This is a genomic window from Stagnimonas sp. FW305-C-60 (genome assembly GCF_058782965.1).
In genome coordinates this window covers 554726-612396 of sequence record NZ_JBYSYF010000001.1, presented here as the reverse complement: position 1 = coordinate 612396, position 57671 = coordinate 554726, and the positions used below count along the sequence as shown (strand labels likewise).

The window sequence follows — 57671 nt, the reverse complement described above, 5'->3', positions numbered from 1 at the left end:
ACGCGCTGCCGGGTCCGAGCCGAGTCCGCCGAGGTGCCACCACATCCAGCCGACGAAGGCGAACGAGACCGCGACCCAGATCAGGGACCACAGGCCCGCCTCGCGCATCGAGACCTTGTGCGCGCCCTGGCGATTCATCGCGAAGAAGTCCAGCGCGAGGGATACCAGCACCAGGCCGCCGAACAGCGTCCACATCAAGGGAGTACCGATGCTGCTCATGAACCGAGTTCCAGCTTGCATTGCCCGGACGCTGAGTGGCGGTCGGAGATCCGGCGAGCACGTTTGAGCCGCCGCGTCAGCGCGCGTCTGGCACGCTCGGCGGCGCGGTCAACGGCCAGGTAGAGATCCTGTCTGGCATCGGTCACCACCACCGGGGCAGCGCCGTCGACGTGGAGCACCAGGTGGCACTGCTTGTCGATACCTCCACGCGGGCCGTTCTGATCGGACAGATGGGCCGTGATCTGGCGCAGGCGCGGCCCCAGCCGGCCCGCAATGGCCCTCAACCGCCTGGCGACGTGGGCCACAAGGCTGGGCGTCAATCCGAATCCTTTGGTCTGGATGTCAATTTGCATGGCAGCTTCTTCTCAAGCTTTGGGAAGCGGCATTCTTTGACGACGCGCTAACAAAGAAAAGCAGATAAATATTTAAGGGCTATCCCGTCTTTTCTGATTGGCGGCGACCATAGGGCCCTGCCCGCAGGCCCGCACAGGCGGAAGCAGACGAAGGCCTTCGACGCAGGGCGCCACAGGGATACCGCTGCATAGCCATCAAGGCCGCTAGCCGGACGCGCTGAACAGCACCTCGACCATCGCGTTCTGACGGCGAAGCCGGGAAGCCACCGCGTAAATCGGCTGATGAAGAGCGTCGGTCCTTCCTAGCACCTTCAACCCGTGGTGACGGCAGGCCTCCCGCTCAACTGTGGACGGAACGGCAATCGCTCCGAGCCCCTGTTCCGCAAAGGCCTTCATGAGCGCGCTGTCGTCAAACCGGCCGGTCAGCCTGGGGTGGACGTTGTTGGCGACCCACCATTGCTGGATGGCCAGCGTCATTGAGGAGTCCGCCGAGCCGAGCAGGAACGGCATTCCATCCAGGCGATCCGGAAATCGTCCGGGATAGCGCTCGGCGACGGCCGGCGCGGCCAGGAAGCTCAGCCCAGGCTTTACGAGCATCTGCACGCGCAGGCTGGCATTCAGCTCCGCCAAGGGCGGAGAGTCGGAGAGCACGAGGTCCAGTCGGTGGTCGAGCACCTGACTCACCAGCAGATTGAGAGGCCCTTCGGTGCAGTAAAGCTCAAGTTGTTCCGGCTTCTTCGCGATCACCGGCCGGAGCAGCTTGGTTGCCAGCATCTTGGGAACGCTATCGGTGATGCCGATCCGTAGGCGCGTCCGCCGAGGCGCCGTGCGGCCGTCCATCACGGTGACGAGTTCTTCCCCCAGCGAGAAAATCGACTTGGCGTACTCGAGCGCCGCTTCCCCCTCGGCGTTGAGCAGCAAGCGCCTGCCGAAGCGGTCGAACAACTGGCGCCCCATCGCGCTTTCGAGTTCCGCGAGCTGCGCACTCACGGTTTGCGGAGCGACGTGTAGCGCTTTCGCGGCGGCGGTGACTGAACCCTGCTGTGCCACCGCCGCGAAGTAGCGCAGGTGCTTGAAGTTCAGGTGGCGCAGCCCTGGCATCGCAGACTCTCCGTGATCGATTGGCGATCTTAGTCTGCAATTGAGCGACAACCGCCTGGGTGCTGGCGCGCCAGGCTTTGATCGCTGGCGGCTTGGAATGACTGGCGGCGCCTGAGACCACCGCGACCTCGGCGCTTCTTACTTCCGCCCAGGGATGAGGGAGGGTGAAGGGATCGGATTCCGGATGCGGGCCGCCCGCGCACGCAACTGGCCACAGCCGCCCTCGATGTCCTGCCCAGCCGACTGGCGCAGCTTGGTGAGCACGCCGCGCAGGTGGAGGTCGCGAGCAATTTCGCGTGCCCGGTCCCAGCTCGGTCGTTGGAAGGGCAGATCGTCAACCGTATTGAACGGAATCAGGTTGAGCACGGCGTAACGACCCTTGAGCAGACGGACAATCCCGTCGAGCTCGGCCGGGCCGTCGTTGATCCCTTCGAGCAGGGTCCACTGATACTGGATCGGATAGCCGGTGCGGCGGGCGTAGTCATCGCCCAGCGCCACCAAGTCGTCTGGCGTGATACGGGGCGCACGCGGCAGCAGTTGTTCGCGCAAGGCCGCGTCGGTCGTGTGCAGCGACAAGGCCAGCGCCGGCTTTACCGTGCCGCGCGGCAGGCGCTCAAACACACGCAGGTCGCCCACCGTGGAGAACACCAGGTTCTTGTGTCCGATGGCTCCGCTGGTGCCGAGCAGATCAATGGCCTCCAGCACCGCATCGAGATTGTGTGCGGGCTCGCCCATGCCCATGAACACCACTTTGCGGACGGGCCGGCGTTGGCGGCCCAACACCACCTGGGCCACGATCTCGGCGCTGCCGATCTGGCGAATCAGACCCGTGCGGCCGGTCATGCAGAAGACGCAACCCACCGCACAGCCAACTTGGGTGGAGACGCATAGCCCGTCGCGGGGGAGCAGCACGCTCTCGATAGTCTGGCCATCTCGCAGACCGACGAGGAGCCGCTCGGAGCCGTCCTCGCTCGGATGAACAGAGCGCAGTGCCACCAAGGCCGAGAGATCAGCCTCCAACTGCGGCAAGGCCTCGCGCACAGGCCGCGGCAGAAAGTCCTCGAGATTGCGCTTGCCGGACGATGCCGAGGCCTGAGCCCACTGACGCAGCAGGTACTGCTCGTGGATCGGTGCCGCACCGGCGAGCCGCAGTCGCTCGCGGATTTCAGCGACGTGCATGGCCACCACGCTCATGTGGGAGGGTAAGAAGGGATGTGGTCAAGCCGGCCTCGGTCAAAACCTGGGAAGCGGATGGTGCACGTAGTCCGATCCATTTGGGCAAGGACGCCGGGATCCCGCTGGGGGAGCAAGCCGCTTGATTCCCGTGCCTTAGTCCGCCGGCCGCGTGCCACTGCACTTGGGATACGTACTGCAGCCGAAAAACGCACGCCCTTGATTGGCACCCTGTTTGGCGACCCGCCGCACCATCGCTGATCCGCACTTGGGACAGCTCGGTGCTGCCTGCATGCGGGCTTGCGCCACCGGCGGCGACACCGGCGCGGTTGGCGGCGTTGCCGAGGCCGGCCGGCCGGTGGATCGCAGCAGCCGGTTGGCGTCCAGCAGGGTGATGTTGCGCCCTTCGGCAAAGGCAAGGGCATCGGCGGTAAACGGGCCGATCGAGACGACGTAGGCACCCGTCGCGCCCCGGGCCGCCATCACGCCGAACAGCTCGCGCACCACGCTGACGCCTACCTGCGTGGCGCGCCACTGCTTGCACTGGATCAGGAAGGTTTCCGCGCCCTTGCGGGCGATCACGTCCACACCGCCGTCGGCGCCTTCGGGCGTGAAGCTCACGGCGTAGCCCTTGCGCTCGAAGTAAGCACCGACCACCTGCTCGAACTCGCGCCAGCTCAGCGCCTGCAGCGGCGCACTGGCGCCGCGGCTTTCGGCTTCGCTCAGCAGGCGCGCCCGCTGACGGCGCCCCAGCCAGGATGTCAGCGCGGCTAGCAGTAGCGCGACGGGAACCAGCCATTGCAGGAACACCCCCGCCACCTGCGCCATCGTCACCAGTATCGCGTCGCGAAACTGGTCGGCATTGGTGGCGGGCGGCGGCCTGACTTTGGAGAGCGCGTGAAAGCCGAAGTAGGCCAGCGGCGCCAGCGCCAGGCAGAGCTGCCAGGGCAGCTTGGAGAGCGCCTCGACCCAGAGGTCGAAGTCGGATTTGCGTCGTCGGCGTGCCATCCCGGAATTCCCTTTCTGTTGCCTGCGCTTCGCCTCCCGCGAAGCCGAGGCCAATAGCCTGCCGCAACTAGGCCGTTAGGCCAAACACCTGGCGCAGGCGCTCCACCGTGGTCCGCCACTTGGGCGTGCGCGGCTTGCACACCGTGTTCTGGTTGCCGAACAGGCCGATCTCGTTGAAGGCCTGCTCCACCGGCACCGTCTTGAGCCAGCGCACCGGCACGAAGTATTCGCTGCGGTCCGGGTCGTCGGCGTACTCGCGGTGGTAGTGGCCGCCCTGGAGCAGGCTTAGCGCCGCCTGCCCGGCAATCTCGTACTCGCTGGCGCGGACACGCGGGCCAGTGACCTCGCCGACGCCGACAAAGCCATACCCTGGCGCCTTCACCCACAGCCGGTCGCCGACGCTCAGCAGGTTCAGTGTGTTGCTATACCAGCTTCCACCGCCGGCGCTGATAAAGCCGTAGCGCCGCGCCTCTTCCCAGTCGCGTGCGCCGCTGTGGTCGTAGTTGGCGTAGACCTCGCCGTTCCAGGGCTCCTTGTCGCCCTTGGCGCTCACCGCCGCGTTCACTTGCGTCTCGCCCGGGTCGATCAGCCAGGTGCGGCAGAGCAATTGCTCGGCACCGTGGGCAAACACCTGGAAGAACAGCACGTTGATGGGAATGTCGCGCTCGTTGAGATAGCCGACGATGCGCTCGGTACTGGCATCCAGCGAAGCCGCGACGACGACGATCTGGTGGCCGCTGTTCAGCGTCGTCTCGTCCAGCGCTTGTCCGAAGCGCGCCTCGAAGTCGCGGGTGAGACTGCTGCCCGGCTTGAAGCGCTTGTAGATCTCGGCGATGCCCTGGCTATCCAACCGCTCCACCCAGCAGGCGTAGTCCAGCGCCTGGGCCACCACCTCGCGCGGCGTGCGGTCGCGCTTGAGTTCGATCAGCACCAGGGTGCCGTCCGGCGCGATGGCGAGCAGGTCGATGATGCCGCCGGAGCCGGTTTTCTCCTGCCGGCCGATCAGCATCCACTCGTCGGAGAGCATGCTCGGCGCGGCGACGATCATGTCTTCCAGCGCCTTCTCGCTCGGCAGTTGGGACTCGGTCAGCAACTGCGGCGAATTACCGACCTTCCAGATGGCATTGCGGATCGGCATCAGGCGGCCTCCAGTATGGATTCAGCCGGCGCGAGCACCTCGTGCAGCAGCGCATTGAGCAGACGACTACGAGTGCTATCGCGACGACTGAGGCTGGCTTCGAGCTGATCGCAGAGGGACATCAGTTGATCGACCTGAGAAACGATTTGCGCCTGAATGTGCAAAGGGTGACATGGAACCGACAACGACTTCAGATGATCGGTCGTCAGGTTCTTCAATCCGCTGTCTTTTACTACATCGTCGAAATATGGCTTTCTGTAGATAAGCACCAAGTAAAGGTACTCAGGAAGGATTGAATCCGAAATTCGGCGGAAGCCAATGAATCCGTCATGGATGCAGGCGTCGACGGCAAGAAATGCCGGCAGGCCATACGAGCCGCTAATTGCAATCACCAAGCTACCCGAAATCATCGGTCGACTAAGCCTCGCGCCTTCCTCAGTTAGAGAGTCGAGTCTTGGAGTTACGCGCTTTCCATCCCGAGTGATATCTGCAATTAGTAAGCGGGGTATCGATCCTCCGTAGTAGCGAGGATCGGCCTTCGGCCTTGGAGAAGAGCCGCGAACAATGGTCGCCAAACTTCCAAGCGGCGCTTCGTCAGCTGCCGGCGCCGCAAGCATTTTCCCCTGCACGGCAAGGTTGAGAATGGTGCGTCGGAGCTGCTTGATTTGATCGGGGCGGGTAGTGAGGTCAGGAAGGACCTTGAGGGCGAAGCGGGCGTCGGACTGGAAGGACGATTCCCTAGCCGCATCGCCATCTTGCGATGCCAGGGGCTCGGGGGTGTTGAGGCGGGCGAGGGTCGATGCCGTCAGCCGGTCGCGCGTCGCATCGCGCTGCGCTCGCGCCGCTTCCAGCCGGTCGCACAGCGCCATCAGTTCCTCGACCTTGGCGACGATGCGGTGTTGTTCGGCGAGGGGCGGAAGCGGGAACGGAGAGTGCGCAAAGTATTCGGCCGGGACACGCTTCTGGCCGGCTGTGCCCGTCATACGCGGGATTCCGGTCTCGATGAAGTACGAACTCTTCAGAAACAGCAGCACGTACTCCGGCGAAACCATCAAGGGCCGAACAACATGCAGCTCTGTAGTGCCACTGCCGATTCCGCCGCTGAGGTTTCGGAAGACGGTCGATTTTCCGTTCTCAAAACACGGAGTGATCTTCGCAAGGCCCACGTCGCCATCAGCGAAGTGGGTGTAACCCTTCTTGATCTCGCCCCACTTGCGCGGCTCGTGCTGATGCGCAACTCCTAGCTCGGCGGCGATCATTGGCATTGGCACGAACGAGGCCTGAGCGTCGTCGTCGGCATCGACCCGCGGGCTGATAAAACCGATTTCCGCCAAGCACGACCACCGCCACGACTTCGGAAGCGCGCACGGCGGGTCATCAGGTGACGGCAGATTCTTAGGTTGTCGAGCCTCGCCAGCTTTCACGCGCCGGGCTTTCTCGCTCGCAATCCGCTGAAGCAGGCCTCCAGCGGATTCCTCGTTGTCGGATTGCGGAACGAGCTTTCCTCGCACCGCAATGTCGAGGACAAACCCGCGCAACCACGCAATCGCGTCAGGCGCTTCGGCAACACGCTCGTAGTGCGCAAGCAGTTGCTCCGCATTCATCGCAACAACGCCTCAGCCAGAATCGCCTTCAACTGATCGCGCAGCTTCGCCGTCTCCGCCTCCGCCGCCTCCAGTTCCGTAAGCAGGGTTTGCGGATCGCCATGATCGTCGGCGACGGTGTGGGGGTTCTTGATGTCGAGGTTGTAGCCGCGCGCCTTGATGTCCTCGATGCCCACACGCCAGGCCTGGGGCGTCTCCTGCCGACCTTCCCGCTCGGCGCCGCCCCACCAGTCCACGCAGCCTTGCAGGTGCTCGACCTTGATCGGCTTGGTCATGGAGTAGGCTTTTTGGCCGGCGGGCACCTGATGTTCGTAGTACCAGACCTCCTTCGTCGGTGTGCCCTTTTCGAAGAACAGCAGGTTGGTGCCGATGCTGGCGTAGGGTTTGAAGACGGAGTTGGGCAGCCGCACGACGGTGTGCAGGTTGCATTCTTCCAGCAGGTGTTCCTTGAGGCGCGTCTTTACGCCCTCGCCGAACAGCGAGCCGTCCGGCAGCACGATGGCGGCGCGGCCGTTTGTCTTGAGCAGGCGGATGAACAGGGCCAGAAAGAGGTCGGCGGTTTCCTTGGTGCGGAAGTGCTGGGGGAAGTTGGCCTCAATGCCGTCTTCTTCCCTGCCGCCAAAGGGTGGGTTGGCGAGGATGATGTCGACGCGGTCCTTCTGCTCCCAACTGATGTAGGGGCGGGCCAGGGTGTTGTCGTGGGCGACAAAGCTGGGGAACTCGATGCCGTGCAGCAGCATGTTGGTGACGCAGAGCATGTGCGGGAGCTGTTTCTTCTCGACCGCGCGCAGGCCGGCCTGGAGCTTGGCTTCGTCCTCCGGCTTCTTCACATAGCGGTCGCGCATGTGGCGGATGGCGCAGGTGAGAAAGCCGCCAGTGCCGCAACTCGGGTCAAACAGCACTTCACCCGGCTTGGGGTCGATGCGCTCGGCCATGAAGGCGGTGACGGCGCGCGGCGTGTAGTACTCGCCGGCGTTGCCGGCGCTTTGCAGATCGTTGAGCAGTTGCTCGTAGATTTCGCCAAAGTGCTTGCGCTCTGCGAGGTCGTTGAAGTCCACGGCGTTGATCTTGTTGACCACCTGCCGCATGAGCTGGCCGGACTTCATGTAGTTGTAGGCGTCTTCAAATACGCCGCGCACCACGCGGGCGCGGTTGGCGGCGCTGCCGCTGGCGCGCAGCTCCTTGAGCGTGGGAAACAGATCGCCGTTGATGAAATCGAGCAGCAAATCGCCGGTGAGACCTTCCGGGTTGGCGGCCCATGTGCGCCATTGCAGGCGCTTGGGGATGGGCGAGCGGAAGTCGTCGCGGGTGAGCTCCAGCTCCTGATCCTGGTCGTCAATGATCTTGAGAAAGAACATCCAGCAGAGCTGCGAGAGGCGCTGGGCGTCGCCATCGACGCCGGCATCCTGGCGCATGATGTCCTGGATGGATTTGACGGCGTTGCGTACAGACATGGGTTAGGCGCTTTCCTGGTACAGGGCGTCTTGTAGTTGGTGGACGGCTTGTTCAAAACCGGCTTTGCCGCCGAAGGATTTGATGAGCTGGGTGACGGTGCCCATCTGCGAAAGCGGCGGCACTTGCAGCATGCGCACGTCATCGAGGCCGGTGACCAGGCCTTCGTCCTGGTACTTGGCGAGCAGCGCTTCCAGCACCACCCGGGCTTGCGGGCCGTACTTGGTGAAGAAGTCGCGCTTCTTGACGTTGTTGGCGCGCTCGCGGCGGGTGAGCGGCGGTTGGTCGAAGGCGATGTGGCAGATGAGGTCGAAGGGGTCCAGCTCCTTGCCGATCTCTTCCATCAGCGGGGCGAGCAGCAGACCTTCGGCGGCCAGCTCTTCGATTACGGCGTCTTTGCGCTCCTCGCCCTTCCAGCGGCGCAGGAACTGATCGAGGCTGGCGTACTGCTGGCGGATGGCCTTGCGGGAGTAGTCCTTGAGCGATTCGGTGACCAGCTTGCCGTCGGCGTCGAGGTATTCCACGCGCTCGGTGGCGACTTTTACCGGCCGGCCGTGCACGTAGTACTTGCCTTGCACCTGCTGAACCCCGCCGCCAACGGGTGCGGGCAGCGGGTAGACCAGGGGCGCTTCTTCCGGCTCGTCGCTCTCGCTGGGGCCGGCTTCGTCGCCGGGCGCGGTTTCTGGCGGCAGCACCGGGTCGGTTTCGCCCGGCTCGTAGATTTGCACCGGCTCGCCGTCGAAGTCCGGGTCGGCGAAGTGATTGCTGGCTTTGCGGAAGTCCACCAGCGTGAAGTAGTACTTCTGCGTGTCTTCGTGCACGCGGGTGCCGCGACCGACGATCTGCTTGAACTCGGTCATGGAGCCGACCTCGCGATCCAGCACGATGAGGCGGCAGGTCTGGGCGTCCACCCCGGTCGATAGCAGCCGCGAGGTGGTGACGATAACGGGGTATGCCGCTTCTGGGTCGATGAAATTGCCGAGCTGGGCGGTGCCGGCAGGGTCATCGCCGGTGATGCGCATAACGTAGCGCTCGTTCTTGAGCACGAGATCCTGGTTTTCGATCACCAGCGCCTGGCGCATCTTGGCGGCGTGCTCAGTATCGACGCAGAAGACGATGGTCTTCTGCATGCGGTTGCCGCTCTGCTTCAGGTAGTCCGACACCCATTTGGCGACGCGCTGTGTGCGGGTGTCGATGACGATGTTGCGGTCGAAATCCTTGAGGTTGTAGATGCGGTCGTCGATCAGTTGGCCGTGCTTGTCGGTTTCGCCCTTGTGGGGTCGGTAGCCTTCCACGTCGATGTCGAGGTGAACCTTGATGACCTTGTAGGGCGCGAGAAAGCCGTCACTGATGCCCTGCTTGAGCGAGTAGCTGTAAACCGGCGCGCCGAAGTAGTGGATGTTGGAGGCGTAGGCGGTCTCCTTGGGCGTGGCGGTGAGGCCGATCTGGGTCGCGGAGCCGAAGTAATCCAGAATCTCGCGCCAGGCCGAGTCTTCGACCGCGCTGCCGCGGTGGCATTCGTCGACAACGATCAGGTCGAAGAAGTCCGGCGAGAACTCGCGGAAGAGCTTCTGCCGCTCTTCCGGCCCGGTCAGGGCTTGGTAGAGGCCCAGGTAGATTTCGTAGGAGGCGTCAATGCGGCGCTTGTGGTCAATGGCGGTGGCCAGCACGATCTGCGTGCCGTCGTCGCGCTCGATGGTGTGGGCATTGGTCGAGAGCTTGGCCATGACCTGACCGAAGGGCCGGAAGTCGTTGACCATGGTCTGGTCGATCAACACGTTGCGGTCGGCCAGAAACAGCACACGCTTCTGCTTGCCCGAGCGCCAGTCGGACTTCCACAGGCGCCAGATGATCTGGAAGGCGGTGTAGGTCTTGCCGGTGCCGGTGGCCATCACCAGCAGCACGCGGTCGCGCCCCTTGGCGATGGCTTCTAACGTGGCGTTGATGGCATTGCGCTGGTAGTAGCGCGGTTCCTTGCCCTTGCCGTCGTCGTAGTAGGGCTGGAGGACGATCTTTTCTTGCGCGGGGGTCAGGCCCTTCCACTGCTGGTACTTGGCCCAGAGTGTGGCGGGGCTGGGGAAGGCGTCCATGCCGAGGCTGGTTTCCAGCGTGGCGCTCTGACCGGTCTTGTCGCGAAAGGCGAAACCCCGGCCATTGCTGGAGAACACAAACGGCACGTCCAAGGCCTGGGCGTAGTCCAGCGCCTGCTGTATGCCGTGCGACGGATCGACATCGGCCTTTTTGGCCTCGATCAGGGCAAGCGGGATGTGCTGGTAAAAGAGCACGAAGTCCGCCCGCTTGGGTTTGCCGCGCGCCACGAGCTTGCCGCGCACGATGATGCGCCCCTTGGTGAAGCTCACCTGACGGCGAATCTGCGTGTCTTCATCCCAGCCGGCCTGGTGCAGGGCCGGGGTGATGAACTTCACGCTGACGTCGTCTTCGCTGAGACTTCCCGGCGGCATGCTGGACCTTGTTGTTATTCCCGGCCCGAGGCTAGCGAGGCGTCATGGTCGTGACAACTTGCCTCCGCCCACCGCTGGCGCGAAGAAAGTCTCCCGAATCGACGAATTCTTGGGCGCTCGGACTGCGGCAAGTCGGCCAGCTCCAGTTTGTGCTCTGAGCGGGTGCGCCCAACCACCCAGGAAACCATTGCGCGACCTGTCACGGTCGCTTGCCGCCTCGCCATTCGCTTGATCGAGGCCATGACTTCGACCGCATCGAGCCCGCTAAGGGGCTTGCTCAAAGTGCTTGATTTGGTGCGCCCGACAGGATTCGAACCTGTGACCCTTGCCTTCGGAGGGCAATACTCTATCCAGCTGAGCTACGGGCGCGTTGTGGCGCGGATTGTACACCGCGAAAAGGCTCAGGTCTGAAGCGCTGGGGTAGGCAGCGCGTGGCTGTACTGCCATTCCACCCGGTGCTCCTGCTGGTCGTCGACCAGCGGGATGCTCGGCTCGGCCTGCACGACCTCGTCGAGCCGGACGGTGGTGGTCGCCACCGGCGTGGGCGATAGCTGCTGCACGCGGATGCGATACCAGGTGCTGCCATAGCGATAGCGGAGCTCGTAGTGGCTCCAGTCCGCCGGCAGGCAGGGGCTGATGCGCAGGCGCTCGCCTTCGCGGCGCAGGCCCAGCAGCGATTCCAGCATCAGCCGGTACAGCCAGCCGGCGGAGCCGGTGTACCAGGTCCAGCCGCCGCGCCCGGAGTGCGGCGCTACCGCGTAGACATCGGCGGCAACCACATAGGGCTCGGCCTTGTAGATGGCGACATCTTCGGCACTGCGCGCATGGTTCACCGGGTTGATCAGGGCCAGCAGCTCCCAGGCGCGGCGGCTGTCGCCGAGCCGGGCATAGGCCATGGCCGCCCAGATCGCGGCATGGGTGTACTGGCCGCCGTTCTCACGCACGCCCGGCACATAGCCCTTGATGTAGCCGGGGTTCAGCGTCGAATGGTCGAACGGTGGGTCGAGTAGCTGCACCAGCCGGTGGTCGCGGCGCACCAGGTGCTGATCGAGGGCGTCCATCGCCAGCCGCTGGCGCTCGGGCTCGCCGGCACCGGAGAGCACCGACCAGCTCTGGGCAATGGAGTCGATCGCACACTCGCTGTTGGCGGCCGAGCCCAGCGGGGTGCCATCGTCAAACCAGGCGCGGCGATACCAGGCGCCGTCCCAGGCGTGCTCGGCAAGGCGCTCGCGCAGACGCGCGGCCTCGGCCTGGCAGTGGTCGGCGAAGTCGGCATCTTGATAGCGGCGCGCCAGGTCGGCGAAGCCGGTCAGCACTTCGTAGAGGAAGAACCCTAGCCAGACGCTCTCGCCCTTGCCCTCGATGCCGACCAGGTTCATGCCGTCGTTCCAGTCGCCGGAGCCCATCAGCGGCAGGCCGCGCTCGCCGTAGCGCAGGCCGTAGCGGATGGCGCGTACGCAATGCTGGTAGACGCTAGCCTGCTCGGCGGAACGCGCCGGCAGATCGTAGTAGGACTCCTCGTCGGGGCCGAGCGCGCGGCCATCGAGAAACGGCATGCGCTCGTCAAGCACAACGGTATCGCCGCTGCTCTGCACATAGCGGCAGACCGCCAGCGGCAGCCACAGGTAGTCGTCGGAGCAGCGGGTGCGCACGCCGCGGCCGGAGGGCGGATGCCACCAGTGCTGCACATCGCCTTCCAGATACTGGTGGCGGGCGCAGCGCAGCAGGTGCTCGCGCAGCAGGCGCGGCTCGGTGTGCACCAGGGCCATGGCGTCCTGCAGCTGATCGCGGAAGCCGTAGGCGCCACCCGACTGGTAGTAGCCGCTGCGCGCCCACATCCGGCAGGCCAGTGTCTGGTAGACCAGCCAGCCGTTGGCCAGCACGTTGAACGCCGGATCGGGGGTTTGCACCTGCACCGCGCCCAGCGTCTGCTGCCAGTACTGCTGCACCCGCTCCAGCGCCGCGCGCGCCGCGCCCGGTTTGCGCAGACGCAGGGCCAAGGCCCTGGCCTGCGCCACGTCGGCGGCGGCACCCAGGCGGAAGATGATCTGGCGCTGCTGGCCGGGCGCGAGATCGAAGGGCACCTGGATCGCGCCGCAGGGGTCCAGCGCCGCGCCCAGCCGGCCGGAGAGCTGTACCCGGCTCATCGCATCGGGGGCGGCGAGCGTGCCGTTGCGGCCGAGGAACTCGGTGCGATCACCGGTGAGGGTGCGCGAGAGATCATCGACGTCGAGGAAGGCGACCCGCTTGGCGAACTCGGTGTTGTAGGCATTGCGCGCGAACAGGGCGCCGCTGCTGGCGTCGATCTCGGTGAGCACATGCATCGCCGACTTGTGGCGCAGGTCGCCCAGCACCCACTCGACATAGCCGGTGGCGGACAGCCGCCGCACGCGGTCGGAGTCGTTGCGCACGGTCAGCACCGAGAACTTCACCGCGTCTTCGAGATCGACGTAGATCTGCAAATCCGAATGGATGTTGCCGCTGCGGTGCTCGAAGCGGCTGTAGCCAAAGCCGTGACGGCTGAGATAGGACTCGGTGTCGGGGCTGGGCAGCGGTGTCGGCGACCAGTAGTGGCCGCTCTCCTCGTCGCGCAGGTAGATGGCCTCGCCGCCGGTCGCGCCCACCGGGTCGTCGCTCCAGGGCGTCAGCCGGAACTCGTGGGCGTTCTCGCTCCAGGTGTAGGCCAGGCCGCTCTCGGCGATGACGCTGCCGAAGCGCGGATTGGCCAGCACATTGACCCAGGGCAGCGGCGTGCGCTGGGTCGGCGTCGTGGTGATGAGGTATTCGCGGCCGTCGGCGCTGAAGCCGCCCAGCTGGTTGCCCAGCTGCAGTTCCGGCGCTGGCGCCTCCGGCACGATCACCGGTATCGGCCGATGGCTGCGGGTCGGCACCAGCCGCGGCACGGTCTTGTCGGCGATGGCGCGGCGCAGGATCTGCTCGGCGAGCGTGCCGCGGCTGGGCGCGATCACCGCCCGGGCCACCGCCTGCAGCAGCACGCGGTCCTCGGCGGCGATCTGTTCGGCGGAGCGCACGAAGATGCCGCCCGGCCGGTCGATGGCGCTGGCTTCGGTGCCGGTGGCGATCAGGCCCAGGATCTGATCCTGCAAACGCTGCCGGTAGCCGCCGCTGTCCTCGTTCCAGATCACCAGATCGACCACCAGGCCCTTCATCCGCCAGTAGGCGTGACAGCGGATCAGCTGGCGCGCCAGATCCAGCTGGCTGGCATCGACGATCTTCAGCAGCACGATCGGCAGGTCGCCGGAAATCGCGTAGCCCCACAGCCCCGACTGCCCGCGCCGGTTCTGGCGCAGCAGGCTGGCCTCGGCGCGCAGCGAGGCATTGGCATACAGCACCGAGCCGGCCAGGCGCCGGTAGAGCTGGGCATCGGCCTCGCCGGCATTGATCTGCCGCAGCGTCACGCCACCGTGGGTCCAGGCCAGATCGAGCACGCGGTCGGTGAGATGGCGGTCCTGGAATTTGTCGACCAGGCTCAGGCAGGCCTCGCGGTTGTCGGCGGCGCCGGTCACCAGATCGAGGGTCGCCGACTGCTCGGGCTCCAGCACCACGCGGCAGCGGATGGCGACGATCGGATCGAGCACCGAGCCGGTGGTGCCCGACAGCGCGCCCGCCGCGGCCATCGCCAGCGGCGCGGCGACACTGCGGCCACGGCCGATGAAGCGCATGCGGTCGGTCTCATAGGACACCGCTCCGACCTCGACGCCATGCCCGGCCAGCAGATGGAACATCCAGGGCGTCGGCTCGTTGACCGAGCGCGGCCGCCGCGTGCACAGGATCGCCCTGCGACTCTCGACGACTTCGGTCTGCACGAACAGCTTGCCGAACGAAGGCTGGGTGAGGTCCGCCGCCTGCGCGGCGAGCACCACTTCGGCATAGCTGGTGATCTCGATGGTGCGCCGCGAGCGCGTGCGATTGGTGAGCCGCAGACGGCGCAGTTCGATGTCGTCTTCCGGCGAGACCACGGTTTCCGAATAGCACTCGATGCCGTGGTCGCGGCGACGGAACTCGGCGCGGCCCTCGGAGAACATCGCCTCGTAGCTGTCGGCGCGCCGCAGCGTCGGCTGGTGGGCCGCCGACCAGACCTCGCCGCTGACCACGTCGCGCAGGTACAGGAAGGCGCCCCAGTTGTCGGCGCTGCGATCCTCGCGCCAGCGGGTGAGGGCGAAATCCTTCCAGCGGCTGTAGCCACCGCCGGCGTTGGTGACCATGACGTGGTAGCGGCCGTTGGACAGCAGCTGCACCTCCGGCGAGGGCGTGTCGGAGCCGAACGGGGTCGGCAGGGCCGACTCCGGCGCGGCGACCATGCCGCCGCCCTCGATCTGCTCGGCGATGCGGGTATGGAACACCGTGTGCTTGGGGATGCGCTCCTGCAACAGCAGCAGGGTGGCCTGGAACAAGGGGTCGGACTCGAAGCGCCGCTGCATCGGCCGGTCGAGCAGCAGATAGGCCATCGCCAGCAGGCTCATGCCCTGGTGGTGCGCCATGTACGACTGCACGACCACGCTGGTCTGGCCGCGCGGCAGACGCGAAGGCGTGTAGTCGATGGCCTCGTACAGGCCGTAGCGGCCTTCCAGGCCGGAGGTAGCCAGCTTTTGCAGATTGATGCAGGCCGCCTCCGGCGCCACCATCAGCGCCAGCGCCGAGGCATAGGGCGCGATCACCGCGTTCTCCGCCAGGCCGCGCTGCAAGCCTAAGCCAGGCACGCCAAAAGCGTGGTACTGGTAGTTGTTGCTGGCGTCGACGGTGCTGTACCCGGACTCCGACACGCCCCAGGGCAGGCCGCGCTGGCTGCCGTAGGCGATCTGCCGCGCCACCGCCGCCTGGTAGGTCTGCTCCAGCAAGGTGCCTGGATAGGCCGGCATCACCAGCAGCGGCATCAGGTACTCGAACATCGAGCCGCTCCAGGACAGCAGGATGGTCTCGCCGCCGGCGCTGGTGAGCAGCCGCCCAAGTGCGAACCAGCTGTCCTGCGGCAGCTTGCCCTGGGCGATGGCGACGAAGTTGCACAGCCGGGTTTCCGAGGCCAGCAGGTCGTAGAAGCTGGTGTCGCGACGGAACTCGTCGACGTTGTAGCCCACCGCCAGCAAGTGGCGGGTGCGGTCGTAGAGCAGCTCGTACTCCATGTTCGCCAGCTCGCCAGCCTCGGCCGCCAGCGCGGTGCTGGCGGCGATGCGCTGGCTGGCGCGCTCGGCGCCGGCCAGCAGCAGCCGGCGGTATTCGCCCAGCCAGGCCAGCCACTCCGGCGGCCCGGGCTGGCGCAACTGGGCGTCCAGCTCCGGCAGCTGCTGCTCGACGGCCGCTACCAGCCCGCGCAGTGTCGGGATGCCGGGCGGCGGCGCCGGCGCAGCCTCGACAGCGCCGGGAGCGGCGGGCAGCGACAGCCAGGGCGCCAGCTCGCGCAGTTCTTCCAGCGCCTCCCGCCCCTGGCGCGCCAGGGCACGCGCGGCCTCGCCGGCGGCGGCAGGCGGATCGGCGGCCAGGGTGACGGCAAGATTCGCCGCCGCCAGGCTGATCGGCTCCAGCGCCTGCCACACCGCCAGCAGCGTCCGCGGCGGCTGCGCAGCCGCGTGGTCGAGCAGCCCCAGCAGGCGTTCCACCGCCGCTGCGCCGGAGTCGGAAGCCGACTCGCCCAGGGCATCGACGACCATCGCCAGCGCGTCGGACAAGCCGGCGAACAGCCGCGCCGAGACCATCGGCTGCTCCGGCAGCGCGACTAGGCCGGCGCGCAGGGTCAGCAGGTGGCCGGCGAGATTGCCGCTGTCCACCGAGGAGATGTAGCGCGGCGGCAAGGGCTGCAGCGTGCGGGTGTCGTACCAGTTGTAGAAATGGCCCTGGTGCCGCTCCAGCGCCTGCATGGTCTGGAAGGCGTTGCCGGTGCGCCGCAGCAGGCCGCCGGTCGCCAGGTAGCCGAAATCCCAGGCCGAGAGATTCGCCAGCAGCGACAGGCCCATATTGGTCGGCGAGGTGCGGTGGGCGATGATCGGGCCCGGCTGCTCCTGGAAATTGTCGGGCGGCAGCCAGTGCTCTTCCGCCACCACGAAGCGCTCGAAGAACGCCCAGGTCTTGCGCGCCAGCCGGCGCAGGAACAGTTGCTGCCCCGCGCTCAGCTGGGCTTCGCGGCGTGGCTGCGGCCGGCTCAGCCACTCGGCGATACCGGGGACCAGCAGCCACAGGCAGAGGATGGGCGCGGCCACCACCAGCGCCTCGGGGCGGACCAGGCTGAGCGCCGCCGCGGTCGCCAGCGCGGCGGCGGGGGCGACCCACATCTGCCGATAGGAGGCGATGAAGCCGGTGCCGGCCGCCGGGTCCCTGGCCAGGGCCGAGGACACCGTCCACTCCAGCAGGCCATGGTGGCTGACCAGCATGCGCCAGCCGGTGCGCAGGATCGCATCGAGGGTGTAGAGCACCTCGTAGGGCAGGCAGGCGAGCCGAAATGCCGCCAGCGCGCAGCTGCGCGCGGCCGAGTACAGCACCTCGGCCAGATGCTGCTTGAGTTCCACCTCCTCGGGTCGGCGGAAGGCGTCGACCAGGCCGGCCAGCAGGGTCGGAATCAGCGCGATGCCCAGCGCCGTCAGCGTCCACAGCCAGGGCCGCGGCAGCACCGACCAGCCCATCAGCAGCAGCAGCAGCAAGGCGATCGGCGCCAGACTGCGGCGGAGGTTGTCGAGTATTTTCCAGCGCGACAGCGCCGACAGCGGATTGCGCAGGCTGCCGCCATCCGGGCCGGGCACCCGCGGCCACAGCCAGCGGGCGATCTGCCAGTCGCCGCGGATCCAGCGCCGCTGGCGGTTGACGTCGCTCTGGTAGCGAACCGGATAGTCCTCGAACAGCTGCACATCGCTGAGCAGGCCCGAGCGCGCATAGCAGCCTTCCAGCAGGTCGTGGCTGAGAATGCGGTTTTCCGGGAACCGTTCGCTGACGGCGGTCTCGAAGGCATCGACGTCGTAGATGCCCTTGCCGATGAACGAGCCCTCGTCGAACAGATCCTGATAGACGTCGGACACCGAGCGGGTATAGGGGTCGATGCCCGGCTCGCTGCCGCAGAGCTGCGCATAGCCGGAGCGATTGGCACCCGACAGGCTGGTGGCCATGCGCGGCTGCAAGATGCCGTAGCCGCCGGTGACCCGCTGGCGCTGAGGGTCGTAGCGCGGCCGGTTGAGCGGATGGGCCATCGCCCCGACCAGCTGGCGGGCGGTGTCGCGCGGCAGCTGGGTATCGGTATCGAGCGCAATCACATAGCGCACGCCGGACAGGCCGGCGAGCCCGCCGACCAGGTGCGAGAAGCGCCCGGCGCCGCGGCCGCGCAGCAGCGCGTTGAGATCGGCGAGCTTGCCGCGCTTGCGCTCATAGCCCATCCACAGCCGCTCTTCGGGGTTCCAGCAGCGCGGGCGATGGAACAGATAAAACCGGCTGCCGTCGGCACCGGCGTATTGCTCGTTCAGGCGCTCGATGCCCTGTCGGGCGCGTTGCAGCAGCGGCTCGTCTTCGGGCAGCAGCTCGGTTGCGGCGTCGCGAAAGTCGGTGAGCAGGCCGAACAGCAGCTGCGCGTCGCGGTTGCCGAGATAGCGGACTTCCAGCGCCTCCAGCAGCTCGTCGATGTGCTGGTTGCTGGACAGCAGGGTCGGCACCACCACCAGCGTGCGCACGGCTTCCGGCATGCCCAGGTTGTAGTCCATGCGCGGCAGCCGCCGCGGCGCCACCGCCAGATTCGCCAGCCAGTTGGTCAGCGCCGACGCCAGCTGGCTGGCGGCGAACAGCGACAGCAGGCCGAGCAGCAGCAGCTTGCCGCCGGCCACCGCATCGGCCAGGGCCGGCCCGAGCAGGATGCGGGTGAAGGCGACCGTCATCAGCAGGATCAGGCCGAGATGGATGACCAGCTGCGATCCGCTGAACCAGCGGCGCAACCGCGGGATCAGCGGCAGATCGGCCCTGACTGCGGCTTCCAGCTCCGGCAGCCCGCGGTCGATCAGGTAGTAGCCGACATGGGCGCAATGCTCCTCGTCGGGAAACTTGCCGGCGCTCTGCTGCGCCAGCCTGATCGCGGTGCGGGCAATCTCGACTTCGATCATCGGGCTGCGCTTGGCCAGCCGGTCGATGACTTGCCGGTACTGATCGCGGGTGGCGAAGTCCATGCCCCGATAGGCGCCGTGCAGGTCTTCGCGCAGCACCCGCTCGACCACGCTCATGGCCTCGACGAACACCCGCCAGTCCATGGCGCCGAGAAAGCGCAGGCTGCCGATGGTGTTGCTGATCGAAACCTGATCGGCGGCCTGCTGCTGGTTTTCCGAGAGCACCAGCTGCTCGATGGTCTGGCTCGACTCGGCCAGCCGCTGCTCCACCCAGGTGAGCGGCAGCGCCAGCGCCGGACCGTGGCCCTGCAGCCGGCGCGCCAGTTCGGCGACGAAGGCGCTCACCATCGGCGGCTGCGAGCGCGCCATGTCGGCGATCACCAGGATCAGGCTCTTGGGATCGGTCTCGGCCACCGCCATCATCCGTTCCGCCCAGTCCTGCGCCTGGTTGATGTGCAGGCGGGCGGCGGTGACCCGGGCGGCGACCCGGCGCAGGTTCTCGATCAGCGCCAGCCGCAGGGTGATGGGAATCGCCCAGAGCTCGCCCAGCTTCAGCGGCGTCACGGTCTGGTAGGCGGCGACGAAGCGGCTGAGCGTTTCCGCATCCACCCGGCCGTCACCGTGGGAGATCACCTCCAGCGCCAGGTCGTACACCCGTGGCAGGCCGCGCGAAGGCCCCAGCGCCAGCTGTGGCAGCTCCCGGCTGTAGCCCTTCGGCAAGTGCCGGCGGGCGGTGCGGATCTGCTCGTCGATCAGGTAGAAGTTGTCGAGCAGCCATTCGCCGGCGGGCGCGATCTGCAGCTTGGCCTTGACCGCCACTGCCAGCAGCCGGCGCGCCTCGATCAGAACCTGTTCGTTGTCATCCAGTCGCGGCAGCAGCCGGTTCTTGGTATTGGCCGGGCCCAGGACATGCGCACTGGCCAGCGCCCGGCCGTGCTGCTCCATCTGGTCGGCGCTGAACAACTCGGCGCGTAGCGGCGTCTGGTCGTCATGCCCGGGCACGCCAGCGTGCTGGCGGCGCCAGCTGCGGACACCACCGGCAGCAGCTCGTGCCAGGGTCTTGCACAACTGCCTGAACGCACCCGCCGGGTTGGCCTCGTCGGAGGACAAGGCCGGCACTCAGGGCTTCGGAATTTGCGAGCCGGCGACCGCGTAATGCTTGTCGAGGAAGGCTCGCACCTGTTGATCCGATTCCACGCGGCTGATTTTCTGGCGCAGCTGCACCAGTCCGGCCAGCCGATGGAAGCTGCCATTGACCTCCGCCAGTTCTTCCGGGGAAATCCGCTCCCAGGTGGCCTTGGCTTCGGCGATCAGCGTCTTCCACTTCTGCTTGGCGGCGAGGCCGTCGGCGATGACGTTGGCGCGAATCTGCTTGTTGCTGCGCGGCGCAACCGGCCGGGTTGCTAAGGCGACCGGCGGCGTTGCCGGCGGCTTGCTGTCATACGTGTTCATCGCTAGTCCTATCGTTGCTGCGCCGGGCGAAATTGCCCGGCGGCCCCATGCACTGCGATCAAGCTACGCGGCGACCATGCCGCTGTCGGCGATGTTGCCAACTCGGTTGAGTATGCGCTTTTCGGCAACGGCCCGGACCGCACAGCTCGCGGCGGCACACCGGCTTCAGCGCTACCTGCAGTGGCTGCAGGTATACCGCGGCATGGCGCCGCGGCTCGGTCTGCCAGCGCACACAGGCGTCGCCGCGGTGCCGCGGCGGGTCAGGGAAAGCGGCCTACTCGAACCAGGCTTCGACCCGGTTGCGGCCTTCGCGCTTGGCGCGGTACAGCGCGGCATCGGCATTGCGCAGCAGCTCGCGCAAGTCGCGGATGTCGGGGTTGAGCGAGGCCAGGCCGATGCTCACCGTGAGGCCGAATTCCTTGCCGTCGGCCGTCCGCACCGGGCATTCCATCAGCCGCAGGCGCAGGCGCTGCAGCATTTCGTAGGCGGGCTCTTTGTTGGCGCGCGGCAACAGGATCGCCAGCTCCTCGCCACCGATGCGGCCCACCAGATCGATCTTGCGGGTCATTTCCTGGCAGACCTTGGCGAAGGTGATCAGCGCCAGGTCGCCGGCATCATGGCCGTAGCTGTCGTTGACGCGCTTGAAGAAATCGAGATCAAGCAGCGCCACCGACAGAGGGTCGTTGAAGCGACGGGCGCGCTCGATTTCCTGCGAGGCCATTTCCGTGAAGTGTCCCCGGTTGGCCAGCCCGGTGAGGGCATCGCGAGTGGCGCGCTGGTAGAGCGCCGCCTCGCGTTCCTTCTGCTGGGTGATGTCGTTGAACACCTCGACGTAGGCGAGCACGCGGCCGCTGTCGTCGCGGATCGCGTCCAGCGTGCAGAGCGCGGTGAGCGGCTCGCCGTTCTTCCTGCGGCGCGCCTGTTCGTCGCGGTGATGCCGATTGGCGCGGACGAACTCCAGAGTCTGCTGCGGCAACCGCTCGGCATTGGCCCCGGCGGAGAACAGGAACGCGAAGGGCTGGCCCAGGACCTCGTCCTCGCTGAAGCCGGTGAGGTTGCTCGCGCCGCGGTTCCAGCTCTGGATCAGGCCCTGGTCATTGAGCAGGTAGATGCCGAACTCGGAAACCTCCTGCACCGCCTGGGCATAGCTCTGCGGATCCAGACGCACCAACTCTTCGTGCTGGCGTGGATCGAAGCTCCCGCTGCGCGGTTCGCGATGGTCGGACATGGGTTTCCGGCTCTCTTCAAGTGCCCGCCGATGGGCTGCGAAAGCATCCTAGCTCAAAGCCGGCGGGTACATCCCGGTGCAGAGCGGCTAGGGCGCCTGAAACAGCCGCTGCCAGCCGGCATAGCCGAGTTTGCGCAGGGTTTCGATATTGCGCGCCGGCACCGCGTCGATATCGGGGTAGCTCGCCACCGCCTGCTCGATGCTGGCCTCGCGCAGCAGGTGCAGGCAGGGATAGGGCGAGCGGTTGGTGCAATTCTCGACATCGCCCGGCGCGGTGCCGTCGAACTGGTAGTCGGGGTGAAAGCTGGCGACCTGGATCTCGCCTTCCAGCTCCAGCGCCGCGACGGCGGCGTCGGCGGTGTCGAGAAAATCGTTGTAGTCGTAGAAGTCCTGCAACACCTGCGGATGCACCAGCAGGCTGGTCTCGCGTTCGGCGGGGTCGGCGTCGCGCAGGTCTTCCAGCTCGCGGGCCAGATCCACCAGCAGCTCCTCCGGCGTGGTCGCGGCGCTCACCGCGATGTGCACGCGCTGCTTCACATAGGCGGCCTTGGCGAAAGGGCAGAGGTTGAGGCCGATCACCGCGCGCTCCAGCCAGAGGCGGGTGGCGGCGATGACGTCCTGATCGTTGAGGGTGCTGACATTCATGGCGCGCAGCCTAGCAGCGCACCACTAAAATCGCCGCCATGCCCGAATTGCCCGAAGTCGAAACCGTCCGCCGCGGCGTGGAGCCGCATGTGCTTGGTCAGCGCATCCTGCGCGCCCTGGTGCGCGAGCCGCGCCTGCGCTGGCCGGTGCCGCCGGATTTCGCGGCCTGGGTCGCCGGCCGCCGCATCGTCGGCACCGACCGCCGGGGCAAGTATTTGCTGCTGCTGCTCGAGGGCGAGCCAGGCGCGCCGCCGGATCGGCTGATCGTGCATCTGGGCATGTCCGGGCGGCTGCTGGTGGTGGCCGGAGACGTGCCGCTGCGCAAGCACGACCATCTCGACCTGGAGCTGGAAGGCGGCCTGGTGCTGCGCTACCACGACCCGCGCCGCTTCGGCGCGGTGCTGCCCTGGCCGGCGGCGCAGGGCGCGCATCCCTTGATGGAGACCATGGGGCCGGAGCCGTTCTCCGCCGACTTCCACGGCGACTATCTGTTCCAGCGCTCGCGCGGCAAGAGCGCGGCGGTGAAAACCTTCCTGATGGACGGCGGCGTGGTGGTCGGCGCCGGCAACATCTACGCGGCGGAGAGCCTGTTCCGCGCCGGCATCCGCCCGACCCGGCCGGCCGGCAAGCTCACGCGCGCCGAGTACGGGCAGCTGGCCGAGCGGGTGCGCGAGGTGTTGGCGGAGGCGGTCGAGCAGGGCGGCACCACCCTGCGCGACTTCGCCGGCGCCGACGGCCGCTCCGGCTACTTCCAGCAGGATCTCTACGTGTACGGCCGCGAGGGCCAGCCCTGCCGGGTCTGCGGCACCGCCATCAGGAGTCTGCGCCTGGGGAATCGCCAGAGCTGCTATTGCCCGCGCTGCCAGCGTTAGGGGGCTGTGGCTGCGGCTGCGGAGGCTTGAAGCCGGCGTAGGGCGCGCCCTCGCCGAACAGCCGCTCGGCGGTGTGCTCGCCGAGCTTGCGGTAGCACTCCCACTGGGTCTCGTCGAAGAACTGATCGCCGGTGGTCTGGTGCGGAAACCGCGGCTGCTGCTGGCGGTAGGCGTGCAGATCGCGGGGTTCATCGCCGACATAGGCGGCCTTCAGGTACAGCAGCCAGCCGGGCGCGCCCTCGGGGTATTTCAGGCGCGCCAGCGCCAGCCGCGCCTTCGCCGGCGCCGGGGCGTCGCCGGTGACGGTCACCAGCTGGTCCAGCGGACCGACCAGGCCGGGCAGCAGCAGGCCTGAGTCCTTCAGCTCGGTCTCGTCGAGGAATTCGATGTCGGTGCCGAAATCGACGCGGGCCTTGCCGATCAGGCCGACCAAGCTCTCGAAGCCGCCGTCGGGGTCGGCCTCGGCGTCGACGCTGATCACCAGCGGCAGGCGCCGGCGGATCAGCTCGTAGAGCCCGAGATTCTCGAAGTGACCACCATCGGTGAGATACCAGTAGGGCTCGTCGGCGCCCGGGAAGCGGCCGGCGAATTCCAAGCCCAGGTAGAAGTGCACCGGCAGCAGCCGGCGCAACTGGCGCGCGAGCCCGCGGGCATTGCGCGATACCGAGGTGGCCCGATAGGCGTCGGAGCCGGATCGCCACCAATAGCCCAGGCGCAGATTGGCGAAGGCGATCAGAAAACTCAGGCCCAGGCCGCCGTGATGGCCCAGGCCGGGCGCCACGGCGGCGCCGGAGATCGCCGTCCAGTTGGCCAGCGTCAGCGCCTCCAGCCGGCTGGGTGCGGCCTCGTCGGCGCCCTGCGCCAGCCCGAACATGTTGTAGCGGCTGAGCCCGCGCTCGCGCTCCTGGGCGCTGGCCGGCCGGTGCAGGGCCTGCAACTCGGTTGCCCCGTTCAGCAACAGGGCGTGATGGCTGACTCCGGCCGAGAACCCGCAGGGTCCGACGCTCATGCCGATGCCCTTGCGGTCGCGGTTGACGGTGCCCTCGTTGGCGCTGGCGGTCTCGTTGACGGTGACGTTGATGAGATGCAGCGGCCCGCCCCGGCGCTGCACGTCTTCGCTGGCGAACTGCGCCAGCGGCACATCGTCGTTCGGCAGGGGATCGGTGACCGGCTTGCGCTCGCGGGTGCGCTCCGGGTTGCCGGCGCCGACATAGGCGCGGGTGAGCCGCGCCGCGTACAGCGCCTGGTAGGACGAGCGGTTGACGAACGACCAGGTGTGCCCGAACAGCAGGCTGAACGAGCCCAGCAGCACCAGCCCGCAGAGCCAGGGCCAGAGCTGCGCAGGCCCCGGTGGCGCCAGCCGCGCCGCCGGTGGTGGCGGGCAGGTCGGCGTCTCGGGCGGCGCCAGCGGGCAGACAGGTGCGGCAGGCGGGGCCTTGCCCTTGGTCTCTGTCTTGGCGCCTACCTCTGTGGCCGATACTGCCTTAGCCGGCGCGGGCTGATCGGAGCTGTCCTTGCTGGGTTCGGGTTCGGGTTCGGGTTCGCTCTCGGTCTCCGGCTCGGCTACGGCGGTCGCCGCGACCGCTGGCGGCGACCGCGTCGGATGCACCAGCCAGGGGTCTTTGAAGTCGCGAGCGATGGCATGGCTCAAGGTGACCGCCGCCGATAGCCAGAACAGCGCCAGCAGTGCGGCAATGACCGGCACCAGCTTCTGCAACGACAGCTGCGGCAGGCTGGACAGCAGCGACTGGCCTTCCGGCAGTTTCTCCGTCAGCCAGGCCTTGGCGGTTTTCGGCAGCAGCAGCAGGCGTGACAGCGCCGCCAGCACCAGGCCGGCAAACGCCGAGGCGCCGGCCCAGTAGCTCTCCTTCACAAACAGGCTGGCGTAGGCGCTCTGGCCCAGGCTGTCGGTCAGCGCCACCAGCAGCAGCAGCCCGGCCAGGCCCAGACAGCGCGCCAGGTAGCGGGACAGCCAGTTGCGCGCGGCGCCATCGCCGGGCGCCGCCTTTCGCGTTGCCCAATACCGCAGCACCAGGCTGAGCAGCGCCACCAGCAGCAGCGCCCGCGCCGCGCCCGGCAGCCAGGGCCAGTTCAGCAAGGGCGATTGCGCGTAGCGCGGCAGCAGCGCGATGGCGCCGGCCAGCAGCACGGCGAGCACCGCACCGAGCACCGGATGTGGTTCGCGCAGGCGCTCGCTCAGCCGACCCGGCATCGCCGGCTGCGCCGGGGGCGGGGCGCTGCCGGGCAGTAGCCAGAAAGCCCAGCCGGCGGCGAGCGCCAGCAGCAGGGGCAGCAGCAGCACATCCAGCCAGGGGCTGACGACGAGTCCGGACGAAACGCCGGCCTGCAAAGCCGCGGTCAGTGGCAGCTTGTGGGTGGAATCTCCCAGCACTAGCCAGGGCAGCTGCAACAGCAGGCCGCCGGTCACCAGGGCGATGAAGATGACCAGGTGCAGCGCCAGCCAGTTGCGCAGCCAGATGCTGCCCGCCAGCAGCACATCGCCGCCGTTGGGTGCCAGGTAATAGCCATTGCGCCGCAGCCAGGGCGCGGGGCGGCCGTCCTTGTGCGCGGCCGGGCGGGCGTTCAGCGGCGGGCTTTCCGGCAGCAGATCCTCGACCTGCTCGATGCTCGGGCCACCCGGGCGCGCCAGCAGGCTGCTGATCACCGCGCCGAAATAGCTGCCGCCGGACACCGTCGACAGGAAATCCAGATGGTGCAGCTGGCGGGCCTTGCCCAGGCCCTGAAAGAAGCCCAGTGCGAAGGTGGCGCTGCGGATGCCGCCGCCGGACAGGGCCAGACCGGTGCTGTCGGCGGGCAGCTCCAGCTCCGGCGGTGGTGGCTCGGCGGCGCGGCCGAGATGGGCGCGGCGCAGCAACAGGCGCTCGCGCTCCGCCTGCAACAGCGCGTCCGGGTAGGCGCGGCGCCAGCGCGGCGGCCGTGGCGTGGCGGCACTCATGTCCGCCTCGCGAGGTAGCGGGCAAGGTTCAAAAGATCGACGAGCTTCATAGCATCGCCCTCCCCAAATTCTTGGTCTTAAAGCCTCTGACAAGGCGCGTTTCCCGACGCGCCGGTCGAGCCTAGACCCGGCGCCGGGTGGCGGCAAAGCCCAGGTGACGAACGGCGAAGGCGCTGACGGCCACGCTCTTTCTCGTCAGCGCAAAACTGCGTTAGCGTCGCCGGCTTCCAGGAGAAACCCACGATGACGCGACTCGCGCAAACCCTGAGCCTGCCCTGCGGCGCTCAACTGCTCAACCGCCTGTGCAAGTCGGCGATGACCGAGGGCCTGTCCGACCCCCGGCTCTACGCCAGCGAGCGCCACAACCGGCTCTACCGGCAGTGGAGCGAGGGTGGCGCCGGCCTGCTCATCACCGGCAATGTGATGATCGACAACCGGGTGATGGAGCGGCCGGGCAATGTCGCCATCGACCCGGCCTCGGCCTACCGGCCCGGCCACGAGGGTTACGAGCGCCTGCGCGCCTGGGCGCAGGCCGGCACCGTCGCCGGCAACCATCTGTGGATGCAGATCAGCCACGCCGGCCGGCAGTCGCCCTGGTACGTGGCCAAGCAACCGCTGGCGCCCTCGGAGGTGCAGCTCGACCTGATGGGCAACTACCGCCGGCCGCGCGCGCTGACCGAGGCGGAGATCCTCGACTTCATCCAGCGCTTCGCGGCGGTGGCAAGGGTGGCGCGCGACACCGGCTTCACCGGCGTGCAGGTGCATTCGGCGCACGGCTATCTGCTTTCGAGCTTCCTCTCGCCGGTCACCAACCAGCGCCAGGACGCCTGGGGCGGCTCGCTGGAAAACCGCTCGCGCTTCCTGCTGGAAACCCTGCGCGCGGTGCGCAAGGCGGTGGGGCCGGACTTTCCGCTGTCGGTGAAGCTCAATTCCGACGACTTCCGCAAGGGCGGCTTCGAGTTCAGCGACTGCCTGCAACTGGTGCAGTGGCTCAACGCCGAGAGCGTCGATCTGCTGGAGATTTCCGGCGGCACCTACGAGCAGCCCAAGCTGCTCGGCTACGAGGGCCGCGCCGAAGACGCCAGGCCGATGCGCCAGAGCACCCGGCAGCGCGAGGCCTACTTCCTCGAATACGCGGCGGCGATCCGCAAGGTCGCGACCATGCCGATCCTGATGCCCGGCGGCTTCCGCCACCGCGAGGCCATGGAGGCGGCGCTGGAAAGCGGCGACATCGACGTGATCGGCCTGGCCCGGCCTTTGTGCACCGAGCCCGACCTGCCCAAGCGCCTGCTCAGCGGCGCCAGCCTGGAGGCGCCGTCCTTCGAGAAGAGCCTGAAGCTGGGCGGTGGGATGTTCGCGCCGAGCTCCGGCAACTTCGTGGTCAAGCTGATCAACCTGCTCGGCCAGATGGGCTGGTACTACGCGCAGATCGAAGACCTGGCCGACGGCAAGCCGCTGAACCTCGAGCGCGGCGTGCTGGCGGCGTTTTTGCGCTACCTGAAAAACGAGTACGGAACGGCCTGGCGGATGCGGCGGTCCTAGGAGCGTCCCCATCGCCTACGGAGTCCCTCATGCGCCATATCCGTTTTGCCATGACGCTCGCCGCCCTGCTGACCCTGCCGGGCTGGCTGCCGGCCCAGGCCGAGGAGGCCCAGGCCCAAGCCGAATCCAAGCCCAAGCTGGAACGCTGCGAGACCCCGACCGGCTCGCGCATCCGCCCGGAGCGCGACGCCAAGGGCGAGTGCCCAGAGGTCGCCGGGCCGGGGCGGGTCTACGACCGTGAGGACTTGCAGAGCACCGGCGAGACCGATGTCGGCCGGGCCCTGAACCGGTTGGACCCGTCGATCACCAGCAACGGCCGCTAGCTGGGCCGCAGGCGCCGCGCTACTAGTTGAGCGCGCCGGGCACCGCCAGGCGGAAGGGTGCGATCAGGGCGTCGAAACGCTCGCCGCTGGCCGGGATCAGCATCTCGTACTCGCCGTGCATGGTGCCCACCGGCGTATCCAGCGGGCAGCCGCTGGTGTAGCTGAAGCTCTCGCCCGGCTGCAGCAGCGGCTGCTGGCCAACCACGCCCGGGCCGCGCACCTCGTCGACTTCGCCCTCGCCATTGGTGATGACCCAGTGGCGGTTCAGCAACTGCACCGCGTAGCTGCCGAGGTTTTCGATACGGACGTGGTAGGCGAACAGCCAGCGCTGCACCTGCGGCATGGACTGCGCCGGCAGGTATTCCGGCTGCACCTGGATGCGAACCTGTCGGGTGAGGGTTTCGCTCATTGCATCGCCCTCCGAGCTGGCCTCACATGAACCCGGCGGTGAGCTGGGCCTCTTCGCTCATCATGTCGCGAGTCCAGGGCGGATCGAAGGTCAGCTCCACCTCCACCTCGGCGATCTTCGGCACCGAGGCGACCTTGGTCTTCACATCGGCCACCAGGATGTCGCCCATGCCGCAGCCGGGCGCGGTCAGGGTCATGCGGATGCTGGCCTTGCGCTGCTCTTCGCTGGCACCGGGCAGCACATGGCAGTCGTAGACCAGGCCGAGATTGACGATGTCGATGGGGATCTCGGGGTCGTAGACCGTCTTCAACTGACCCCAGACCGCCTGCTCGATTTCCTTGTCGGTGGGGTTTTCCGGCAGCTCCAGCTGCGCCGGCTTGGGCTTGCCGATGGCGTCGGCGTCCTGCCCGTCGAGACGGAACAGATGCCCCTGCACCTGCACGGTATAGCTACCGCCCAGGGCCTGGGTGATGACGCCCACGGCGCCTTCCGGCAACTCCACCTTGGTGCCCTGGGGAATCAGGACACCGATGACGTCGCGACTGAGGGTGACTTCTTCCTGACCCTGCACGGCTGCTAACCACCCAGAAGAAAACTTTCGGGCGCGCATCTTAAACCCCTGACCGGGGGTCGCGTATCGAAGCCCTGAATTGCTGCGCCCTTTCATCAGCGGCCGCAGAACCCGGAGGGGGAGAAAACATGCGCCTGGAAAAATTTTCCATCAACAATCCGGCGGCCGTGATCGCGGCCGCCTTGCTGGTCCTGCTGTTCGGCTGGATCGCGATGGCACGGCTGCCGATCCAGTTGCTACCCGACACCCAGCAGCCGCAGCTGTTCATTCAGGTCGGCTGGCGCGAGGCCGCACCCAGCGAGCTGGAAGAGGCGCTGATCGAACCCATCGAGGAGGCCATGCGCGGCCTGCCGGGCATGAAGGAGATGCGTGCCAACGCCGGACGCGGCTTTGGCGGCGTGGCGCTGACCTTCGGCATCGGCACCGACATGACCCGGGTGATGCTGGACGTGGTCAGCCGCCTCAACACCCTGCCCAGCCTGCCGCCGGACGCCGACGAGCCGCAGGTGTTCGCCGGCGACAACTGGCAGGGCGCGAACGCTGCCTCGATGCTGGTGCGGCCGCTGCCTGGCAACCCGGTGCAGGACCCGGCCTCGGTCTACCAGAAGCTGATGGAGGAGGTGGTCGAACCACGGCTGGCGCGGGTGCCCGGCGTATCCCGGGTCAACCTCGAAGGCGGGCGGCCCCGGGAAGTGCGGGTGTCCTTCGACCCGCACCGGCTGGCGGCGCTGGGGCTGACGCCCTCGCGCCTGGCCGAGCTGGTGGCCGGCGCCCGCGACGTCTCCGCCGGCTTCGCCAATGTCGGCCGCCGGCAGTTCACCGTGCGTTTCACCGGCAAGGAGCCGGTGAGCCAGCTGGGCGAGCTGATCGTCGGCTGGAGCGGCGGCGGCAGCGGCCTGCTGGGCAATGACGGCGAGCGGCCGCTGTACCTGCGCGAGGTCGCCGACATCCAGATCGCCTACCAGGACGCCCGCGCCTTCACCTACCGCAACGGCGTGCCGGGCTACTACATCACCGTCAACCGCACCTCGGAATCGAACATCGTCGGCCTGCTCGACGGCATCAAGGAAGCCATCGCCGAACTCAACGCCGGGCCGCTGGCGCAGGAAAAGCTGGTGATGGACCTGTCCTGGGACGCCAGCGTCTACGTGCGCCGCGCGGTGGGCTTCGTGCAGGAGAGCCTGATCATCGGCATCCTGCTGGCGGTCGGCGGCCTCTGGTACTTCCTGCGCGGGCCGCGCGCCCTGGTGGTGCTGGCGGCGACCATCCCGCTGTCTCTGGCCTTCGCGGTCATCACCCTGCATGCGCTGGAGCGCACGCTCAATGTCATCTCGCTGGCCGGCCTGGCCTTCAGTACCGGCATCGTCATCGACGCCGCGCTGATCGTGCAGGGCAACATCCTGCGCTACGTGCAGGAGGGCAAAAGCGCCTGGGATGCCACGCTCGACGGCGCCCGCGAGGTGATCCCGGCGCTGTTCGCCTCGATGCTCACCAGCGTGGCGATCTTCCTGCCGGTGCTGTTCATGGAAGGCCTGGAGGGCCAGCTCTTCAAGGATCTGGCGATCACCATGAGCGTCAGCCACGCCGCCTCGCTGCTGGTGGCGATGACAGTGATCCCGGCCGCCAACCGCTGGGCGCTGGCGCGCGGCATTCCGGCCGATAGCCACGGCCACTGGTGGCAGGCGATGGCGCGGCTGGCGATGCGCGCCACCGAGGCGCCGGCGGCGCGCGCCGCCTGGATCGCCGCGCTGGTCGTGGGTGCGACCGCGTTCACCCTGCTGATGCGGCCCAAGCCCGACTACCTACCGGTGGCGCCCACCGAGAACGTCTGGGGCAATTTCCGCCTGCCGCCGGGCGGCAATCTGGAAACCTTCAAGCGCGAGGTGGCGCCGGTGGTGATCGGCCGCCTGCAGCCCTACTACGAAGGCAAGAAAGAGCCGGCGATCAAGTACTACAACTTCTCGGCCTTCGCTGGCGGCGGCCAGGGCGTGGTGGTGGCCTACGCCCGCGACCCGGAGAAGACGCAGGAGGTGGTGAAGCTGCTCAAGGAGGAGATCCTCGCCGGACTGCCCGACACCGCCGCCTTCGCCAACCGCGGCTCGCTGCTGAGCGTGGATGGCAACAACGCCCGCGAAATCCGGCTCTGGCTGCAAGGGCCGGAGCTGGAAGGCCTGATGGCGGCCGCGAAGGTGGCCGAGCAGGAAATCCCCAAGGCCATCCCCGATACCTTCCCGCAGCCCTATCCGCCGCTGGAGTTCAGCCAGCCGGAATTGCAGCTCAAGCCGGACGAGTGGCGCATCAGCCGCGCCGGCCTGGACCGCAACACGGTTTCGCGCAGCCTGCGCGCCTACACCGGGGGCTTGTGGGCCGGCGAGTACTTCGACGGCAACGAGCGCCTGGACATCATCCTCAAGGGCAGCGAGTGGACCAGCCCCGAGCAGCTGGCTGAGCTGCCGCTGATGACGCCGAATGCCGGCATCCAGACCGTCGGCGAGCTGACCCGCATCCAGACCACCGTCGGGCCTTCGGAGCTGGCGCGCATCAACGGCCGCCGCACCATCACCGTCGGCTTCGAGCCGCCGGAGGACATGAGCCTGGACGAGGCGATCCAGCGCATCCGCGAGCAGGTGGAGCCCAAGGTGCGGGCGGTGCTGCCGGAAAACGCCCAGCTCACCTACGCCGGCTCCGCCAACGACCTGCAGGAGGCGCTGAAGGCGATGGCCAACAACTTCGCGCTGGCGCTGCTGATCCTGTTCGCGCTGATGGCGGCGCTGTTCCGCTCGGTCTGGGATTCCCTGCTGGTGATGCTGGTGATCCCGGTCAGCACCGCCGGTGGCATCGCCGCGCTGCGCCTGCTGGGGCTGTTCAGCTTCCAGGCCCTGGATCTTCTGACCATGATCGGCTTCATCATCCTGCTCGGCCTGGTGGTCAATGCCGCGATCCTGCTGGTGGATCAGACCCGCGCCCGCGAGCACGCCGGCATGTCGCGTCGCGACGCTGTGCAACAGGCCCTGGAAACCCGGGCCCGGCCCATCGTGCTGTCCACCCTCACCGCCGTGCTGGGCATGCTGCCGCTGATCCTGATGCCCGGCCTGGGCAGCGCGGTGTACCGTGGCCTGGCGGCGGTGGTCTCTGGCGGCATGGTGATCGGCACCCTGTTCACCTGGTTCCTGATGCCGGCGCTGCTGCGCATCGGCGAAGCGCGCAAGCCGGCAGCACAGCCAGCCCACGCGCCAATCAGCGACCTGGAGGCCTACGGCAAATGAATACGCATTGCGCCTCTCTCCCCTGGTGGGAGAGGGAAGGTTTCATCCGATTCTTCGAGGCTCAAACCATGAACCGCGTCCTGCTCCTCTCCTTGCTGATTCTGTCCGCCCCGGCCTTTGCCCAGGGCGGCCCCGCGCCTGCCGCAGTGCGGGTATCGCGCGCCGAGCTGCGTGCCATCGCGCCCAGCGTCACCGTCACCGGGGTGGTGCAGTCGCGCGCTGCTGCCGACCTCGCCGCGCCGGTCGCTGGCCGCCTGCTGTGGGTGGCGGAACCGGGCACCGCGGTGAAGGCGGGCGATGTGGTGGCGCGCTTCGACATCGAGGAGCTGCAATTGCAGCGCGCCGAGCAACAGGCGCGGGTCACCCGCGGCGAGGTGGCGGTGAAGGCCGCCGAGCGCGAGGCCGAGCGTCTGCGCGCCGCTGGCACCGCGATCTCGCGGGTGCAGCTCAACCAGGCCGAGGACACCCGCGATCTTGCCAAGGGCGATCTGGAAATCGCCCGCGTGAGCCTGCGCCAGACCCAGGAGCGCCTGAGCCGCGCGGTGCTGCGTGCCCCGGTCGCCGGTGTGGTCAGCGAGCGCATCAAGCGCGCCGGCGAGGAGGCCGCGCGCGGCGAGGTGATCGCGCGTTTCGCCGACACCGGCAATCTGGAACTGCGGCTGTTCCTGCCGCTGCGCCATGTGCGGGCGATCCACAGCGGCACCGAGGTGCGGGTGCTGAGCGCCGCCGGCGTGGCCAGCGCCGGCAAGGTGCGGGCGGTGGTGCCGGTGGGCGATGCGCGCTCGCAGTCCTTCGAGGCCCTGGTGGATGTCGCCAGCCTCAAGCCGCAACCACCAGTGGGCGAGACCCTGCGCGTCGAGCTGCCGCTGGAAGCCTCGCGCAACGCCCTGGTGGTGCCGCGCGACGCGGTGGTGATCCGCGCCGAAGGCAATGCCGTGTTCCGCCTCAAGGACGGCCCGCAACAGACACGTGTCGCCGAGCGTATTCCGGTGCGCCTGGGCGTGGCCGACGGCGCCTATGTGGCGGTGGAGGGCGCGCTGGCGCCGGACGACGAGGTGGTCATCCGCGGCGGTGAAACGCTGTCCGACGGCGCGACGGTTAAGGTGGTCGATCTGCGCAGCGCGGTCGCCAGCCAGACCGGCGCGGCCGGTGACCGCGGTTAGTTCAAACGTTTAAGTCAGGGTTCACACTACTCACCTAGCCTGCGGCACCGATCCTGTCCGTCCTCCCTGGGAGTCCCCATGCGTCCTGTCTTGCTGCTGCCCGCCCTCGCGCTGCTCACCGCCGCCTCTCTCGCCCAGGCCCAGCCGCCAGCGCCGGCGGCGCGGGTGGTTACCGTCAGCGGCCAGGGCGAGGCCAGCGGCCTGCCCGACCGGGCGCGGCTGTCGATGGCGGTGGAGGCGCGCAATCTCGACCTGCGCCTCGCCGAGGCCGAGGTCAACAAGGTGGTGCGTGCCTATCTGGCCGAGCTCAAGACCCTGGGCTTCAAGGACGAGGACATCAACACCGCCGGCTACTCGGTGAACCCGGAATACGACTGGGTCGATAACCAGCAGCGCTTCCGCGGCTATCTGGCGCGGCGCCAGATCGAGGTGACGGTGCGCAAGCTCGACCAGCTTGGCGACGCCCTGCTGCGCGCCACCAAGGTGGGGGTCAACCAAGTCAACCCGCCGGTGCTGGAGTCCTCGAAGCTCAAGGAGATCGAGCGCAGCGCCCTGGCGCGCGCCGCCGCCGACGCCCAGGCGCAGGCGCAGGTGCTGGCCGAGACCCTGGGACTGAAGCTGGGCGCCGCCCGCAATGTCGTCGCCGGTGGCAGCCAGCCGCTGCCGCCGCCAGTGCCGATGGTGAAAGCCATGGCGATGCGCGCCGATGCCGCGCCGGAGATGTCCGGCAACGAGCAGATGGGCTTCGCCGGCGGCCAGATCCGCGCCAACGCCAGCGTCACGGTCGAGTTCGACTTGCTCGGGTCGAACTAGCGCCGGGTTGTTTCGGCGCGCTGCGGGCATTCCCGCCTGGGCGGGAATCCCGATCTGACTGAGGACTGCACCCCGCACACCGCGGGGTATTCCAGAAAGTCGAGAGGCCGCGGAGGGGCGCTGCTACGCGGCGCGCGCTCGGATCAAACGGAGGTTGGGCGGCCTTACTTGATCCAGAGCAGGAACAGCGACAACGCGCCGGCATAGAACACCGTCACCGCCAGCGCGCCGGCGATCTTCTGCCAGCGCGGCGCCTCGGCGGTGACCCGCCACATCCATAGCGCGGCGACCGCCAGCAGGGCTTCCGGGACCAGCAGGTAGAGCGCGACACCGCCGACGGTGAGCACGTTCTGGGGATGCCAGAGGCCCAGACCGGGCGCGGCCCATTCCGCCAGCAGGAACAGCAGCAGCCCGGTGACACCAGCGAACAAATAGGACCAGCCGCGCTGTACCGCCGCCGCGTAGAGCGTGATCGGCCAGAGCAGCATGATCCACATGCCGGCGAAGTAGACCGGCACCACGTTGGCGAGCTTGGGCACGCCGTAGTTGGGGAACACCAGGGTGCCCAGGCGCTTGACCAGCAGCCAGTCGGCGGCCGGCAGGGTCAGCGACAGCGGCAGCAGGAAGGTCCACAGCACATACCACTGCGGGTGCCGGCGCCAGCGCGCCGCCAGCGGCAGCGCCAGGTTGTAGAGCGCCGCCAGCCAGATCAGCGCGCGGCCCAGATCGTGGCCCTCAAGGCTCAAGGTCAGCGGTAGGGCGAGGGCGAAGAACGCCAGGTGGAACAGGGCGGCGTCCCGTAGGGAAGCCTGGTTGGGGCTGTCGATCATTTTCTTATTGTCCTTCCTAGACTCGGCAGCCGCCACGCCGTCGAACGGCAAAACATGCAGCCTGCCGCGCAGGATGGCAGAATTGGGCACTTTCCCGCCAAACAACGGAAACCTCGTGCCGGAAAGTCCGCGCCACAGCGCCTCCGCTAAACCCCTCGTCGGTGTGATCATGGGCTCCCGCTCGGACTGGGAGACCATGCAGCACGCCGTGCAGACGCTGGTCGATCTCGGCATACCGCACGAGGCTCGCGTAGTCTCCGCGCACCGCACCCCCGATCTCCTGTTCGACTACGCCGAAGCAGCCGTCGGCCGTGGGCTGAAGGTGATCATCGCCGGCGCTGGCGGCGCCGCCCACCTGCCAGGCATGTGCGCCGCCAAGACCCGGCTGCCGGTGCTGGGCGTGCCGGTGCAAAGCAAGGCGCTCAACGGCCAGGACTCGCTGCTCTCCATCGTGCAGATGCCAGCCGGCATCCCGGTCGGCACCCTGGCCATCGGCCGCGCCGGCGCCACCAATGCCGCGCTACTGGCCGCCGCCATCCTCGCCAACGAGGACGCCGCCCTGGCCGAGCGCCTGGACGCCTACCGCGCCGCCCAGACCCGCAAGGTGCTGGAAGACGCCCCGCTGGAACTGCCTCCCGCCCCATGAAAATCGGCATTCTGGGCGCCGGCCAGCTGGGCCGGATGCTGGCGCTGGCGGGCTATCCGCTCAACCTCGACTTCGTCTTTCTTGACCCGGCCACCGAGGCCTGTGCGGCGCCGCTGGGCACGCACATCCATGCCGGCTTCGACGATGAGCGCGCGTTGACCGAGTTCTGTGTGAGCGTCGACGTCGCCACCTTCGAGTTCGAGAACGTCCGCGCCGAGAGCGCCGAGTTCGTCGCCAATCGCATTCCCCTGCATCCCGCGCCGGCCGCTCTCACCGCCGGCCAGGACCGCCTGCACGAGAAGCAGCTGTTCCAGCACCTGGGCATCCCGGTGCCGGCGCACGCGGCGATCAGCTCGCTGGAAGGCTTGCGACTGGCAGTGCGCCAGCTTGGCCTGCCGGCGGTGCTCAAGACCCGGCGCATGGGCTACGACGGCAAGGGCCAGGCGGTGCTGCGCAGCGAGACCGAGCTGGAAGCCGCCTGGGAGCGCCTGGGCTCGCAGCCACTGATCCTCGAGCAGTTCATCCCCTTCGAACGGGAAGTCAGCTGTCTGGCGGTGCGTGCCCAGGACGGCCAGATGCGCTTCTACCCGCTGGTGGCGAATGTCCATCGCGACGGCATTCTGCGCACCGCGATCCCGACTCTGGCCGATCCCCTGCAGCGCGAGGGCGAGGACTATGCCCGTAGGGTCGCCGAGCACCTCAATTACGTCGGCGTGCTGGCCTTCGAGTTCTTCGTCGCCGGCGGCCATCTGCTGGCCAACGAGATCGCGCCGCGCGTGCACAACTCCGGGCATTGGAGCATCGAGGGCGCGGAGTGCTCGCAGTTCGAGAATCATCTGCGCGCGGTCGCTGGTCTACCCTTGGGCGGCACCGGCCTGCGCGGTGTATCGGCGATGGTGAACCTGATCGGCGATGCGCCGCCGCTGGCCGAGCTGGTCGCACTGCCCGGCGTGCATGTACACCTCTACGGCAAGACGCCCAAGCCGCAGCGCAAGATCGGCCACATCACCGTCACCGCCAATCACCACGACGAGCTGCTGGCCCTGCTGGCGCCGGTGCAGGCGCTGGTGGAGCGCTATGCCGGCTGAGGCTGGAGCTGGGCGTTCAGGGCTTGAGGTCGGCTTTCAGTTCCTTCCACAGCAGCCGGTAGGCCTCGGCGGCCGGGTGGCTGCTGGCGTAGTCCTCGATCGGCGCGCGGTGCTCGCCCATCTTCTCCACGCCGGAGGCGTAGGGGATCACCGCCTTGTAGGGCCTGGGTATAGCTTTGGGTGGCTGCTCGATCAGCGCCCGGTGCAGGCTGCGTCGGCGGTCGGCCAGCGACCAGAATCCGCGCAGCTTGGCCTTGGGGAAATCGTTTCCGGCGTAGTAGTCGAGCAGCTGCTTGAGTGCGCGCAGCGAGAGATGCGTGGGCACAGTCGGCACCAGCACGCGGTCGGCGGCAGTGAAGATGTTGTCGGCCAGATGCGAGAGGCTGGGCGGACAGTCGAGCACGCACAGCGAGAAACTTTCCGAGAGCGGTTCGAGCAGCGTCGCCAGAGTGTCGCGGCCATCCTTGCGCAGCCAGGTGTCGAGATGACGGCTGGCAAGATCGGCGGGAATCAGCGACAGGTTCGGCCAAGCGGTTTCCTGAACCCACTGGCCGATGGGCGCGCCGCCGGTCCACAGCGACTTCGGCTTGGCGGCCTCGGGGGGCTCGGCACGTAGCGTCCAACTGGCCGCGCCCTGGGGATCGAGATCCCAGAGCAGGGTCGGCAGGCCGGAACTGGCGGCCAGGGTGGCGAGATTCACCGCGGCGGCGGTCTTACCGACACCGCCCTTGAGGTGGTAGAGCGCGACTGTCTTCATGGACCGCTCCCTGCGGGCTCCAGCGCATTATGTCGCCAGCGACCAGCGGGCGTCGCCCATCCCCGCGGAACTCGCGCGGTAGCGCTAGCAAGTCTGGGTTCGTGGCCGGGCCGCCGGCGCCGGCAGCGTGCACTGGCGCTGCGGTAGCGGCCGGACCTGGGCTGCTAACTGTGAGGCGCGGAGCAGCGCCAGCTGCCGGGCTTCCCAGGCCTTGGCGCCATAGTTCGCGCGCGGGGTGACCACCAGGCCTTCCAGCTCGATCACCGCGACTGGCGCTGCAGTGCTGCTGGCGGCGGCCAGCGGCTGATTGCCGCCAAAGGCCAGCAGGGTGCAGGCCAGCATCGCGGCGGCGACCACGCTGTTGTTGATGGTTTCCAGCATCCGAGTGCTGGCCGTCTGGCCATGTTTGGGCCGTAAATTCCGTTTCATCGGCGTCTCTCCTCCTTAAAGAACTGCGGCCCATAGATGCGCCGCAGCCAGCAGAGGTTGGAAACGCCCGATCTTGCTGCGCCTACGCCGCCGCCTGCTTAGGGCGCGGTGATGGCGCTCACCGGCACCGCCGGCAGCAGCAGGCTCGATGGGTGCGCGGCATCGCTGTAGAAAGTGATCAGCCCCAGTGCCTGATCGACCAGATCGGTCACCGGCGGCAAGCCATGCGGAAAGTCGCTGCCACTGACGGTGACGCGCAGGCGGTTGCCCTTCTTGATCACCACGCTGGTGGGGAACACCTCGATCGGCAGCAGCGTCGGCTCGCCGGCCACCAGCGGCTGGCGCGAGGCCTCGGTGTAGGCATGCCAGGGCTGAATCATCTGCCCAGCCAGCTTGCGCGAGCGGGCTTCATCGGTGGCGCGGAAGGAAGCGGTGAGGATGCCGTTGCTGCGCTCGTGAGAAACGCCGTCCGCGGTCACCTCGGTGACCCGCACCAGCACGCCGGCGTCGGTGCCGGTGGACGACACCCAGAGGTCGGCCTGGATCGGGCCATTGAAGTAATAGTCCTCGGCCATCGGCTCGCTGGTGTAGCTCAGCTCCAGCAGGGCCTCGTTCAAGCGGTTGTCGCTGAAGCAGGGCAGTTGCGTCGCGCCGAGCAGGCCGGCAGTCCACTGCGAGGTACTGGTGGAGCAGAGGCCGTTGACCGGCTGCTGCAGAGCTACGCGGCTGGCCTCATCAGCCGCCGGCCCGGTCTTGCTGAGGCTCTGGTCCCCGCGCAGATACCAGCGCTCGGGGCGAGCCTGCGGATGCGGCCAGTCGGCGGCGGTGCTGTAGCGCTCCTCGCCCCAGAGATACTGGGTGACGTTGGGCACGCTCTCGGCCTGGTTGCCCATGCCCTTCAGGTAGCGGTCGAACCACATCAGGGCAATGGAGTCGAGATCGGGTACGTTGTCGCGCGGCAGGCCCTCGCCCATTGACCCACCCACATGCTGCCAGGGACCAATCAGCAGCTTGCTGGTGGTGTGGCCCTTGAGCGCCTCGTACAGCAGGGGCTCGCCACGCTGGAAGATATCGTTGAGACCGCCGACAACGAAGGTCGGCACCCGGATACGGTCGGTGTACTCCAGCGGCGAACGGATGCGCCAGAAATCGCTGTCATAGTTCTGCCCACCCGAACCGACCGCCGCCTGGGCGATGACCGGCACCTGGAACTGGGTCAGGGCGCCCAGCAGATGCTCGGCCAGCACCAGGGGCAACTGCGGGTCCGGCTCCACCGGCAACAGGCCGAGCCCCGTGACCAGTCCCATCCAGAGCGGGATGAAGCCGATGTTGACCTGGCCGCCGCTGAACACGATGTCGCGGTAGGCGTCGCCCATCGGCACGATGGCGAACACCGCCTTGTGCGCCGGGTGCTGATGCGCGGCAGTGAACAACTGGGTGATGGCCATGAACGAGGCGCCCCAGGTGCCGACCTGGCCGTTGCTCCAACTCTGCTTGGCGGCCCAGTCGATCACCTCCAGGTAGTCGCCCTGTTCGTTCTCGCCGAAGGCCTCCCAGGTTCCGCCGGACATGCCAGTGCCGCGCACATCGACACTGAGATGCGCGTAGCCGTGACGGACCAGGAAGGCATTGCTGGCCGGGATCGCCGGAACGCTCTTGTTGTAGCCGGTCTGGGTCAGGATTACCGGGAACGGCCCGGGCAGCGCCTTGCCGTCCGCATCGGCCGGCAGCGCCACCGAAGCCGAGAGCTGCACACCGTCACGCAGCGTGATCTTCAGCCCGCTCTGGGCCACCGTGCCCGGCGCTTCTTCGGCGCGCTGGTAGCTGAACCAGGCCTGCTTGGCACCGGTTCCGGTTTCATCGCCGATTCCACTGCTGTGGTCGCTGCTATCGCCGGTGCCGCAAGCGGCCAGCAGGCTGAGCGTGGTCGCGAGCGCGACAGACAGGGCGGTGCTAGCCGCCTGGGCCAGTTTCATGGGTTTCTCCTCAGTTCGATCCGGCCCCTGGGGGGCTCTTGTGTCGCAGGGCTACCGGGATCGCGCAGAACGCGACCCCGGTAGCCCGATTCTAGACGTCGAGATTGCCGACCAGCAGCGCGTGCTTCTCGATGAACTCGCGGCGCGGTTCCACGTCTTCGCCCATCAGGGTGGTGAAGATCAGGTCGGCGGCCACCGCGTCTTCGATACTGACCTGCACCAGGCGGCGATTGGCCGGGTCCAGGGTGGTCTCGTGCAGCTGCTCGGGATTCATCTCGCCCAGGCCCTTGTAGCGCTGGATATGCAGGCCGCGGCGAGCCTCGCTCATCAGCCAATCGTCGGCTTCCGGGAAGCTTTCGACCGCCTTCTGGCGGTTGCCACGCCGTACCACCGCGCCCGGCTTGATCAGCTCACGCAGGGCCTCGTTGAACGCGACGATCTGGCGGTATTCACCGCCGGTGAAGAAATCCTCGCCGAAGAAGGTGCTGTGCTCGGCGCCGTGCTGGTTGCGCAGCACGGTAAGTTGCGGATGGCCGTTGACCATCCGGGCCTGTACCGAATAAGCGCCGTTCAGCACGCCGACGCTGTTGAGATCGGTGTAGAAGCGCTCCGCCCAAGCGGCCATCCCGGTTTCGTCTGTGGGTAGCGGTGCGTGCACACGCAGGCGGCCCAGCACAAAGGCATCGTAGCGGCGGCCCAGGCGGGCCAGGGCGTCACCGATAGCGGCGCGTTCTTCCATCAAGCGCTTCAGGCGCTCGGCCGGCAGGGCCGGCTGGCCCTCGCCCGGAATCAGCTCGGCCTCGTCCAGCGCCTGCCCCATCAGCCAGCGGGTCAGCGCGTGATCGTCCTTTACGTAACTCTCTGATTTTCCTGACTTTACTTTATACAACGGCGGCTGGGCGATGTAGATGTGCCCACGTTCCAGGATCGGCAGCATGTGCCGGTAGAAAAAGGTCAGGATCAGAGTGCGGATATGGGCGCCGTCGACGTCGGCGTCGGTCATGATGATGATGCGGTGGTAGCGCAGGTTCTCCGGCTTGAGCTCGTCGCGACCAATGCCACAGCCCAGGGCGGTGATCAGGGTGCCGACCTCGGCCGAGCTGAGCATCTTCTCCAGACGTGCACGTTCCACATTCAGGATCTTGCCCTTGAGCGGCAGGATGGCCTGGAAGGCACGGTCACGACCCTGCTTGGCGGAGCCGCCGGCAGAGTCACCCTCGACCAGGAACAGTTCCGATTTCGCAGGATCCTTTTCCTGGCAGTCGGCCAGCTTGCCAGGCAGACCAGCGATATCGAGCACACCCTTGCGGCGGGTCATGTCGCGCGCCTTGCGGGCGGCTTCGCGGGCGCGGGCGGCCTCGATCATCTTGCCGGCGATGCCGCGTGATTCCTTGGGGTTTTCCAGCAGGAAGTTGCCAAAGTTCTCGTTCATGGCGGCGGTGACCGCCGGCAACACTTCCTCGGTGACCAGCTTGTCCTTGGTCTGGCTGGAGAAGCGCGGTTCCGGCACCTTCACCGAGATGATCGCGGTCAGGCCTTCACGCGAATCCTCGCCGGAGAAGTCGACCTTTTCTTTCTTGGCCAGGCCTTCCTTGTCGATGTAGTTGTTTAGGCAGCGGGTCAACGCGGCGCGGAAGCCGGATAGATGGGTGCCGCCGTCGCGCTGCGGAATGTTGTTGGTAAAACACAACACGCGCTCTTCGTAGCTGTCGTTCCATTGCAGAGCGACTTCCACGGAAACGCGGTCCTGCTGGCTGACAAAGTGCACGATCGTCGGGTGGACGAGCGTCTTTCCCTTGTTGAGAAAGTCGACAAAGGCCTGAATGCCGCCCTTGAACTCGAACACATCCTCGCGCGCAGTGAGCTCTTCGCGCAGGTGGATGCGCACGCCTGAGTTGAGGAAGGACAGCTCGCGCAGACGGCGGGCCAGAATGTCGTAATGAAACTCGGTGAGCTTGAAGATGCTGGCATCCGGCCAGAAGCGCACTTCGGTGCCTCGGCGCTCGCTGGGACCCAGAGTCTTCATCGGGGTCATCGGCTTACCGAACTGATATTCCTGCTGATACGCCTGACCATCGCGCCAGACACTGAGCACCAGGCGGCTGGATAGCGCATTGACTGCTGACACGCCAACGCCGTGCAAACCGCCAGATACCTTGTAGGAATTCTGGTTGAACTTACCGCCGGCATGCAGCACGGTCATGATGACTTCGGCGGCGGAGACGTTGAACTTGGGATGCAGGTCCACCGGCATGCCACGACCGTTATCCGTGACGGTCACGCTGCCGTCGGAATGTATGACCACGTCAATCTGCGAGCAGTAGCCAGCAAGTGCCTCGTCTACCGAATTGTCGACCACCTCGAACACGAGATGGTGCAAGCCAGAACCGTCATCGGTATTGCCGATGTACATGCCGGGCCGCTTGCGAACAGCTTCCAAGCCCTCCAGAGCCTGAATACTGGAGGCGTCGTACTTGTTTTCTTGATCAGACATCTTGGTTTCCGGCTTACTTGGAGCGTCGCTTAGGCAGGATCCACGACACTCAAATTTCCATGTTCCACGTGGAACACGCGGTAATCTGTGCTGGCATTCCCCGCAGGCATCAAGCCAACACGCCATTCTAGCGACGTCACCATGCTTTGTCCGGGATACTCTGTCAGCGTTGCCAACAACCGACGTTGCCAATCCAGAGACAGCTCGGCTTCCAGGTCGTCCAGCAAGATCACCGGCGCACTTCTGCGCACTCTGGCAACCAAACTGGCCTGCGCCAGGATCATCGCAACGGCCAACAATTTCTGCTGGCCGCGACTGACAAAGCTGCGGGCGTCGTGCCCCTCAAAACGTAGCCGCAACTCGGCCCGGTGCGGTCCGGCATGGGTAAAACCCATTTTGCGATCGCCTGCGAGTCCCTGGTTCAGAGCCGACTGCAAATCGAGGCTTTCATCCCAGCCAGCTGCCAACTGCAGGCTGACGCGGTCGGTATCCAGCAACTGACGCAGCCAGATCTTTACCTCCACCTCCAGCACCGACAGATGATTGTGCCGCAGACGGTGCAGCGCCTCGCCTGCCATAACCAGTTCTGGGTCCCAGGCCGCAATCTGCGCGGGAGCCAGCCTTTGGCGCAACGCCTGATTACGTTGCCGCAAGGCGCGTTCATAACGGCGCCAGAGTGAAAAAAAGGAATGTTCCACGTAGAACAAACCCCAATCGAGATAACGGCGCCGATACACCGGCCCTTCTTCGAAAACCCGATGCAACTGCCTATCCACTAGGGCAACCGGTGCGGCTTCAGCCAAGTCCTTGCGACTGCTGACTTCCGTAAAGCGCCTAACCTGCACTTCACCACGTTGCACAGACACCGACCATGGGGTTGGAGGCGAAGCTGTCGCACTGTCTTCAGCAAGTGCCACCTGTACCCGCGCCTGCGTCTGGCCTTCCCTTATCAGTTCTTCCAACCGTCGCGCCCGAAAACTGCTGGCGCGGGTCGCTAGGTAAACCGCTTCGAGAATGGTGGTTTTGCCTGCAGCGTTGGCGCCATGCAGGACGTTGACCCTAGGGTGAGGGTCCAGGCGAAACCGTTCGAAACGTCGCAGCGATTCCGCTGCGACCCTGGTAATGCGCATCGAACGAGAAGCGAGCGGCCCGTCTAGAGCCGCATCGGCATGACCACGTACTTGCTCTGGGTGTCGCCAGCTTCAAACAGCAGGCCGCTGGCATCCGGACCACGCAGCTCCAGCACGAAGTTCTCGGTCTTCATGGCGTCGAGCGCATCGAGCAGATAGGTAACGTTGAAGCCGATCTCCATCGGTTCGCCATCCAGCTCCACCTCGACCTCTTCCTCGGCTTCCTCACGCTCCGGATTCTGAGTCTGGATGCGCAGCAGATCAGGCTCCAGCTGCAACCGGACGCCACGGAATTTTTCGTTGGAAAGAATGGCAGCACGGGACAGGGCAGCACGAACCTTTTCACGATTGCCCAGCACCCGGCGATCCTGCGAGTCAGGAATCACCCGCTCGTAGTCGGGGAAGCGACCGTCGATGAGCTTGGAGGTGATCCGCAGGTTCAGCAGCTGCACCTGAATCTGGCCACCACCGATGCTCAACGTCACCTCTGCATCACCACCATCGAGCAAGCGGGCCAATTCCAGCACCGCCTTGCGCGGCAGGATGATCTGCAGGTCATCCTTGACGCCGGTTTCCAGCTTGAGTTCGGACATCGCCAGACGGTGTCCATCGGTCGCGACCGCGCGCACCCAGTTGGGCCCGATGTGCAAGAGCATGCCGTTGAGGTAGTAGCGGACATCCTGCTGAGCCATGGCAAACGACACTCGCTCGATCAGGCTGCGTAGATCCTTGTGCTTCAGCGTCACCTGGGTATCGGCCTGGATGCCTGCCAAAGAAGGAAACTCCTCTGCCCCCAAAGTCGCCAATGTGAATCGGCTCTTACCGGAGCGGACCAGCATGCGGCCTTCTTCGGCAACCTCAAAGCTGACTTCGGCACCTTCTGACAGGCCACGCAGGATGTCGTAGAGCTTCCGTGCAGGAGCGGTCACCTTGCCTGGTTTGAGGTTTTGTACCGGTGTGCTGACTTCCATCTCGATTTCGAGGTCGGTGGCGCGCACCACCAGTTCAGCATCGCGTGCTTCCAGAAAGACGTTGCTGAGGATGGGCAAGGTCTGACGCCGTTCCACCACACCGACGACAGTCTGAAGTGCTCCCAGGAGTTCGTTGCGGACGTGACGAATATGCATAAACAGGAATCCTCAACAGTAATAATATTAATGCGCCACTTAATCTGGGGATAAGTTTAAAAACTGCTTTTAAACCAACACCTTACATCGAAAATTTTGCCCTCTTCCAGCCCTAGCTGTCGCGTCGATTGACGCTGCACTACCGGTGGATAAGAAAGTCAGTTGGTATTTCCACAAGCTTATCCACAAGTTCCTGGCCTTACATCCCCAGGCTTGCCATCAGGTTGTTAGCTTTCTCAACAGGTTGCTGTAGTCCTCCCGCACGCGCGGATCAGACTCCCGTAATTCCGCCACTTTTCGGTGTGCATGCAACACCGTGGTGTGGTCTTTACCGAAGGCGTCGCCGATCTCGGTGAAGCTGTGTTGGGTCAACTCTTTTGCCAGTGCCATCGCGATCTGTCGCGGTCTGGCCAAAGACCGTGTGCGCCTGACCGAGGTCAGATCAGTGAGGCGGATGTTGAAATAGCCAGCAACCTCTTTCTTGATGTTGTCCAGCGTTACCGCGCGATCGTAGACCGCAAACATGTCGCGCAGGCTTTCCATCGCAAATTCGACCGTCACCGGACTGCCGGTCAGTCGCGCCGTTGCGGCTAGGCGATTGAGTGCGCCTTCGAGTTCACGCACATTGGAACGCACTCTGCGGGCAATCAGCAGAGCTACGTCTTCCTTGAGCTTGAGATTCTGCTGATCGGCCTTGCTGATCAGGATCGCCGCTCGGGTCTCCAGGTCCGGCTGCTCCACCGGCACTGACAAGCCCCAAGCAAACCGGGTCTTCAACCGCTCATCCAGGCCATCCAATTCCTTTGGATAGCGATCACAGGTAAGGACGATCTGCTTGCGACCTTCAATCAGGGCATTGAAGGTGTGGAAAAACTCTTCCTGCGTACGTTCCTTGCCGGCAATGAAATGAATGTCGTCAATCAGTAAGGCGTCTGCCGTGCGGTAGTGGTTCTTGAACTCTTCCGCCCGACCCAGGCGAATCGCCGAGGTGAACTGGTTTAACCATTGCTCGGCGCCGATATAGACCACGCGTGCACGCGGGTTGCGCGCCAGGATGGCGTGACCGACACCGTGCATCAGGTGGGTCTTTCCGAGGCCAGACTCGCCGTAGATCAGCAAGGGGTTGTACTGCCCGCCCGGTGCGCTGGCCACATATTCGGCAGCGGCCCGCGCCTGGGAGTTGGACTTGCCTTCGATGAAGGCATCCAGGGTGTAGCGCGGGTCGAGCCGGCCGGTAGCAAAATTCGATATCGGCAGTGGGTCTTCGATTTTCTCTGCCGCCGCCCGGGGCGCGATGGCACTGGGCGCGCCGACCGTGACATTGATGGTCAGGTCGTAAGGCAGCAACTCGCTGAGGGTCTTGCGGATGGGAGCCAGAAAATCGCGACGAACCCGTTCCACCACCACCCGGTTGGGCGCCAGCAAGGTGAGCTGGTCGGCCGACAGCACGGCATGCAACGGGCGCAGAAACGCGTTGACATCCGTTTCCGAAAGCTGTGCTTCCAGTCGGCGTACACAGTTCAGCCAGAGGGTATCGCCCGACATCGGAAGCGCCAGATACTTTCAAAGAGCGGCCAAGTCTATCCCCCAGAGCACGGGGTCTCAATGAATTCCGTTGCCGCGGCCTGCCATGGGCTAATTCAGCTAGTCCGACTAAAACTTGCCCAAAACCGCCCCCTTGCTTAGACTCTGCGGCCTTTTTGCTGACCTCACTCGAGACATCCCATGTCGAAGCGCACCTATCAACCGCACACCGTGCGCCGCAAGCGCACCCACGGCTTCCGTGCCCGCATGGCTACCGTCGGTGGCCGTTTGGTGCTGTCGCGTCGCCGTGCCAAGGGCCGCAAGCGCCTCATCCCGTAAGCCTCGGGAGACGCCGGTGAACCGCGCGCGCTTCCAGAAGCGCGTCCGGTTGCTGACGCCGGCGCAGTTCGACCGCGCTTTCAAGCAGGGACGCCGTCTGCACCAAGGGCCGATGAGCGTGGTCGTTGCCAGCAATACCCTGGGCCAGGCGCGACTTGGGTTTGCGCTGGCCAAGAAGCATGCAAAGCGCGCGGTGCAGCGCAATCGCTTGAAGCGTTTGCTGCGCGAGAAATTCCGGCACCACCAGCAGAATCTGCAGGCCGTGGATCTGGTGGTGTTCCTGCGTGCCACTCTGCCCGATCAGCCGAACGCCGAGGTAGATGCCGTGGATCGCCTCTGGACCAAGCTCAGCAGCGCATGCGTCAAGTCCTGATCCTGCCGATCCGTGGTTACCAGCGGCTGATCAGTCCGCTGCTGCCGCCGCGTTGCCGCTTTGTCCCCAGCTGCTCAAGTTATGCGATTGAAGCATTGGAGCGGCATGGTGCCGCCCAGGGCAGTTGGCTGGCGGTCAAGCGCATCTGCCGCTGTCATCCGCTGAACCCTGGCGGCTACGATCCGGTCCCCTAAGTCGCAAGCCCGATAGAACTCGTTGCAAGGACAAGCCCCAGTTATGGAAAGCCGCCGTTTTTTCCTGATCGCCATCTTTGGCGTGCTGCTGTTCTTCACCTACCAGGCTTGGCAAAAGGATCACGCCGCAGTGCCGAAGGCAGCAGCGGCGGCAGTAGCGCCCAAGCTGCAGGAAGATCCGGTGCAGGCGGCCAGTGCTCCGGCCGCGGTGCCCGCCGCGAGCCCGGCGGCCGTCGCCGAGCCCGGAGTCGCGCCGGCCGCCGGCCGTATCAAGGTCGCTACCGACAAGCTGATCGTCGAGATCTCGCTCGCTGGCGGTGACCTGCGCCGCGTCGAACTGGTCGGCTATCCGGTGTCGAAGGCCCAGCCGGAAATCAACCTCGCGCTAATCAGCGAAGAAGACCCGCATTTCTTCATTCTGCAGAGTGGCCTCGCCGCCGCCGACAAGCCACTAGTCAGTGCCAGCACCGTGTTCAGCAGCGCCGCCGAGAGCTACAGCCTGGCGCCGGGTGCCGACAGCCTCGACGTGCCGTTGGAGACGGTCGGCGCCGATGGCGTGAAAGTGCGCAAGGTCTATCGCTTCCACCGCGGCAGCTACCAGCTGGAACTGCTGCAAACCCTCAGCAATGGCAGCGCCGCGCCGGTGCAGGCCTCGCCCTACGCACGCATGCAGCGCACGCCCACCGCCGCCGGGCCGGAAGCCCCCTTCGTGCACACCTTCCTCGGCATCGGCTTCTACGAGCAGAAGGAAGACGGTGGCTATCGCTTCAAGAAGATCGACTTCAAGAAGATCGGCAAGGAACCTTTCGAGGTGACGCAGACCGGCGGCTGGCTGGCGATGCTGCAGCACTACTTCATTGCCACCATCATCCCGCCCGCTGGCGAGAAGGCCACCTATTCCGGCAAGCCGAGCACGGTGAAGGGCTTCCTCGGCCAGTACTACGGTCCCATGCAGACCGTCGCCCCCGGCGCCGAGCAAACCTTCCAGACCGGCCTCTACATCGGCCCCAAGCTGCAGGGCAAGCTCGACGAGGTGGCCCCTGGCCTGGAGCTGACCGAGGACTACGGCATCCTCACCCCGATCGCCAAACCCTTGTTCTGGCTGTTGCAGAAATTCCACGCCCTGTTCGGCAACTGGGGCATCGCCATCATCCTGCTGACCCTCGCGGTCAAGGGCGTGATGTACAAGCTGTCGGAAGCGCAGTTCCGTTCGATGGCGAAGATGAAGAAATTCGCCCCGCGCATCACCGAGCTGCGCGAGCGCTATGCCGGCGATCGCGAGCGCCTGAACAAGGCGATGATGGAGCTCTACACCAAGGAGGGCTTCAACCCGCTGGCCGGCTGCTGGCCGATCCTGGTGCAGTTCCCGGTGTTCATCGCGCTGTATTGGGTGCTGCTGGAATCGGTGGAACTGCGTCAGGCCACGCTCGGACTCTGGCTCAACGATCTTTCGGCGCCCGACCCCTACTACGTGCTGCCGGTGTTGTTCGGTGTCTCCATGTGGCTACAGCAGAAGCTCGGCGGCCAGTCGGCGACCATGGACCCGATGCAGCAGCGCATGATGCAGTTCATGCCGATCGCGCTGGCGGCGTTCTTCACCTTCTTCCCCGCTGGCCTGGTGCTGTACTGGTTTGTCAGCAACGTCATCAGCATCGCCCAGCAGTGGTACATCACCCGCAAGCTCGACCACGAAATGGCCGCCAAGGCGGCGACCCACAAGTAGGCACGGCGGCGGTGTGGCGGGCATGACCGACACCATCGCCGCCATCGCCACCGCGGCCGGTCGTGGTGCGGTCGGCATCGTCCGGCTGTCGGGGCCACGGGCGTTCGCCATCGCCGGCCAGATCGCCGGCGAGCTGCCTGCGCCGCGTCAGGCTGGCTTACGCCCGCTGCGCGATGCCCAGGGCGAGGTGCTCGATCAAGGCCTGGTGTTCTGCTTCCCTGGCCCGCATTCCTTCACCGGCGAGGACGTGGTGGAGTTGCAGGGCCACGGCGGACCGGTGGTGCTCACCGAGTTGCTGCAGGCCGCGGTGACGGCCGGCGCCCGCATCGCCCAGCCGGGCGAGTTTTCTGAACGCGCCTATCTCAACGGCCGGCTGGATCTGGCGCAGGCGGAGGCCATCGCCGACCTGATCGACGCCGCTTCCGGCCAGGCGGTGCGCGCGGCGCAGAAAACCTTGGAAGGCGCGTTTTCGCGGCGCGTCCACAGCCTGGTCGCGCAACTCACCGACCTGCGGGTGTTCGTCGAAGGCGCGCTGGATTTCTCCGACGAAGACATCGACTGGCTTGCCGATGTCCGCCTGCTGGACCGCCTGCGGACGGCCGAGGCGCTGCTACAGAAAACCCGCCAGCAGGCCGGCCAGGGACAGCGCCTGCGCGAAGGCATGACGGTCGCCATCGTCGGTCAGCCCAATGTCGGCAAGTCGACCTTGCTGAATGCGCTGGCCGGCTACGAGGCCGCCATCGTCTCCGAGCAGGCCGGCACCACCCGCGATCTCTTGCGCGAGCACCTGCTGCTGGACGGCCTGCCGCTGACCATCGTCGATACCGCCGGCCTACGCGACACCGAGGACGCCATTGAGCGCGAGGGCATCCGCCGTGCCTGGCAGGCGTTGGAGAAAGCCGAGCTGGCGCTGTTCCTGGTCGATGATCGCGAGGGGGTGACCGCCGCGGATCGCGCCCTGCTCGCCCGCCTGCCGGCGATGCCGCGGCTGCTGTTGCGCAACAAGTGCGATCTCGCCGGCCATCCGCCCGCACTCTCCTCCGGCGCCGAAGGCCAGGAGCTGCGCCTCTCGGCGAAGGCTGGTCTGGGGCTGGATCTGCTGGTGCAGACGCTCAAGGCCCAGGCCGGCTTGTCCGAGGTCGGCGAGGGGGTGTTTCTCGCCCGCGCCCGCCATCTGCGCGCCCTCGACCAGGCTGCGGCACATCTGGCTCAGGCGCGGCAACGGCTGACCGAGCGTGCCCAGGTCGAACTCGCCGCCGAGGAGTTGCGGCTGGCGCAGGTGGCGTTGGGGCAGATCACCGGTGCGCAGAGCAGTGACGCCTTGCTGGGCGAGATCTTCCGCCGCTTCTGCATCGGCAAGTAATTTCGACGAACACCGTCCGGACCCACCGGTCTTGGCACCGCCTTTGCGCTCCAGTCGCAGGCAGTCGCAGACGCGCTATTGCCAGGCAATGATCCAAAAGGGAGGCCGCATGGGTATTCTCGACGAGGGATGGGGTGGCATGCGCCGCCGCTACCGTTGGGCGCTGATCTGCTATTTGCTGGGCTTCTTCGGCACGCTGCTGGTCTACCGCCTGTTCTAGCGGCGGCTAGGAGTAGACCCGGCTGACAAGCGCCCGGTACCTCGCTAGCCTGTGGTGCATGAAGCCCTATGCCTATTGCCCGCAGTGCGCCACGCCCCTGATTGAAGCCGAACACGGCGGCCGCCTGCGCCGCGCCTGTCCCGACACGAGTTGCGGCTTCATCCACTGGGACAATCCGGTGCCGGTGGTGGCGGCGGTGGTCGAGCACGAGGGCAAGATCATCCTCGCCCGCAATGTCGCCTGGCCGGCGAGCTTCTATGCGCTGATCACCGGCTTTCTGGAGCGTGAGGAATCGCCCGAGATCGGCGTCCAGCGCGAGGTCGAGGAAGAGCTAGGGCTGCAGCCGCAGGGCGCGAACTACATCGGCGTCTACGAGTTCGCCCGCAACAACCAGCTGATCGTCGCCTACCACGTACCCGCCACCGGCACCGTGAAGCTCAACGAGGAGCTGGCGGACTGGAAGCACGTTGCCTTCGAGGACATCCAGTACTGGCCCGCCGGCACCGGCTACGCTGTGCGCGACTGGCTGCGCGGCAAGGGCTATGACCCGCAGCCGATGGCCTGGCCCAAGCGCTAGCGCAGGCCTTCCGCGGCCTGCTGTCCCAGCTGTCGCGCCAGCTTGCGCAGGTTGAGGATCTGCGGCGAATCCTGATCGCCCTGCCGGTAGATCAGGCTGAGCCGGGCCTTTGGCGTTTCGCCACGGATGTCGCGGTAGGTGACGCCCTCGATGTGCATCTGCTGCATCGAGGCCGGCACGATGGAGACCCCCAGGCCGGAGGCCACCAGATTGACGATGGAGGTGACCTGCGAGGCCTCCTGCACCACCCGTGGCCGGAAGCCGGCGCTGTGGCAGGCCTGGATGATCTCGTCGTGCAGGCCGGCGCCGACTGCGCGCGAGAACAGCACGAAAGGCTCCAGCGACAAGGCCAGCAGTTCCAGGCTCTTGCGCCGTGCCAGCGGATGGCCCGAGGGCAGCGCCACCACCAGCGGCTCGTCCAGCACCGGCTCGGTGCATAGGCCCTCGGCGGAATCCAGCAGCGGCCGCACAAAGGCGACGTCCACCGTCTCGTTGCGCACCGCCGCCGCCAGACCCGGCGTGGTGCGCTCCTCCAGCGACAGCGCCACCTCCGGATAGCGGCGCCGGAACTCGCGGATCACTCGCGGAACCAGGGGATGAAAGGGCGCGGAGTTGATCATGCCGACGCGGATACGCCCCTGCTCGCCACGGGCGACCCGCCGCGCCCGCTCGGTGGCCTGCTGGGCTTCGCGCAGGATGCGTTGGGCGTCGTCGAACAGGGCATGGCCGGCCGGAGTCAGTGCGACTCCGCGCGGCAGGCGCACAAACAGCGCGGTGCCGATCTCGCGCTCCAGTTGCTGAATCTGCTGCGACAGCGGCGGCTGGCCTATGCCCAGCACTCGCGCGGCGCGCGTGAAATGCTGCTGCTCGGCCACCGCCACGAAGTAACGCAGATGCCGCAGTTCCATGTGCGATATGAAATAAAGATGGCAACCACCTACTTCATATATTGGACGTATGTTCCGGCGCCGGTCTACATTGAAACCCAAAATTTGCGGGTGAGGAGAACCAGGTAATGGCGCAGGATCAGGCAGTGAACAACGCGGCGGGCGACAGCGACCCGCTGGAAACCCAGGAATGGCTCGACGCGCTGGCCTCGGTGCTGCAGCGCGAAGGTCCGCAGCGTGCGCACTTCCTGCTGGAAACGCTGACCGAGAAGGCGCGCCGCAGCGGCGCCCAGATCCCGTTCTCGGCGAACACCGCCTACGTCAACACCATTCCGCCGCACCTGGAGGCGCGCTCGCCCGGCGATCACGCGCTGGAATGGAAGATCCGCTCGATCATCCGCTGGAACGCACTGGCGATGGTGGTCAACAGCAATCGCGAGCACGCCGGCATCGGCGGCCACATCGCCACCTTCCAGTCGGCGGCGACGCTCTACGACGTCGGCTTCAATCACTTCTGGAAAGGTGCGGATCATCCCCAGGGTCAGGACCTCATCTACGTGCAGGGCCATTGCACGCCGGGCCTCTACGCGCGCGCCTTCCTCGAAGGCCGGCTGGACGAGGAGCAGCTGCACCGCTTCCGCATGGAGGCGCTGTCGCCGGGCCTGTCCAGCTATCCGCATCCCTGGCTGATGCCGCACTTCTGGCAGTTCGCCACCGTCTCGATGGGCTTAGGCCCGATCCAGGCGATCTACCAGGCGCGGCTGATGAAGTACCTGCACAACCGCGGCCTCGCCAACACCGAGGGCCGCAAGGTCTGGTGCTTCTGCGGCGACGGCGAGATGGACGAGCCGGAGTCGCTGGGCGCGCTCGACATCGCCGCGCGCGAGAAGCTCGACAACCTGGTGTTCGTGGTCAACTGCAACCTGCAACGCCTCGACGGCCCGGTGCGCGGCAACGGCAAGATCATCCAGGAGCTGGAAGGCGCTTTCCGCGGTGCCGGCTGGAACGTCATCAAGCTGATCTGGGGCGGCGCCTGGGACGCGCTGATCGCGCAGGACAGCTCCGGCAAGCTGTTGCAGGCCTTCAACGAGACCGTGGACGGCGAGTACCAGAACTACAAGGCCAAGGGCGGCGCCTACACCCGCGAGCACTTCTTCAAGAAGTATCCGGAGCTGGAAAAGATGGTGGCGACCTGGAGCGACGAGCAGATCGGCGCGCTCAACCGCGGTGGCCACGATCCGCACAAGGTCTACGCCGCCTACGCCGCCGCCAGCGCGCACACGGGCACGCCAACAGTGATTCTCGCCAAGACCGTCAAGGGTTATGGCATGGGCGAGGCCGGCGAGGGCCAGAACATCACCCACTCGCAGAAGAAGGTTGGCGAAGAGGCGCTGCGGCAGTTCCGCGACCGCTTCCAGTTGCCGCTCACCGACGAGCAGGTGGCGACCACGCCGTTCTACCGGCCGCCACCGGATTCGCCGGAAGTGAAGTATCTGCAGGAGCGCCGCGCCGCCCTCGGCGGGCCGCTGCCGGCGCGCAAGGTGGTGGAGGAGACGCTGGAGATTCCGGCGCTGCAAACCTTCGACAAGCTGCTGCAAGGCTCGGGCGAGCGCGAGATCAGCACCACCATGGCCTTCGTGCAGCTGTTGCAGACGCTCTGCCGTGATCCCAAGGTTGGCAAGCGGGTGGTGCCGATCGTGCCGGACGAGGCGCGCACCTTCGGCATGGAGGGCATGTTCCGGTCCTTGGGCATCTACTCGGTGGTCGGCCAGAAGTACGACCCGGAAGACGCCGAGCAGCTCGCCTTCTACAAGGAAGACATCAAGGGTCAGATCCTGGAAGAAGGCATCACCGAAGCCGGCTCGATGTCGAGCTGGATCGCCGCCGGCACCAGCTACGCCAACCACGGCGTGGCGCTGATGCCGTTCTACATCTTCTATTCGATGTTCGGCTTCCAGCGCGTCGCCGATCTCGCCTGGGCGGCGGGCGACATGCGCACCCGCGGCTTCCTGATGGGCGCCACCGCCGGCCGCACCACGCTCAATGGCGAGGGCCTGCAGCACGAGGACGGCCACAGCCACATCTACGCCGGTCTGGTCCCCAACTGCCGCAGCTACGACCCGGCCTACGCCTACGAGCTGACGGTGCTGATCCAGCACGGCATGCGCGAGATGTATGTCGAGCACAAGGATGTCTACTACTACCTCTCGGTCTACAACGAGAACTACGCGCAGCCGGCGATGCCGGTCGGTGCCGAGAGCGGCATCGTGCGCGGCATGTACCTGCTCAAGCCGGCCGAGGGGGTTCCCAGCGGCCCGCATGTGCAGCTGCTCGGTAGCGGTGCCTTGCTGCGCGAGGTGCTGGCGGCTTCCGAGCTGCTCAAGGCCGACTGGGGTGTTTCCAGCGATGTTTGGAGCGTGCCCAGCTTCACCGAGCTGGCGCGCGACGCGCAGGACTGCGAGCGCTGGAACCTCTTGCACCCTGAGCAGGCACCGCGCACGCCCTATGTCACCGAATGCCTGCGCGGCATGACCGGGCCGGCCATCGCCTCCAGTGACTGGGTTCGCGCCTGGCCGGAACAGGTGCGCGCCTACATCCCCATGCCCTATCACGTGCTCGGCGCCGACGGCTTCGGCCGCAGCGACAACCGCCCGGCGCTGCGCGACTTCTTCGAGATCGACCGCCGCTGGGTGACGGTGAAGGCGCTCAAGGCGCTGGCGGAGCAGGGCGCGATCCCGGCCGAGCGGGTCAGCCAGGCGATCAAGATCTACGGCATCAAGCCGGAGCGCGTCGCTCCGTGGAAGGCCTGAACGCCATGAGCAAGCTCCAGGATGTGAAAGTCCCCGATCTCGGCGGCAGCAGCGATGTGCCGGTGATCGAAGTGCTGGTGAAGGATGGCGATGCCATCGAGAAAGATGCCGTGCTGCTGGTGCTGGAATCCGACAAGGCGACCATGGAAGTGCCGGCGCCGGCAGCGGGCATCGTTCGCGGTCTGGTGGTGAAGGTTGGCGACAAGCTTTCCCAAGGCAGCCTGATCTGTCAGCTGGAGGTGGAAGGCGCCGCCGCGCCGGCTGCTGCACCGCCCGCCACCAGTCCGGCTCCGACGGCCGAGCCGAAGCCAGCAGCGCCTGCGCCAGTCGCTGTCGTGCAGACGCCCCCACCCCAACCCTCCCCCGCAAGCGGGGGAGGGAGTACGGGGACGCGTCGAGTGACGGTGCCCGACCTCGGCAGCTTCAAGGATGTGCCGGTGATCGAGGTGCTGGTGGCCGACGGCGCCAGCGTCGAAAAGGACGCGGCGCTGCTGGTGCTTGAGTCCGACAAGTCGACGATGGAAGTGCCGGCGCCCGCCGCCGGCACCGTGCGCGGTCTGAAGCTGAAGGCCGGCGACAAGCTAAATGTCGGCGACTTCATCTGCGAGCTGGAAACCGTCGGCGCGGCGTCTTCGGCAACGCCAGTGCCAGCGCCGGTATCGCCGGCGCCAACCAGCGCGCCGGCGGCGGACGCCCAGCCCGTCGTTTCACAGCCATCGCCACCATCGCCGCCACCGGCTCCCGTGACGGCCATTACCGGTGGCGACGCCGCCCACGCCGGCCCCGCGACGCGCAAGTTCGCGCGCGAACTCGGAGTCGACCTCAGCCAGGTGAAAGGCAGCGGCGCCAAGGGCCGCGTCACCATCGAGGACGTGCAGGCGCATGTGAAGGCGCGCATGTCGGCAGCGCCAGCCGCAACGGCCGCCGCCGTCTCTGGTGGCAGCGGCATCCCGCCGATACCGGCACAGGACTTCAGCCAGTTCGGTCCCATCGAGCGCAAGGAGCTGGCGCGCATCCGCAAGCTCAGCGCCGCCCATCTCTCGCGGAGCTGGCTCAACATCCCGCACGTCACCCAGTTCGACGAAGCCGACATCACCGAGCTGGAGGCCTTCCGCAAGACTGCCAGCGAAGACACCGGCGTGAAGCTCACCCTGCTGCCCTTCCTGATGAAGGCGGTGGCGACGGCGATGAAGGCCTACCCGGAGTTCAACAGCTCGCTGGCACCCGAAGGCGACGCGCTGATCCTCAAGCAGTACTGCCACATCGGCTTCGCCGCCGACACCCCCAATGGCCTGGTGGTGCCGGTGGTGCGCGATGTCTGGAGCAAGGGCATCGTCCAGCTTGCGCAGGACTGCGCCGACCTCGCCAAGAAGGCGCGCGACGGCAAGCTCAAGCCGGAGGAAATGCGCGGCGGCTGCTTCAGCATTTCCAGCCTCGGCGGTCTCGGCGTCAGCGGCGGCTTCACGCCCATCGTCAACGCGCCGGAAGTCGCCATCCTCGGCGTCAGCAAGGCGAGCATGAAGCCGGTGTGGGACGGCAAGGCCTTCCAGCCGCGGCTGATGCTGCCCTTGTCGCTGAGCTACGACCACCGGGTGATCGACGGCGCCTATGCCGCGCGCTACACCGTGGCGCTGGTGAAGCTGATCGGCGATCTGCGGCGGCTGGCACTTTGAGCCGCCGCCCCGGTCCCATTGCGGTAAACCTCACGGAGCCTGCCCATGCCGCGCATCCTGCTATCTGCCCTGGCGCTGCTCGCGCTCTCCGCCTGCAGCGCCACCGGTGCGCCTGCGCAAACGGCTCCGGCCGTGACTGAGGCGCCGGTGGCCGGCTACGTGACCGATCTGGCGGCCTTCGAGGCTTACCTCGCCGGCAAGCCGACGCCGGCGCAGTTCAAGACGCATTACCCGGACGTCACCCTGGTGCTGCCGGGACAGATCGCCACCAAGGAATTCCGCATGAACCACTCGCGCTACTTCGCCGAGCTGGATGCGGAAGGCCGCATCGTCGGCGGCAAGTTCCAGTAGTCGCGGCTTGCCGCGACCCGCGCCGGTTCAGGGCAGCGGGTGGTCACGCAGGAAGTTGAGCATGCGGTCGGTATAACCCAGCGGCCAGCGCAGATGGTTGGCGGTGCCGACCGGGTTGGCCAGCAGGATGTTGGCCTGGTCCGACGGAGCCACGCAGAGGGCGTCGCAGCCCTGCACTTCCTGCAACAGATTGCCGACGCGGATGCTCTCCACCGGAGCCGCCAGGCCGCGCGAGCGCAGGTCGTTCAGCAAGGCCTCCGAGGAATCGCAGATACCGATGATGTCGCACTGATTGCCCACGTGCAGCAGAGCCATCTTGTTGTTGCCGAAGGCGGACTGGGGGCAGGGGTCGGTGGAGTCGCCAAAAGGATTCGGCGAGGAGTACACCGCCGCCGCCGCGATGCCGGGCGTATTGAGGCCATACAGCTCGGCCATCGCCGAGCCATTGCTCCAGCCGGAGAGATACACGCGCTTGCGGTCGACGATGCCGCGTTCCTTCACCGCCGCGATGAAGTGGTCGATGGTGGCGACGTCGACGTTCAGCGTCGGGCTACCGCGGTCGAGATTGCGGTACCAGTTGTCCCAGCCCAGGCCGGTGTCGTCGGGAAAGGGGTAGTAGTGCTCGGTGTCGCGGCCGGCGACCAGCAGCAACGAGAAACCGGGCCGCGCCGGATCGCCGCTCAAGTCGGCGCTGGTCTGGCGCGGCAGCAGGTCGGTGATCAGCAGGGTGTCCATCGGGAACAGCGAGGGATGCAGGAACACCAGCAGGGGCAGCGGCTTGTCCGCCGCCGCGCCCGGGCCGGCAACCAGGCAGCCGGCGCGGGCGGTGCCGTCGGCATCGGTCCAGGCCAGGCTTTCACCGTAGATCGTGGTGCACAGCGAGGCCAGGGCCAGCACGCCGTCCAAGGAATTGGTCTGCGGCCGCGGCGTGTTGCCGTAGCGGCTGTCGCACTTGGCGCCGGCCACCGGCGTCGGCGCGGGTGGCGTGGCGGCGCCGGGCGTGCCGGGTTCGCTGCCGGCGCAGGCACTCAACAGCAGGGCGGCGCACAGCCACGGGCTCCAGGTTTTCATCGGCGGTCTCCTCCGCATGCGCCGGTCTTCGCTACGAGACCGGTCTGCGGCGGATAATACGGGTCCGCGCTACGCAGGATGCAAATCATGTCCGACTCGAAAAAGACCAATCCCGCCGCCGCTGCCCTGAAGGCGGCGCTGGCCAACAAAAAGGCCGCCGGCCCCGGTGGCAAGCTAGTGTTGCGCGCCGACAAGGGCGAGGGTGCCCGCGCGCAGAAGGACGCCGAGCGTCTGGCCGGCAAGTCCCGCAAG

Annotated in this window: 44 protein-coding genes and 1 tRNA gene (2 of these 45 running past the window's edge); 18 read left to right on the top strand and 27 right to left on the bottom strand. The window is 66.7% G+C overall.

The genetic code is table 11. The features are described 5' to 3' along the window. The 14 genes from AC3WT6_RS02835 to AC3WT6_RS02770 all read right to left on the bottom strand — a co-directional run. Positions 1-219: the 5' portion of a TerC family protein gene (locus AC3WT6_RS02835; RefSeq protein WP_492652041.1), read on the bottom strand. Its footprint begins 801 nt before the window's first position; the window shows 219 of its 1020 coding nt (coding positions 1-219); the start codon lies at positions 217-219; its stop codon lies off the left edge, out of view. Further along, positions 216-572 (bottom strand): HPF/RaiA family ribosome-associated protein, encoded by a 357-nt coding sequence (locus tag AC3WT6_RS02830; RefSeq protein ID WP_492652040.1) that lies wholly within the window; start codon positions 570-572, stop codon positions 216-218. The genes AC3WT6_RS02835 and AC3WT6_RS02830 overlap by 4 nt, the downstream gene beginning before the upstream one ends. A 204-nt stretch (positions 573-776) precedes the next feature. Next, a complete protein-coding gene (locus AC3WT6_RS02825) occupies positions 777-1673 on the bottom strand; it encodes a LysR family transcriptional regulator (protein ID WP_492652039.1) in 897 nt (298 codons plus the stop codon). A 138-nt stretch (positions 1674-1811) separates the two neighbouring features. Next, a complete protein-coding gene (locus AC3WT6_RS02820) occupies positions 1812-2852 on the bottom strand; it encodes an RNA methyltransferase (protein WP_492652838.1) in 1041 nt (346 codons plus the stop codon). 150 nt (positions 2853-3002) lie between these two features. Beyond that, positions 3003-3854 carry a restriction endonuclease gene (locus tag AC3WT6_RS02815; protein WP_492652038.1) on the bottom strand — a complete coding sequence of 284 codons (852 nt, stop codon included), beginning with the start codon at positions 3852-3854 and terminating at the stop codon, positions 3003-3005. Positions 3855-3921: 67 nt separating this feature from the next. Beyond that, positions 3922-4992, bottom strand: a complete 1071-nt coding sequence (locus tag AC3WT6_RS02810; RefSeq protein WP_492652037.1) for an endonuclease NucS domain-containing protein — start codon at positions 4990-4992, stop codon at positions 3922-3924. Then, on the bottom strand, positions 4992-6596 hold the full coding sequence (locus AC3WT6_RS02805; protein ID WP_492652036.1) for a restriction endonuclease subunit S: 1605 nt from the start codon (positions 6594-6596) through the stop codon (positions 4992-4994). Before AC3WT6_RS02805 ends, AC3WT6_RS02810 begins: the two co-directional genes overlap by 1 nt. After that, entirely contained in the window at positions 6593-8050 is a 1458-nt protein-coding gene (locus AC3WT6_RS02800) for an N-6 DNA methylase (protein ID WP_492652035.1), read from the bottom strand. Before AC3WT6_RS02800 ends, AC3WT6_RS02805 begins: the two co-directional genes overlap by 4 nt. Positions 8051-8053: 3 nt before the next feature. Next, positions 8054-10510 (bottom strand): EcoAI/FtnUII family type I restriction enzme subunit R, encoded by a 2457-nt coding sequence (hsdR, locus tag AC3WT6_RS02795; protein ID WP_492652034.1) that lies wholly within the window; start codon positions 10508-10510, stop codon positions 8054-8056. Positions 10511-10802: 292 nt separating this feature from the next. Continuing rightward, positions 10803-10879 (bottom strand) — tRNA-Arg (locus tag AC3WT6_RS02790). A 32-nt stretch (positions 10880-10911) separates the two neighbouring features. After that, positions 10912-19599 carry a glycoside hydrolase family 94 protein gene (locus tag AC3WT6_RS02785; RefSeq protein WP_492652837.1) on the bottom strand — a complete coding sequence of 2896 codons (8688 nt, stop codon included), beginning with the start codon at positions 19597-19599 and terminating at the stop codon, positions 10912-10914. Between the two features lie 117 nt (positions 19600-19716). Beyond that, on the bottom strand, positions 19717-20049 hold the full coding sequence (locus tag AC3WT6_RS02780; RefSeq protein ID WP_492652033.1) for a hypothetical protein: 333 nt from the start codon (positions 20047-20049) through the stop codon (positions 19717-19719). A 274-nt stretch (positions 20050-20323) separates the two neighbouring features. Beyond that, positions 20324-21277 (bottom strand): GGDEF domain-containing protein, encoded by a 954-nt coding sequence (locus AC3WT6_RS02775; protein WP_492652032.1) that lies wholly within the window; start codon positions 21275-21277, stop codon positions 20324-20326. A gap of 87 nt (positions 21278-21364) precedes the next feature. Next, the gene (locus tag AC3WT6_RS02770) at positions 21365-21922 is read right to left on the bottom strand and encodes a DUF1415 domain-containing protein (protein WP_492652031.1); all 558 of its coding nucleotides are present in this window, start codon (positions 21920-21922) and stop codon (positions 21365-21367) included. Between the two features lie 38 nt (positions 21923-21960). Between AC3WT6_RS02770 and mutM the strand changes: the two genes are divergently transcribed. Further along, positions 21961-22794, top strand: coding sequence for a bifunctional DNA-formamidopyrimidine glycosylase/DNA-(apurinic or apyrimidinic site) lyase (gene mutM, locus AC3WT6_RS02765; RefSeq protein ID WP_492652030.1), 834 nt, complete (start codon positions 21961-21963; stop codon positions 22792-22794). Here the strand turns inward: mutM and AC3WT6_RS02760 are convergent. Then, entirely contained in the window at positions 22736-25750 is a 3015-nt protein-coding gene (locus tag AC3WT6_RS02760; protein WP_492652029.1) for a patatin-like phospholipase domain-containing protein, read from the bottom strand. The two genes, mutM and AC3WT6_RS02760, sit on opposite strands and share 59 nt — an antisense overlap. Before the next feature lie 243 nt (positions 25751-25993). On the opposite strand from AC3WT6_RS02760, the gene AC3WT6_RS02755 reads away from it, so the two are divergent. Together AC3WT6_RS02755 and AC3WT6_RS02750 are read left to right on the top strand one after the other, a co-directional pair. After that, positions 25994-27292 (top strand): NADH:flavin oxidoreductase/NADH oxidase family protein, encoded by a 1299-nt coding sequence (locus tag AC3WT6_RS02755; protein WP_492652028.1) that lies wholly within the window; start codon positions 25994-25996, stop codon positions 27290-27292. A 29-nt stretch (positions 27293-27321) separates the two neighbouring features. Continuing rightward, the gene (locus AC3WT6_RS02750) at positions 27322-27615 is read left to right on the top strand and encodes a hypothetical protein (RefSeq protein WP_492652027.1); all 294 of its coding nucleotides are present in this window, start codon (positions 27322-27324) and stop codon (positions 27613-27615) included. A gap of 22 nt (positions 27616-27637) precedes the next feature. Here AC3WT6_RS02750 and apaG read toward each other — a convergent pair whose 3' ends face one another. Next, positions 27638-28024, bottom strand: coding sequence for a Co2+/Mg2+ efflux protein ApaG (apaG, locus tag AC3WT6_RS02745; RefSeq protein WP_492652026.1), 387 nt, complete (start codon positions 28022-28024; stop codon positions 27638-27640). A gap of 22 nt (positions 28025-28046) precedes the next feature. Beyond that, positions 28047-28595: a putative Fe-S cluster assembly protein SufT gene (gene sufT, locus AC3WT6_RS02740; protein ID WP_492652025.1), complete on the bottom strand. Its 549-nt coding sequence runs from the start codon at positions 28593-28595 to the stop codon at positions 28047-28049. 128 nt (positions 28596-28723) lie between these two features. On the opposite strand from sufT, the gene AC3WT6_RS02735 reads away from it, so the two are divergent. The 3 genes from AC3WT6_RS02735 (at position 28724) to AC3WT6_RS02725 (ending at position 33837) form a co-directional block, all read left to right on the top strand. Beyond that, on the top strand, positions 28724-31861 hold the full coding sequence (locus tag AC3WT6_RS02735) for an efflux RND transporter permease subunit (RefSeq protein ID WP_492652024.1): 3138 nt from the start codon (positions 28724-28726) through the stop codon (positions 31859-31861). A 68-nt stretch (positions 31862-31929) separates the two neighbouring features. Then, complete coding sequence (locus AC3WT6_RS02730; protein ID WP_492652023.1) at positions 31930-33024, top strand: efflux RND transporter periplasmic adaptor subunit; 1095 nt, start codon at positions 31930-31932, stop codon at positions 33022-33024. Between the two features lie 78 nt (positions 33025-33102). Then, complete coding sequence (locus AC3WT6_RS02725; RefSeq protein ID WP_492652022.1) at positions 33103-33837, top strand: SIMPL domain-containing protein; 735 nt, start codon at positions 33103-33105, stop codon at positions 33835-33837. A gap of 164 nt (positions 33838-34001) precedes the next feature. Here AC3WT6_RS02725 and AC3WT6_RS02720 read toward each other — a convergent pair whose 3' ends face one another. Next, entirely contained in the window at positions 34002-34667 is a 666-nt protein-coding gene (locus AC3WT6_RS02720) for a DUF6989 domain-containing protein (protein WP_492652021.1), read from the bottom strand. Positions 34668-34836: 169 nt separating this feature from the next. On the opposite strand from AC3WT6_RS02720, the gene purE reads away from it, so the two are divergent. Both purE and AC3WT6_RS02710 read left to right on the top strand, forming a co-directional pair. Beyond that, positions 34837-35313 (top strand): 5-(carboxyamino)imidazole ribonucleotide mutase, encoded by a 477-nt coding sequence (purE, locus tag AC3WT6_RS02715; protein WP_492652020.1) that lies wholly within the window; start codon positions 34837-34839, stop codon positions 35311-35313. Beyond that, entirely contained in the window at positions 35310-36401 is a 1092-nt protein-coding gene (locus AC3WT6_RS02710) for a 5-(carboxyamino)imidazole ribonucleotide synthase (RefSeq protein WP_492652019.1), read from the top strand. The genes purE and AC3WT6_RS02710 overlap by 4 nt, the downstream gene beginning before the upstream one ends. A gap of 16 nt (positions 36402-36417) precedes the next feature. Here the strand turns inward: AC3WT6_RS02710 and AC3WT6_RS02705 are convergent, their stop codons facing one another. The 7 genes from AC3WT6_RS02705 to dnaA form a co-directional block, all read right to left on the bottom strand. After that, positions 36418-37158, bottom strand: a complete 741-nt coding sequence (locus AC3WT6_RS02705; RefSeq protein WP_492652018.1) for a ParA family protein — start codon at positions 37156-37158, stop codon at positions 36418-36420. Positions 37159-37242: 84 nt separating this feature from the next. Beyond that, positions 37243-37587, bottom strand: coding sequence for a hypothetical protein (locus tag AC3WT6_RS02700; RefSeq protein WP_492652017.1), 345 nt, complete (start codon positions 37585-37587; stop codon positions 37243-37245). A 98-nt stretch (positions 37588-37685) separates the two neighbouring features. Further along, entirely contained in the window at positions 37686-39563 is a 1878-nt protein-coding gene (locus AC3WT6_RS02695) for a CocE/NonD family hydrolase (RefSeq protein ID WP_492652016.1), read from the bottom strand. A gap of 91 nt (positions 39564-39654) precedes the next feature. Further along, positions 39655-42057 carry a DNA topoisomerase (ATP-hydrolyzing) subunit B gene (gene gyrB / locus AC3WT6_RS02690; protein WP_492652015.1) on the bottom strand — a complete coding sequence of 801 codons (2403 nt, stop codon included), beginning with the start codon at positions 42055-42057 and terminating at the stop codon, positions 39655-39657. 29 nt (positions 42058-42086) lie between these two features. Then, positions 42087-43187, bottom strand: a complete 1101-nt coding sequence (gene recF / locus AC3WT6_RS02685) for a DNA replication/repair protein RecF (protein ID WP_492652014.1) — start codon at positions 43185-43187, stop codon at positions 42087-42089. A 23-nt stretch (positions 43188-43210) separates the two neighbouring features. After that, complete coding sequence (gene dnaN, locus AC3WT6_RS02680; RefSeq protein ID WP_492652013.1) at positions 43211-44314, bottom strand: DNA polymerase III subunit beta; 1104 nt, start codon at positions 44312-44314, stop codon at positions 43211-43213. 219 nt (positions 44315-44533) lie between these two features. Further along, the gene (gene dnaA, locus AC3WT6_RS02675; protein ID WP_492652012.1) at positions 44534-45859 is read right to left on the bottom strand and encodes a chromosomal replication initiator protein DnaA; all 1326 of its coding nucleotides are present in this window, start codon (positions 45857-45859) and stop codon (positions 44534-44536) included. Positions 45860-46039: 180 nt separating this feature from the next. Here dnaA and rpmH point away from each other — a divergent pair, with 180 nt between their 5' ends. From rpmH to AC3WT6_RS02645, 6 genes are all read left to right on the top strand, one after another. After that, a complete protein-coding gene (gene rpmH, locus AC3WT6_RS02670) occupies positions 46040-46177 on the top strand; it encodes a 50S ribosomal protein L34 (protein WP_492652011.1) in 138 nt (45 codons plus the stop codon). A gap of 16 nt (positions 46178-46193) precedes the next feature. Next, entirely contained in the window at positions 46194-46550 is a 357-nt protein-coding gene (rnpA, locus tag AC3WT6_RS02665; RefSeq protein WP_492652010.1) for a ribonuclease P protein component, read from the top strand. Beyond that, positions 46535-46744 (top strand): membrane protein insertion efficiency factor YidD, encoded by a 210-nt coding sequence (gene yidD, locus AC3WT6_RS02660; protein ID WP_492652009.1) that lies wholly within the window; start codon positions 46535-46537, stop codon positions 46742-46744. The genes rnpA and yidD overlap by 16 nt, the downstream gene beginning before the upstream one ends. Positions 46745-46787: 43 nt before the next feature. Beyond that, entirely contained in the window at positions 46788-48467 is a 1680-nt protein-coding gene (yidC, locus tag AC3WT6_RS02655; RefSeq protein ID WP_492652008.1) for a membrane protein insertase YidC, read from the top strand. A 13-nt stretch (positions 48468-48480) separates the two neighbouring features. Beyond that, the gene (gene mnmE, locus AC3WT6_RS02650; RefSeq protein ID WP_492652007.1) at positions 48481-49830 is read left to right on the top strand and encodes a tRNA uridine-5-carboxymethylaminomethyl(34) synthesis GTPase MnmE; all 1350 of its coding nucleotides are present in this window, start codon (positions 48481-48483) and stop codon (positions 49828-49830) included. A 278-nt stretch (positions 49831-50108) separates the two neighbouring features. Then, on the top strand, positions 50109-50627 hold the full coding sequence (locus AC3WT6_RS02645; protein WP_492652006.1) for an NUDIX domain-containing protein: 519 nt from the start codon (positions 50109-50111) through the stop codon (positions 50625-50627). On the opposite strand, the gene AC3WT6_RS02640 is transcribed toward AC3WT6_RS02645, so the two are convergent. After that, positions 50624-51535, bottom strand: coding sequence for a LysR family transcriptional regulator (locus AC3WT6_RS02640; RefSeq protein WP_492652005.1), 912 nt, complete (start codon positions 51533-51535; stop codon positions 50624-50626). The genes AC3WT6_RS02645 and AC3WT6_RS02640 overlap by 4 nt on opposite strands. Before the next feature lie 107 nt (positions 51536-51642). Between AC3WT6_RS02640 and aceE the strand changes: the two genes are divergently transcribed. From aceE to AC3WT6_RS02625, 3 genes are read left to right on the top strand one after another with little or no spacing between them, the layout of a single operon-like run. After that, complete coding sequence (gene aceE / locus AC3WT6_RS02635) at positions 51643-54324, top strand: pyruvate dehydrogenase (acetyl-transferring), homodimeric type (protein WP_492652004.1); 2682 nt, start codon at positions 51643-51645, stop codon at positions 54322-54324. 5 nt (positions 54325-54329) lie between these two features. Further along, positions 54330-55997, top strand: a complete 1668-nt coding sequence (gene aceF / locus AC3WT6_RS02630) for a dihydrolipoyllysine-residue acetyltransferase (protein ID WP_492652003.1) — start codon at positions 54330-54332, stop codon at positions 55995-55997. A 45-nt stretch (positions 55998-56042) separates the two neighbouring features. Then, entirely contained in the window at positions 56043-56348 is a 306-nt protein-coding gene (locus tag AC3WT6_RS02625; RefSeq protein ID WP_492652002.1) for a hypothetical protein, read from the top strand. Between the two features lie 27 nt (positions 56349-56375). Here the strand turns inward: AC3WT6_RS02625 and AC3WT6_RS02620 are convergent, their stop codons facing one another. Further along, positions 56376-57419, bottom strand: a complete 1044-nt coding sequence (locus AC3WT6_RS02620; RefSeq protein WP_492652001.1) for an alpha/beta hydrolase family protein — start codon at positions 57417-57419, stop codon at positions 56376-56378. Between the two features lie 87 nt (positions 57420-57506). Here AC3WT6_RS02620 and AC3WT6_RS02615 point away from each other — a divergent pair, with 87 nt between their 5' ends. Next, a protein-coding gene (locus AC3WT6_RS02615; RefSeq protein WP_492652000.1) for a hypothetical protein crosses the window boundary here: on the top strand, positions 57507-57671 show its 5' portion. Its footprint extends 9 nt past the window's final position; only the first 165 of its 174 coding nucleotides appear in the window; it begins with the start codon at positions 57507-57509; its stop codon lies beyond the right edge, outside the window.

Bases quoted from the DNA above. Each gene is read 5' to 3' on its own strand.
- AC3WT6_RS02830 (WP_492652040.1), bottom strand. From the start codon at position 572: ATGCAAATTGACATCCAGACCAAAGGATTCGGATTGACGCCCAGCCTT.
- AC3WT6_RS02825 (WP_492652039.1), bottom strand. From the start codon at position 1,673: ATGCCAGGGCTGCGCCACCTGAACTTCAAGCACCTGCGCTACTTCGCG.
- AC3WT6_RS02820 (WP_492652838.1), bottom strand. From the start codon at position 2,852: ATGCACGTCGCTGAAATCCGCGAGCGACTGCGGCTCGCCGGTGCGGCA.
- AC3WT6_RS02815 (WP_492652038.1), bottom strand. From the start codon at position 3,854: ATGGCACGCCGACGACGCAAATCCGACTTCGACCTCTGGGTCGAGGCG.
- AC3WT6_RS02810 (WP_492652037.1), bottom strand. From the start codon at position 4,992: ATGCCGATCCGCAATGCCATCTGGAAGGTCGGTAATTCGCCGCAGTTG.
- AC3WT6_RS02805 (WP_492652036.1), bottom strand. From the start codon at position 6,596: ATGAATGCGGAGCAACTGCTTGCGCACTACGAGCGTGTTGCCGAAGCG.
- AC3WT6_RS02800 (WP_492652035.1), bottom strand. From the start codon at position 8,050: ATGTCTGTACGCAACGCCGTCAAATCCATCCAGGACATCATGCGCCAG.
- hsdR (WP_492652034.1), bottom strand. From the start codon at position 10,510: ATGCCGCCGGGAAGTCTCAGCGAAGACGACGTCAGCGTGAAGTTCATC.
- AC3WT6_RS02780 (WP_492652033.1), bottom strand. From the start codon at position 20,049: ATGAACACGTATGACAGCAAGCCGCCGGCAACGCCGCCGGTCGCCTTA.
- AC3WT6_RS02775 (WP_492652032.1), bottom strand. From the start codon at position 21,277: ATGTCCGACCATCGCGAACCGCGCAGCGGGAGCTTCGATCCACGCCAG.
- AC3WT6_RS02770 (WP_492652031.1), bottom strand. From the start codon at position 21,922: ATGAATGTCAGCACCCTCAACGATCAGGACGTCATCGCCGCCACCCGC.
- mutM (WP_492652030.1), top strand. From the start codon at position 21,961: ATGCCCGAATTGCCCGAAGTCGAAACCGTCCGCCGCGGCGTGGAGCCG.
- AC3WT6_RS02760 (WP_492652029.1), bottom strand. From the start codon at position 25,750: ATGAGTGCCGCCACGCCACGGCCGCCGCGCTGGCGCCGCGCCTACCCG.
- AC3WT6_RS02755 (WP_492652028.1), top strand. From the start codon at position 25,994: ATGACGCGACTCGCGCAAACCCTGAGCCTGCCCTGCGGCGCTCAACTG.
- AC3WT6_RS02750 (WP_492652027.1), top strand. From the start codon at position 27,322: ATGCGCCATATCCGTTTTGCCATGACGCTCGCCGCCCTGCTGACCCTG.
- apaG (WP_492652026.1), bottom strand. From the start codon at position 28,024: ATGAGCGAAACCCTCACCCGACAGGTTCGCATCCAGGTGCAGCCGGAA.
- AC3WT6_RS02735 (WP_492652024.1), top strand. From the start codon at position 28,724: ATGCGCCTGGAAAAATTTTCCATCAACAATCCGGCGGCCGTGATCGCG.
- AC3WT6_RS02730 (WP_492652023.1), top strand. From the start codon at position 31,930: ATGAACCGCGTCCTGCTCCTCTCCTTGCTGATTCTGTCCGCCCCGGCC.
- AC3WT6_RS02725 (WP_492652022.1), top strand. From the start codon at position 33,103: ATGCGTCCTGTCTTGCTGCTGCCCGCCCTCGCGCTGCTCACCGCCGCC.
- AC3WT6_RS02720 (WP_492652021.1), bottom strand. From the start codon at position 34,667: ATGATCGACAGCCCCAACCAGGCTTCCCTACGGGACGCCGCCCTGTTC.
- purE (WP_492652020.1), top strand. From the start codon at position 34,837: ATGGGCTCCCGCTCGGACTGGGAGACCATGCAGCACGCCGTGCAGACG.
- AC3WT6_RS02710 (WP_492652019.1), top strand. From the start codon at position 35,310: ATGAAAATCGGCATTCTGGGCGCCGGCCAGCTGGGCCGGATGCTGGCG.
- AC3WT6_RS02705 (WP_492652018.1), bottom strand. From the start codon at position 37,158: ATGAAGACAGTCGCGCTCTACCACCTCAAGGGCGGTGTCGGTAAGACC.
- AC3WT6_RS02700 (WP_492652017.1), bottom strand. From the start codon at position 37,587: ATGAAACGGAATTTACGGCCCAAACATGGCCAGACGGCCAGCACTCGG.
- AC3WT6_RS02695 (WP_492652016.1), bottom strand. From the start codon at position 39,563: ATGAAACTGGCCCAGGCGGCTAGCACCGCCCTGTCTGTCGCGCTCGCG.
- gyrB (WP_492652015.1), bottom strand. From the start codon at position 42,057: ATGTCTGATCAAGAAAACAAGTACGACGCCTCCAGTATTCAGGCTCTG.
- recF (WP_492652014.1), bottom strand. From the start codon at position 43,187: ATGCGCATTACCAGGGTCGCAGCGGAATCGCTGCGACGTTTCGAACGG.
- dnaN (WP_492652013.1), bottom strand. From the start codon at position 44,314: ATGCATATTCGTCACGTCCGCAACGAACTCCTGGGAGCACTTCAGACT.
- dnaA (WP_492652012.1), bottom strand. From the start codon at position 45,859: ATGTCGGGCGATACCCTCTGGCTGAACTGTGTACGCCGACTGGAAGCA.
- rpmH (WP_492652011.1), top strand. From the start codon at position 46,040: ATGTCGAAGCGCACCTATCAACCGCACACCGTGCGCCGCAAGCGCACC.
- yidD (WP_492652009.1), top strand. From the start codon at position 46,535: ATGCGTCAAGTCCTGATCCTGCCGATCCGTGGTTACCAGCGGCTGATC.
- yidC (WP_492652008.1), top strand. From the start codon at position 46,788: ATGGAAAGCCGCCGTTTTTTCCTGATCGCCATCTTTGGCGTGCTGCTG.
- AC3WT6_RS02645 (WP_492652006.1), top strand. From the start codon at position 50,109: ATGAAGCCCTATGCCTATTGCCCGCAGTGCGCCACGCCCCTGATTGAA.
- AC3WT6_RS02640 (WP_492652005.1), bottom strand. From the start codon at position 51,535: ATGGAACTGCGGCATCTGCGTTACTTCGTGGCGGTGGCCGAGCAGCAG.
- aceE (WP_492652004.1), top strand. From the start codon at position 51,643: ATGGCGCAGGATCAGGCAGTGAACAACGCGGCGGGCGACAGCGACCCG.
- aceF (WP_492652003.1), top strand. From the start codon at position 54,330: ATGAGCAAGCTCCAGGATGTGAAAGTCCCCGATCTCGGCGGCAGCAGC.
- AC3WT6_RS02625 (WP_492652002.1), top strand. From the start codon at position 56,043: ATGCCGCGCATCCTGCTATCTGCCCTGGCGCTGCTCGCGCTCTCCGCC.
- AC3WT6_RS02620 (WP_492652001.1), bottom strand. From the start codon at position 57,419: ATGAAAACCTGGAGCCCGTGGCTGTGCGCCGCCCTGCTGTTGAGTGCC.